General features: G+C 55.7%; 50 protein-coding genes and 1 rRNA gene. 25 read left to right on the forward strand and 26 right to left on the reverse strand.

Annotation, left to right across the window (positions count from 1 at the left end; all coding sequences use genetic code 11):
- Window positions 1-1211: PxKF domain-containing protein (locus ACREAY_RS00005; protein ID WP_431753700.1), on the forward strand; the 1211-nt coding region annotated here is incomplete at its 5' end.
- A gap of 718 nt (window positions 1212-1929) precedes the next feature.
- On the opposite strand, the gene ACREAY_RS00010 is transcribed toward ACREAY_RS00005, so the two are convergent.
- Window positions 1930-2430, reverse strand: coding sequence for a hypothetical protein (locus ACREAY_RS00010; protein WP_431753701.1), 501 nt, complete (start codon window positions 2428-2430; stop codon window positions 1930-1932).
- Window positions 2431-2875: 445 nt separating this feature from the next.
- Here ACREAY_RS00010 and ACREAY_RS00015 point away from each other — a divergent pair, with 445 nt between their 5' ends.
- On the forward strand, window positions 2876-3703 hold the full coding sequence (locus ACREAY_RS00015) for an AAA family ATPase (protein WP_431753702.1): 828 nt from the start codon (window positions 2876-2878) through the stop codon (window positions 3701-3703).
- 1 nt (window position 3704) lies between these two features.
- Entirely contained in the window at window positions 3705-5276 is a 1572-nt protein-coding gene (locus ACREAY_RS00020) for a VWA domain-containing protein (RefSeq protein ID WP_431753703.1), read from the forward strand.
- Here ACREAY_RS00020 and fsa read toward each other — a convergent pair.
- From fsa to ACREAY_RS00045, 5 genes are all read right to left on the reverse strand, one after another.
- Window positions 5273-5938, reverse strand: a complete 666-nt coding sequence (gene fsa / locus ACREAY_RS00025; RefSeq protein WP_431753704.1) for a fructose-6-phosphate aldolase — start codon at window positions 5936-5938, stop codon at window positions 5273-5275. The genes ACREAY_RS00020 and fsa overlap by 4 nt on opposite strands.
- On the reverse strand, window positions 5939-6916 hold the full coding sequence (locus tag ACREAY_RS00030; protein WP_431753705.1) for a transketolase family protein: 978 nt from the start codon (window positions 6914-6916) through the stop codon (window positions 5939-5941). It abuts the gene before it with no gap.
- Window positions 6903-8543 (reverse strand): ribulose-phosphate 3-epimerase, encoded by a 1641-nt coding sequence (locus ACREAY_RS00035; RefSeq protein ID WP_431753706.1) that lies wholly within the window; start codon window positions 8541-8543, stop codon window positions 6903-6905. Before ACREAY_RS00035 ends, ACREAY_RS00030 begins: the two co-directional genes overlap by 14 nt.
- A 108-nt stretch (window positions 8544-8651) precedes the next feature.
- Window positions 8652-9152 (reverse strand): ester cyclase, encoded by a 501-nt coding sequence (locus tag ACREAY_RS00040; protein WP_431753707.1) that lies wholly within the window; start codon window positions 9150-9152, stop codon window positions 8652-8654.
- A gap of 42 nt (window positions 9153-9194) precedes the next feature.
- Window positions 9195-9374 carry a DUF1059 domain-containing protein gene (locus tag ACREAY_RS00045; protein WP_431753708.1) on the reverse strand — a complete coding sequence of 60 codons (180 nt, stop codon included), beginning with the start codon at window positions 9372-9374 and terminating at the stop codon, window positions 9195-9197.
- 77 nt (window positions 9375-9451) lie between these two features.
- On the opposite strand from ACREAY_RS00045, the gene ACREAY_RS00050 reads away from it, so the two are divergent.
- Window positions 9452-9868, forward strand: coding sequence for a hypothetical protein (locus tag ACREAY_RS00050; protein ID WP_431753709.1), 417 nt, complete (start codon window positions 9452-9454; stop codon window positions 9866-9868).
- Window positions 9869-9876: 8 nt separating this feature from the next.
- Here the strand turns inward: ACREAY_RS00050 and ACREAY_RS00055 are convergent, their stop codons facing one another.
- Together ACREAY_RS00055 and ACREAY_RS00060 are read right to left on the reverse strand one after the other, a co-directional pair.
- Window positions 9877-10239, reverse strand: a complete 363-nt coding sequence (locus tag ACREAY_RS00055; protein WP_431753710.1) for a type II toxin-antitoxin system VapC family toxin — start codon at window positions 10237-10239, stop codon at window positions 9877-9879.
- Between the two features lie 3 nt (window positions 10240-10242).
- On the reverse strand, window positions 10243-10461 hold the full coding sequence (locus tag ACREAY_RS00060) for a hypothetical protein (RefSeq protein ID WP_431753711.1): 219 nt from the start codon (window positions 10459-10461) through the stop codon (window positions 10243-10245).
- A gap of 111 nt (window positions 10462-10572) precedes the next feature.
- Between ACREAY_RS00060 and ACREAY_RS00065 the strand changes: the two genes are divergently transcribed.
- Together ACREAY_RS00065 and ACREAY_RS00070 are read left to right on the forward strand one after the other, a co-directional pair.
- Window positions 10573-12090, forward strand: coding sequence for a leucyl aminopeptidase (locus ACREAY_RS00065; protein ID WP_431753712.1), 1518 nt, complete (start codon window positions 10573-10575; stop codon window positions 12088-12090).
- Window positions 12091-12094: 4 nt separating this feature from the next.
- Complete coding sequence (locus ACREAY_RS00070; protein WP_431753713.1) at window positions 12095-12667, forward strand: hypothetical protein; 573 nt, start codon at window positions 12095-12097, stop codon at window positions 12665-12667.
- Between the two features lie 3 nt (window positions 12668-12670).
- Here the strand turns inward: ACREAY_RS00070 and rrf are convergent.
- A 5S ribosomal RNA gene (gene rrf, locus ACREAY_RS00075) occupies window positions 12671-12790 on the reverse strand.
- Between the two features lie 71 nt (window positions 12791-12861).
- Window positions 12862-17241 (reverse strand): adenylate/guanylate cyclase domain-containing protein, encoded by a 4380-nt coding sequence (locus tag ACREAY_RS00080; RefSeq protein ID WP_431753714.1) that lies wholly within the window; start codon window positions 17239-17241, stop codon window positions 12862-12864.
- On the opposite strand from ACREAY_RS00080, the gene ACREAY_RS00085 reads away from it, so the two are divergent.
- A complete protein-coding gene (locus ACREAY_RS00085; protein ID WP_431753715.1) occupies window positions 17230-17574 on the forward strand; it encodes a hypothetical protein in 345 nt (114 codons plus the stop codon). The genes ACREAY_RS00080 and ACREAY_RS00085 overlap by 12 nt on opposite strands.
- Before the next feature lie 224 nt (window positions 17575-17798).
- Here ACREAY_RS00085 and ACREAY_RS00090 read toward each other — a convergent pair whose 3' ends face one another.
- Entirely contained in the window at window positions 17799-18164 is a 366-nt protein-coding gene (locus tag ACREAY_RS00090) for a hypothetical protein (RefSeq protein WP_431753716.1), read from the reverse strand.
- A 54-nt stretch (window positions 18165-18218) separates the two neighbouring features.
- Window positions 18219-18458 (reverse strand): winged helix-turn-helix domain-containing protein, encoded by a 240-nt coding sequence (locus tag ACREAY_RS00095; protein ID WP_431753717.1) that lies wholly within the window; start codon window positions 18456-18458, stop codon window positions 18219-18221.
- A 221-nt stretch (window positions 18459-18679) separates the two neighbouring features.
- On the opposite strand from ACREAY_RS00095, the gene ACREAY_RS00100 reads away from it, so the two are divergent.
- The 3 genes from ACREAY_RS00100 to ACREAY_RS00110 all read left to right on the forward strand — a co-directional run bounded on the left by ACREAY_RS00100 (window position 18680) and on the right by ACREAY_RS00110 (window position 21872).
- Window positions 18680-19114 (forward strand): cupredoxin domain-containing protein, encoded by a 435-nt coding sequence (locus ACREAY_RS00100; protein WP_431753718.1) that lies wholly within the window; start codon window positions 18680-18682, stop codon window positions 19112-19114.
- Between the two features lie 107 nt (window positions 19115-19221).
- A complete protein-coding gene (locus tag ACREAY_RS00105) occupies window positions 19222-21030 on the forward strand; it encodes a ribosome biogenesis/translation initiation ATPase RLI (RefSeq protein WP_431753719.1) in 1809 nt (602 codons plus the stop codon).
- A gap of 8 nt (window positions 21031-21038) precedes the next feature.
- The gene (locus ACREAY_RS00110; RefSeq protein WP_431753720.1) at window positions 21039-21872 is read left to right on the forward strand and encodes a class I SAM-dependent methyltransferase; all 834 of its coding nucleotides are present in this window, start codon (window positions 21039-21041) and stop codon (window positions 21870-21872) included.
- Here the strand turns inward: ACREAY_RS00110 and ACREAY_RS00115 are convergent.
- Window positions 21862-22092, reverse strand: a complete 231-nt coding sequence (locus ACREAY_RS00115; protein WP_431753721.1) for a hypothetical protein — start codon at window positions 22090-22092, stop codon at window positions 21862-21864. The two genes, ACREAY_RS00110 and ACREAY_RS00115, sit on opposite strands and share 11 nt — an antisense overlap.
- Window positions 22093-22125: 33 nt before the next feature.
- Entirely contained in the window at window positions 22126-22332 is a 207-nt protein-coding gene (locus ACREAY_RS00120) for a dodecin family protein (protein WP_431753722.1), read from the reverse strand.
- 141 nt (window positions 22333-22473) lie between these two features.
- Between ACREAY_RS00120 and ACREAY_RS00125 the strand changes: the two genes are divergently transcribed.
- Together ACREAY_RS00125 and ACREAY_RS00130 are read left to right on the forward strand one after the other, a co-directional pair.
- The gene (locus ACREAY_RS00125) at window positions 22474-23931 is read left to right on the forward strand and encodes a hypothetical protein (protein ID WP_431753723.1); all 1458 of its coding nucleotides are present in this window, start codon (window positions 22474-22476) and stop codon (window positions 23929-23931) included.
- Window positions 23932-23973: 42 nt separating this feature from the next.
- The gene (locus tag ACREAY_RS00130) at window positions 23974-24156 is read left to right on the forward strand and encodes a hypothetical protein (protein WP_431753724.1); all 183 of its coding nucleotides are present in this window, start codon (window positions 23974-23976) and stop codon (window positions 24154-24156) included.
- Here the strand turns inward: ACREAY_RS00130 and rimI are convergent.
- Window positions 24134-24631 (reverse strand): ribosomal protein S18-alanine N-acetyltransferase, encoded by a 498-nt coding sequence (gene rimI / locus ACREAY_RS00135; RefSeq protein WP_431753725.1) that lies wholly within the window; start codon window positions 24629-24631, stop codon window positions 24134-24136. The genes ACREAY_RS00130 and rimI overlap by 23 nt on opposite strands.
- A 90-nt stretch (window positions 24632-24721) precedes the next feature.
- On the opposite strand from rimI, the gene ACREAY_RS00140 reads away from it, so the two are divergent.
- On the forward strand, window positions 24722-25879 hold the full coding sequence (locus tag ACREAY_RS00140; RefSeq protein WP_431753726.1) for a site-2 protease family protein: 1158 nt from the start codon (window positions 24722-24724) through the stop codon (window positions 25877-25879).
- Here ACREAY_RS00140 and ACREAY_RS00145 read toward each other — a convergent pair.
- Window positions 25863-26978: a hypothetical protein gene (locus tag ACREAY_RS00145; protein WP_431753727.1), complete on the reverse strand. Its 1116-nt coding sequence runs from the start codon at window positions 26976-26978 to the stop codon at window positions 25863-25865. The two genes, ACREAY_RS00140 and ACREAY_RS00145, sit on opposite strands and share 17 nt — an antisense overlap.
- A gap of 46 nt (window positions 26979-27024) precedes the next feature.
- On the opposite strand from ACREAY_RS00145, the gene pyrE reads away from it, so the two are divergent.
- On the forward strand, window positions 27025-27642 hold the full coding sequence (pyrE, locus tag ACREAY_RS00150) for an orotate phosphoribosyltransferase (RefSeq protein WP_431753728.1): 618 nt from the start codon (window positions 27025-27027) through the stop codon (window positions 27640-27642).
- Here pyrE and ACREAY_RS00155 read toward each other — a convergent pair.
- The 5 genes from ACREAY_RS00155 to ACREAY_RS00175 form a co-directional block, all read right to left on the reverse strand.
- On the reverse strand, window positions 27639-28523 hold the full coding sequence (locus ACREAY_RS00155; RefSeq protein ID WP_431753729.1) for a LemA family protein: 885 nt from the start codon (window positions 28521-28523) through the stop codon (window positions 27639-27641). The genes pyrE and ACREAY_RS00155 overlap by 4 nt on opposite strands.
- Before the next feature lie 163 nt (window positions 28524-28686).
- The gene (locus tag ACREAY_RS00160; protein ID WP_431753730.1) at window positions 28687-29250 is read right to left on the reverse strand and encodes a TATA-box-binding protein; all 564 of its coding nucleotides are present in this window, start codon (window positions 29248-29250) and stop codon (window positions 28687-28689) included.
- Window positions 29251-29321: 71 nt separating this feature from the next.
- Window positions 29322-29738, reverse strand: a complete 417-nt coding sequence (locus ACREAY_RS00165; RefSeq protein ID WP_431753731.1) for a secondary thiamine-phosphate synthase enzyme YjbQ — start codon at window positions 29736-29738, stop codon at window positions 29322-29324.
- A complete protein-coding gene (locus tag ACREAY_RS00170) occupies window positions 29735-30322 on the reverse strand; it encodes a signal peptidase I (RefSeq protein ID WP_431753732.1) in 588 nt (195 codons plus the stop codon). The genes ACREAY_RS00165 and ACREAY_RS00170 overlap by 4 nt, the downstream gene beginning before the upstream one ends.
- A gap of 35 nt (window positions 30323-30357) precedes the next feature.
- Entirely contained in the window at window positions 30358-30654 is a 297-nt protein-coding gene (locus tag ACREAY_RS00175; protein ID WP_431753733.1) for a hypothetical protein, read from the reverse strand.
- Between the two features lie 95 nt (window positions 30655-30749).
- Between ACREAY_RS00175 and ACREAY_RS00180 the strand changes: the two genes are divergently transcribed.
- Together ACREAY_RS00180 and ACREAY_RS00185 are read left to right on the forward strand one after the other, a co-directional pair.
- Entirely contained in the window at window positions 30750-32471 is a 1722-nt protein-coding gene (locus ACREAY_RS00180; RefSeq protein WP_431753734.1) for an NOP5/NOP56 family protein, read from the forward strand.
- Window positions 32452-33117: a fibrillarin-like rRNA/tRNA 2'-O-methyltransferase gene (locus tag ACREAY_RS00185; protein WP_431753735.1), complete on the forward strand. Its 666-nt coding sequence runs from the start codon at window positions 32452-32454 to the stop codon at window positions 33115-33117. Before ACREAY_RS00180 ends, ACREAY_RS00185 begins: the two co-directional genes overlap by 20 nt.
- Here the strand turns inward: ACREAY_RS00185 and rnhB are convergent.
- On the reverse strand, window positions 33110-33754 hold the full coding sequence (gene rnhB / locus ACREAY_RS00190; protein ID WP_431753736.1) for a ribonuclease HII: 645 nt from the start codon (window positions 33752-33754) through the stop codon (window positions 33110-33112). The genes ACREAY_RS00185 and rnhB overlap by 8 nt on opposite strands.
- Before the next feature lie 135 nt (window positions 33755-33889).
- Here rnhB and ACREAY_RS00195 point away from each other — a divergent pair, with 135 nt between their 5' ends.
- Together ACREAY_RS00195 and ACREAY_RS00200 are read left to right on the forward strand one after the other, a co-directional pair.
- On the forward strand, window positions 33890-34300 hold the full coding sequence (locus tag ACREAY_RS00195) for a hypothetical protein (protein ID WP_431753737.1): 411 nt from the start codon (window positions 33890-33892) through the stop codon (window positions 34298-34300).
- Between the two features lie 99 nt (window positions 34301-34399).
- Window positions 34400-35569, forward strand: a complete 1170-nt coding sequence (locus tag ACREAY_RS00200) for a tRNA (guanine-N1)-methyltransferase (protein WP_431753738.1) — start codon at window positions 34400-34402, stop codon at window positions 35567-35569.
- Here ACREAY_RS00200 and ACREAY_RS00205 read toward each other — a convergent pair.
- A complete protein-coding gene (locus ACREAY_RS00205) occupies window positions 35562-36107 on the reverse strand; it encodes a hypothetical protein (RefSeq protein ID WP_431753739.1) in 546 nt (181 codons plus the stop codon). The genes ACREAY_RS00200 and ACREAY_RS00205 overlap by 8 nt on opposite strands.
- Before the next feature lie 36 nt (window positions 36108-36143).
- On the opposite strand from ACREAY_RS00205, the gene ACREAY_RS00210 reads away from it, so the two are divergent.
- From ACREAY_RS00210 to ACREAY_RS00235, 6 genes are read left to right on the forward strand one after another with little or no spacing between them, the layout of a single operon-like run.
- Window positions 36144-36956 (forward strand): ferredoxin--NADP reductase, encoded by an 813-nt coding sequence (locus tag ACREAY_RS00210; protein ID WP_431753740.1) that lies wholly within the window; start codon window positions 36144-36146, stop codon window positions 36954-36956.
- A gap of 41 nt (window positions 36957-36997) precedes the next feature.
- Window positions 36998-37246, forward strand: coding sequence for a hypothetical protein (locus ACREAY_RS00215; protein ID WP_431753741.1), 249 nt, complete (start codon window positions 36998-37000; stop codon window positions 37244-37246).
- Window positions 37236-37505, forward strand: coding sequence for a hypothetical protein (locus tag ACREAY_RS00220; protein ID WP_431753742.1), 270 nt, complete (start codon window positions 37236-37238; stop codon window positions 37503-37505). The genes ACREAY_RS00215 and ACREAY_RS00220 overlap by 11 nt, the downstream gene beginning before the upstream one ends.
- Before the next feature lie 45 nt (window positions 37506-37550).
- Window positions 37551-37853: a DUF424 domain-containing protein gene (locus ACREAY_RS00225; RefSeq protein ID WP_431753743.1), complete on the forward strand. Its 303-nt coding sequence runs from the start codon at window positions 37551-37553 to the stop codon at window positions 37851-37853.
- A gap of 10 nt (window positions 37854-37863) precedes the next feature.
- On the forward strand, window positions 37864-38754 hold the full coding sequence (locus ACREAY_RS00230; RefSeq protein ID WP_431753744.1) for a serine protein kinase RIO: 891 nt from the start codon (window positions 37864-37866) through the stop codon (window positions 38752-38754).
- On the forward strand, window positions 38751-39341 hold the full coding sequence (locus ACREAY_RS00235; RefSeq protein ID WP_431753745.1) for a KH domain-containing protein: 591 nt from the start codon (window positions 38751-38753) through the stop codon (window positions 39339-39341). Before ACREAY_RS00230 ends, ACREAY_RS00235 begins: the two co-directional genes overlap by 4 nt.
- Here the strand turns inward: ACREAY_RS00235 and ACREAY_RS00240 are convergent.
- From ACREAY_RS00240 to ACREAY_RS00250, 3 genes are read right to left on the reverse strand one after another with little or no spacing between them, the layout of a single operon-like run.
- A complete protein-coding gene (locus tag ACREAY_RS00240) occupies window positions 39338-39796 on the reverse strand; it encodes an Hsp20/alpha crystallin family protein (protein WP_431753746.1) in 459 nt (152 codons plus the stop codon). The genes ACREAY_RS00235 and ACREAY_RS00240 overlap by 4 nt on opposite strands.
- 60 nt (window positions 39797-39856) lie before the next feature.
- Complete coding sequence (locus ACREAY_RS00245) at window positions 39857-40435, reverse strand: UbiX family flavin prenyltransferase (RefSeq protein ID WP_431753747.1); 579 nt, start codon at window positions 40433-40435, stop codon at window positions 39857-39859.
- A gap of 49 nt (window positions 40436-40484) precedes the next feature.
- Window positions 40485-40733: a hypothetical protein gene (locus ACREAY_RS00250; RefSeq protein ID WP_431753748.1), complete on the reverse strand. Its 249-nt coding sequence runs from the start codon at window positions 40731-40733 to the stop codon at window positions 40485-40487.
- Window positions 40734-41318: 585 nt separating this feature from the next.
- Between ACREAY_RS00250 and ACREAY_RS00255 the strand changes: the two genes are divergently transcribed.
- A complete protein-coding gene (locus tag ACREAY_RS00255) occupies window positions 41319-42221 on the forward strand; it encodes a PfkB family carbohydrate kinase (RefSeq protein WP_431753749.1) in 903 nt (300 codons plus the stop codon).
- Window positions 42222-42443: the final 222 nt, after the last annotated feature.

Consider the following 42443-nt stretch of genomic DNA (forward strand, 5'->3'; position numbering starts at 1 on the left):
GCTTTACATGCGCAGATGTACTGGCAGGTATCAGATCGTGCACCTTGCCTGTGACTCTGAGTACTGAGGGTGCGGATCAATCTGTAACAGGCACAGCAGAAGACAGGGCTGATAACACTGCTGGCGTCACGGTTGGAAATATTAGTATCGACAAGACGGCTCCAATAATCACGGCCAGTAGAAGCCCAGTAGCCAACAGCTATGGATGGAATAACGGTGCAGTGGAAGTGAGTTTCATATGCGATGATGCGCTGTCCGGGGTCGACTCATGCACAGGCTCTATGACCCTCGGCGATGAAGGCGCAGGACAGTCCGTAACAGGTCTAGCAACAGATAAGGCAAATAACTCTGCTTCTAACATGGTTGGCGGCATCAACATAGACCTCACTGCGCCAACAATCACTCACACAATCATTCCCGACGCCAATTCTAACGGGTGGCATAATGCTGATGTTATTGTCCGCTTTGAAGCATCTGAAACACTTTCGGGCATAGATGGTGCTTCCACGCAGGATATGGTGTTTACATTGGAGGGTTCTGGACAGACTACTGGAGATATTGCTTTTACAGATAAGGCGGGCAACAGTGCCAGCGACAGTGTATCTGGAATTTCAATAGACAAGACGGCACCGTCCGTGTCGATTTCTGGTATTGCTAGTGGCGCAGAGTTCATCTGGGGAGATTCAATCCCTGCAGCCGTTTGCAACGCTGCGGATGGCTTATCCGGGATGGACAGCTGCATCCTAACAATGGTGCCAAATAATGGAAATGTCGGTGAACATACCATATCAGCTAAAGCTACGGACAAAGCCGGGAATGTCGCAACAACTAGCATTTCCTACACCATCAAGGCATGGACGCTACGTGGCTTTTATCAGCCGGTAGATATGGGAACCGTCCTGAACACTGTAAAGGGTGGACAGACTGTTCCAATGAAATTTGAGGTGTTTGCAGGTACAGCAGAAAAGACGAGCATATCAGATATCTCATCCTTTACCCAGAAGAAGATAAGCTGCAGCAACATCAATACAGCAATGACGGACGATGTAGAGCTAACAACCACTGGCAACACCGCGTTGAGATATGACAGTACGTCAGGGCAGTTCATAGCAAACTGGAAGACACCAACAGGGCAGGCAGGCACATGCTGGGAAGCTAAAATGACGTCATTAGACGGCTCAATAATTGTAGGGTTCTTCAAGTTGAAGTAGCATATCCGATGCGGAAGTAGAACGCTGTAAAGTGAAGTAAAGAAAGTGTGAGGGAAGAAGAGAAGCTTCTCTTCTTCCTTCTTTGTTTCTTAATGGCGGTTCAATTTCACCGGTTCCCAGAACATCTGTGGGGTATAGATAACGTCCCGCATTTTTGGCGTTTTACGTGGATTGACTATAATCGCACATTAAAGAATGCGCGCCTTTTACGCACGAGAATCCCTAATTAACAAGGCCAGAATTAGACCAACTGATTACAAGGGCACAGCCGTCATTCAGTTCCGGATTGCCATTACGCATTTGTTATTAGAGACAGCGCATCTTTCGATGGCATTGAGAGACGCAACGTTGATCGCACTGGCAATGATAGCGGCGGTAGGCATGTTAGGGGTGATAGCAATAGGCATGGTAAGTGCACCATCTGCAGAAGCGGCAGGCTGCATAAACTCCAATGCTCCTGGCGGAGGAAGCATAGCATTCAATGCAAGCCAAGGGCGCTGTTTCCGTCCGTGAACATAAAGAATCATCAGTAACAGACGATGGTAAACGCTTAGGGCAGAATTAGGTAATCCCCTCTGAGCACAAGAAAAAATATGACGTTTCACATAAAGCAAATGATTGTCTTTTACACACATGTGCAAGCGTATAATGAAAAGGCACCTGAATGCCCGTATCAGGACTTGAAGAAAAGAAAAAAGGCGGGGGAGGATGATTCCCACTACTTGTTCGCTTTGTGGGCCTGATGGTTTCCGTTTTCAAGGAACGCGTTGGCGATCAAGACTGTTGTGTCTGGCGAACCCCCGTGTATTACGATGAACGCAGTATCTCCTGTACCCGGCTCTCCTGCATCCGTAAATTCAAAGTGAATCTGGTAGCCTGCCACGCCGTTGTACGATCCAAATCCATCTGCTTCGTACCTGTCAAAGGGTGCCTTTGGTGGCTGGGGCTGTATTGGGGGGTCGTCAATGCATTTGATGTTTGTCAGACTTTCGCCATCTAGGTGGAAGCGATTGCCGCCATCCCAGTTGATCTCTAGATTGTTGGGTCTGTCGTCAATGCCGCAATGCAGCTCAAAGCCATGTGTGACAATCATGTCGCCTGCAAGTCTGCCGCCGCCTGTCATCCTTCCATCTGCGCAACCTTCAGCCGGACAATCATGCGCATAGGCGTTTCTTGTCCCAAGAGCAAAGATTGACGTGGCCAGAACCGAGCCGAGCATGGCTGTGGCCAGAAAAACGGCCGCTGTTTTTTTCAAATTTCTAGCGTCCTTGCCAGAATGTTCCATTGCTCGTGGCCGCGGCTAGCATGGGATAATAGCTGATTGACCATCTGATGATCGCGGCTCGATATCAAATTAGCGAAAAAATTCAGTAATGGAGTATTCCGTTCAGAATTATGACAGTCGATGGCACAGCTCAAAGCCGGCGCTTTGTTACGCGCTAAAATTATGCGACATTTGCCTGTCCAAAAGCAATTCTTGTAAAGGTGCCGGCCAACTGGTTCTTTCGTCACCTCGATTAACGTAAAATCCGAAAAATCAAGGGGTTTACTATATCGCCACCTGAAATTGGCAACCCGCCTTTCGGGTGGAAATCTGCGAGTCACCAGTATCGCACAGAGTGGCTTAAACGCTCAAATACCTTTGAGGCAGCTATAGTGCACAGATGGCGACAACGGAACTGGACAGCCACGACGAGGTCGTTTACCTTGACTGGAACAACGCCCTTGACGTGCTGGAAAAGGCCTACAAATCCGGCCTGTTTGTGTTAATCATAGGCCCCAAGGGGACCGGCAAGACGACGCTAGTGCGCAAGTTTGCATCCAAGATGAAAAAAGAGCTGCATTCGGTCAACTTTTCGCTGCGCACCCGCGAGTCGCACCTTGTCGGCACCCGCACCATAGAAAAGGGGCAGATAAGCTTTGTCGAAGGCGTGCTGGTAAAATCGATGCGCACCGGCACCATGCTCTATCTCGACGAGTTGAACGCCGCAGAAGCTGACGTATTGCTGAGGCTCGACGAGGCGCTCGACGACAGGCGCCAGCTTGTGCTAAAGGAAGCAGAGGGCCAGGTCGTAAAGGCGTCGCCGGACTGGCTCGCCATCGCCACCATAAACCCGCTGTCGCACGTAGGCACTAAAGAGCTGCCGCCGCAGCTGCTGAGCAGGTTCCCGGTGCGCATGAGGCTCGACTACCCGCCGGAGGACCTGGAGCTTGAAATCGTAAAGCGCCACGCCGCACTCGACGACTCTAAAATCAGAGACGTCAAGCACGCCATACAGCTGGCAAAGAGCCTGCGCGACGCGGCGGCAGTTGAAGAGCTGTACTACAGCCCGTCGCTGCGCGAGACCATTGCCTTTGCCAAGATGCTTTTAGCCGGCATGCCGGCGAGGCAGGCTGCAGAGGTCGTTTACGCAAACGCCTACGACCAGTGGGGCCAGGTCGAGTACCAAAAAGTGATGGACATGATAACATCAATTTTTGGCGACAGGTAATATGTCTGCGGCAATCATGCGCAACGACGTACTGCTCGACATCGCCACGTTCCTTGCCCGCCGGTGGTCAGGCAACAACAAAGTTACCATCGCCATCGCGCCGGAAAAGTCGCCGGCGACAAAGCCGGACAAGAGCCAGATAACGCTCCCGTCGCTTGCCTATTACCTCGGCACGGACTTTCAAAAATACAGGCAGTGGCGCGTCGCCCTGTGGTACGAGTCGATGCGCATGCGCCACTCTGGCAAGGTGCTCTCTAACGAGCATGCATTTGGCTTTCTCCTCAACACCATTGAAACAAAGAGGGTCGAGATCCTCGGCCTGCAGAGCTGGGAGGGCATGGAGCGCGAGCTCTTGTTCAACGAAGGCATATCGTGGATGTCGCGCCAGCTGCTGAACTCCATCTACGGTCGGTACAAGATAGCTGAGGCGTTTTCGCAGTACTTTTTGACCGGCTACGTCAAGGGCGAGCTCTTTGGAGGCGAGATGGAAAAGGTGCAAAAGGCCACCGACTATGCAAACGAGCTGGTACAGGAGGCGGTAGCAAGCGATCATGGCACCGAGTGGATGGAGCAGCACGTCCCCAAGCTGATAAAGATTCTAGAGCTGGACCCGCTCGTGTCGATACCGGTGCTTGCGCCCCACACAAGGGCGGGCGCGTCGCTGACCCAGAGCGATCTCTTGAAGCACATAGAGAAGGTGGTCAAGTCACGAAAGAAGGAAAAGGATTCTGAAGAAAAGGCGCAAGAGATCTATGAGGGCAACGACGTGGCACACGAGTTTGAGACGCTCGTCAAGGAGAGCAAAAAGACCGAGAACAAGGGCTACGACAGCCTAGAGAACTTTGGGCTGAGCGTGCCGGAGCGCATGGACATCGACGAGGCGCGCCTTTACGACCTCGACCTCATACAAAAGGTAAAGGCCGCGTTCCGCGCCTGGAAGACGGGCTGGAAAGAGGTGCATGACGACTCTGGCGACGAGCTCGACGTCGAGGCGCTGGCAGAGTCGTTGCCCAAGCCGTTCCTGTCAGACGTAAAGCTGTCGATAAAGACAAAGGTCGTGCTGCTGCTGGATCATTCAAGCAGCATCGCCGATGTCGAGCTGGAATACAAGCAGGCGACCATCGCGCTCTGCGAGGCGCTGAGCTACCTCGGCGTGAAATTTGCCGTCTACGCATTTTCCACAGAGAGCCGGCAGGTCAAGGCCTGGGTCGTCAAGCCGCCGAATGTCAAGTGGTCGCTGGTGTGCGCGCGCCGGCTGGCGCAGATAAAGGCGGTGGGCGGAACGCCCCTTGCAGAGGTGTATGGCCTGCTGCAGCCAGCGCTAAAGTCGTTCCGACCAGACATCTTTGTGACGCTGACAGACGGCGAGCCTTCGGACTTTGACGCCGTGCGCGCGATGGTGCTTTCGTACCGCAAGGCGGGAGTAAAGATGGCGGCAATAGGCGTGGGCCGGAACCTGAACGACGCGGTGGACATTGGCCACAACCTGAAATACCTCAACTATGAAAAGACGCTTGCAGTCAGCAGGCTGCAGGACATGCCCAAAAAAGTGATAGGGCTCTTGCGTTCCTAGAACGACAGGTTCGGGTTGTCGCGCTTTACCTTTTCCCAGTCGCTCAGAAAAGCCGCGAGGCCCTTATCGGTGAGCGGGTGCGCCATCATCTTGCCCAGTATGTCCGGCGGCAGCGTAACAACATGCGCGCCTATCTTGCCGGCGTCCACCACGTGCATCGGGTGCCGGACGCTTGCCACGAGCACGTTCGTGTCAAAGCGATAGTTGTTGAAAATCTGCACGATTTCGCGTATCAGCGTCATGCCGTCCTGCCCCGCGTCGTCCAGCCTCCCGATGAACGGGCTGACGTAGGACGCGCCCGCCTTTGCAGCCAGCACGGCCTGGTTTGCGGAAAAGACGAGCGTCACGTTGGTGCTGATGCCCTCGCCCTTTAGCTTTTTCACGGCTTTCAGCCCTTCGGGGATCATGGGCACCTTTACTATCACGTTCTGGCCGTATTTTTTCAGCCTGTGCGCCTCTTCGATCATCAAGTCATAGGCCGTCCCGACGACTTCGAGGCTAACCGGGCCCTTGACGATGCGCACTATCTCGTGCATGATCTCGGCAGGGTTGCCCTTTTCCTTTGAGAGGAGGGTTGGGTTGGTGGTGACGCCGTCGACGAGGCCCATGTCATTGTACTTTTTTATCGCCTCAACGTTGGCGGTATCGAGGAATATCTTCATTTATCTTCTTGCCCTACTCCTTGCTTCAATCACTGACCTTGCTATTTCTGTTGCGGTCAGGCCGTGCTGCTCCAGCAACGTGTCGACTTCCTCGTCGCGGCACGACTCGCCAAACACGTCGCGCACGCCCACGCGCTTTATCGGGACCGGGTACGTCTCGCCCGCGGCTTCAGACACTGCCGCGCCGAGGCCGCCAATGATGTTGTGCTCCTCGGCGGTGACTAGGGCGCCCGTCTCTTTTGCGCACCTTGCCACCAGCTCTGTGTCGATGGGCTTTATCGTAAACATGTCGACGACCCCGACCGACAGCCCGTCGCGCTTTAATGCGGCTGACGCCTCAAGCGCCTTGGCCACCATGAGGCCGCACGCGATTATCGTCGCATCCGAGCCTTCGACAAGCGTGTTGCCGCGGCCCACCCTGAACTGGTCTGCCGGCGTGCTGTCCGCGTAGATGAGCTCTGTCGTCGGCCTTGCAAGGCGCATGTAGAACGGGCCGGGCGTGTCGACCATCTCCTTTACCAGGTGGCGCACCGCGACGCCGTCGGCCGGCAGGATGACGCGCATGTTCGGCATCGACCTCGTGGTGCCAATGTCCTCTATCTGCTGGTGCGACGCGCCGTCCGGCCCCACGGTGAGGCCGCCGTGCGACACCACCAGTTTCACGCTCAGTCTGGGGTAGCATATCGTGTTTCGGATCTGGTCTACGGCCCTGCCGGGCACAAAAGCCGCGTACGTGCTTGCAAACGAGACCTTGCCCGCTATCGCAAGGCCGGCAGCAATCGAGACGAGGTTTGCCTCTGCGATGCCGACGTTGAACATGCGCTCGGGGTACTTGTCGCCAAACTTTTTCGTCTTGAGCGAGTCGGTCGTATCGCCGCCGACGCACACTATGCGGGCGTCGGTCTTGCCCAGCTCCACAAGGGCGTCGCCGTACGCCCCTCTCATGTCGACGGTCTTTTTCTCGCTACTTAATAGCATTGAGCTCTTCCTCTATTTGCAGTTCCGATGCGTACGGGATCAATATGTTTTTGCGCGCCTTCATCCAGTCCGTCCTTATCGAAAGGCGGGTTGCATGATCCAGCAGTTTGCGCTCCAGCGCGACTTCTGCCTTGTGGCGCAGGTGTATCACGGCGCCGTGTATGTCGGTGTTGCCATAGACGGCGTTGCCTGCTACAAATATCCTGGCGCCGGCGTCGTATACCTGCTGCAAAGTCGTCGCGTCTATCCCGCCGTCCGCTTCAATATAGCCGCGAAAGCCGTGGTCGCGCAACTTTTTGTTCACGGCAACCATCTTGGGCAGCACCTCCGGCATGAACTTTTGCCCTGCAAAGCCGGGGTTCACCGACATGATGATGATGACATCAAGGTCCGGCAGGTGCGGCAGGAGCCAGTCGGGGATGTCGGTCCTGGGGTTTATCGCAATGCCGGGGCTGATGCCCGACTCTAGGCAGCGCCCCTGTATCTGCACAAACTCGTCTTCGGTGCACGCCTCGGCGTGGACCGTGATGACGTCGCACCGGGCGTCGATGTATTCCTGAATGTGGTCTACCGGCCGCTCTATCATCAGGTGGGCGTCAAACGGCAGCGGCGTCAAAGGCCTCAGCTTTTTTATCGTGTCGGCGAAAAACGTGGTGTTCGGGACGAACCTGCCGTCCATCACGTCGAGGTGGATCATCTCCACGCCCTCGCGCTCGGCTTTTTTGATCTTTTGCTCATAGTTCTCCTTCTCGCCGGCGATGATGGAAGGCGCGATTATCGCCTCGCTTTCCAGCTCTTCGAGCAATACCGGCGTGTGCTTTTTGGGCGGCGCCTTGCCGTGCCACTGCGGGTTGTTGGCCATGTGCCGGACGCCGTTGCCCTTGATGGTGTTTGCGATAATCATCACCGGCTTGTCCTTTACCTGCGCGGCCTTGTTGAGCGCGTCCATCAGCTGCTCGACGCGGTGGCCGTCAACTTCAATCACGTGCCAGTTGAACGCCTCCCACTTGTTCTTGGCCGGGTCTAGTGGCATGATGTCCTCTGTAAAGCCGTCCTGCTGGATGCGGTTTCTGTCAAGCACCGCAACCAGGTTGTCGAGCTTGAATTTCGCGGCCGCCATCGACGCCTCCCACACCTGGCCCTCGTTTGACTCGCCGTCCCCTATCAGGACGTAGACGCGGTTTTTCTTGCCGTCGAGCCTGCTTGCCAGCGCGATGCCGACGCCGACTGAAAGGCCAATGCCCTCCGAGCCGCCCGAGTACTCGATGCCCGGCACGCTGTGGTGCTTTTGGTGGTCTGAATACCGCACTGGGTGGCCCTGCAGGCGCGATCCGAGCTTGCGCAGCGTCTTTAGTTCTTCTGCCGGGAAATAGCCTGCCACTGCAAGCGTAGAGTAATAGCCGGGCGCCGAGTGCGCCTTGGAATTGATGAAGTAGTCGCGCTCCTGCCAGCCGGGGTCCTTGGGGTCGTGCCTCATCCTCCGAAAGTAAAGCGAGCCCATTATCTCGGCCGCCGAGAAAGAGGCGCCAGGGTGGCCCGAGCCGGCCTCTGCGATGCCCTGAATGGCCCACATGCGGACGTCCCGTATCTTTCTCCTCAGCTCTAGGTAGCGCATGTTAAAGCCCATTATTGTCACCTGAAGAGTCCACGGCAGCTTAAAAGCGACGCTGAGGAAAATAAAAAGATAGCTCCGCTAGGTCTGCCGATGGCAGGCGACAGCTATGCAGGACTGGAACTAGGCGTTCGCGCCTATCATTCCCATCCAGGCGTTGAGGATGGGCTCGTACTGCGGCGACGCAGCGCCAATTACGCCTAGCTGCATCATGAATCTCAGGTCATCGCGGACTGCCTTGTGCTCGACAATCTTGCCGTCAGCGATTCTCGAAATATGCACAGCCTTGTATGAGAAGCTGCGGCCCGCAGGAGCGATGCCAAAAAAGTCCCCCGTATGTTTGCCTGTGACTGTCATTATCGACACGACCTTGTCATTTGAGGCGATGCTCTCCTGCTCTTCGTAATGCAGGTCGCTAAAAGCGGCCCTCAGCTTTTTTACGGTATCGATAAATTCATCAGGGCCGCGAAGTTTTGCTCGTTCCGGGCTGGCCTGGGACTCGTGGTTAAAGTAGTCCGGATGGATAAATTCAGGCACTCGGCTCGTATCTCCAGTATTCAGGGCTTCCATCGAACGCCGGACAATCTTGATGTTTCTTTCTTCTGACTGTTGTTGCGTCGACATGTCCTTGATCGCATTTTATATTATTCAAGAGTTTTGACGAAATTAGGATTCCTTTATCCTAGATTTCAGCTTGGCCCTATACTCTGGCGTCAGGTCGCCCTGCTTTATCCCATGCTCCTTCATCCCGTGCTCGCTTATCCTGTCCAAAACCTCTTTTTCCGAGTCTGCCCTGGCGACGAAGCTGCAGTTGTAGCCGGCGTCCTTGCATGCCAGACCTAGCATGCTGTACCGGCGCCTGCATTTGATTAAAGAGTTTCCCGCAGCTAGGCTTTTAGGCTGGCGAGCCGCAATTGATGTTGATGTCTCCTTCGCAACTCTTTGCGAGGCCCCTTCTCATCTATGACGACAAGTGCTATTCGTGCACCCAGTTTGCCAGGGCTGCAAGCGCGCTTTCGAGGGGCTGGATAAGGACGGCAGGCCACTATTACTCGCAGGAGGCAAAGGCCGCCGCTTTGGCGGCCTTTCCGCAGGGCTATGACCCGACAAACATGTTCTGGCTCATCAACAGCCGCGGAGCGTTTGGCGCACGGACAGGCCTGCCAAGGGTTGCCAGGGAGATCGTGGCAGGCTGGTTCAAAGGCGGCAAGAACGCCGACCAGTTTGCCCCCGTGTGCGAATATACGCAAGAGATGTCGTGCTATACGCCTACCAACGTGTTCCGGCGCCTTGCCACGATGCTGAGCCACGGCGCGTCATTTACTTTTGCGCGCGGCTGACGTGCATCTTACCGCAAGAGCCTGCGCTGGTCTTCGTCAAACGTCTCCAGGCTGACGCCCAGCTCCCGCGCAAGCGCCGCAAAAATGGCGTCATAAAACGTGCACCTTTTCTCGCAGGCAAGTTCGTAGGCTTTTCTGGTTACCTGGGCGTCGGGCTTTACAAACCGGATTGCGTTTGTAGATGCAAGCTCGAACAACAATCCGAGGTGTGGCCTGCCGTCCTTCAGGTCCTTCAGAATTGCCTCGTGCTTCCATACTGCATTTATGACCTCGTAGAGGGCGATGTCTGGAGCGACGATTGCCTCGTGTTCAAGCAAGGATGCGTCCTTTAGCAGCCCTTCAACAAGGTAGCTGCTGTCCGCGACGAACATCTTTTATCTGCTCCTGTCTTCCTTGATGAGCGAAACATCTTCAGTTGCCGTCGTCCTGATGCCACTTGCTCTTTGAAGCTCCTTTAGCCTCTTGAATGTTCTCTTTGACTGCTCCGAGTCGAGGTACAGCGCTATGGCTTCTTTTATTACAGACGAGATCTTGCCGTGCTTGCGGAGCGCAAGCTTCTCTTTCTCTGAAATCCTGATGCTTATTATTGTCATACATATCGTATTACATTATGTACTATTTAATGGTGTCCGGCTTGCCCCGATGGCAACGGATGCCGGCCTTGCAGAGATGTATTAAAATAACAATGTGGCAGCCTCTAGGGCATGGCCCAGATCAAGGTGGAGAAGGCAAAAATCGACCAAAAGCAGACTTCGCTTCTTGTTATCGGCGTTTTTGAAAACGAGCAGGATTTTTCCCAGTCCAAAGAGCTTGACCCGTCGGTTCTCACGTACATAAAGGAGGCAATCGACAACAAGGACTTTCGCGGCACCTTTGGCACCAGCATCCTCGTCTACACGCTGGGCAAGGGCCCCATGAAAAAGATCCTGGCGCTCGGCCTCGGCAAGCGCGAGAAATTCACCGACGAGATGGCGCGCATATGCGCTGGCAAGGCCGCGCAAAAGGCACGCGAGCTGGGGACAAAAGAGTTCTCGATACTGCAGTTTTCAAACCTCGACGAGGGGCTCATCGAGGCAATGACGGAAGGGCTCGCCCTCGCGCTCTACTCGTTTGACAAGTACAAGGTCGTGGACAAGGACGCGCAAAAGATAGAGTCGGTGACAGTCCTCATCAACTCCGACTCGCCCCGGTTCCAGATGATAGCCGAGAGGGGAAGCCACGTGGCAGAGGCGGTCAACTTTGCCCGCGACCTTGGCAACCTGCCCCCAAACGACTGCCCGCCGGCGCACCTTGCAAGCGTCGCGCTCTTGCTTGCATCAGAATACGGCATGAAGGCCCGCGTCATCGACCGCTATGAACTGGAAAACATGGGCATGGGCGGCATCGTGGCGGTGGGCAAGGGGAGCAACAACCCGTCCAAGCTCATCATCCTCGAATACAATGGGGCGTCAAGCGACGCCAGGCCGTACCTCTTGGTGGGCAAGGCGGTAACGTTTGACACGGGCGGCATATCGATAAAGCCGGGCGAAAAGATGGACGAAATGAAGTTTGACAAGTGCGGCGGGTGCGACGTGCTTGCCATATTGCGGGCAGTCGCGTCGATGAAGCTTGCGGTAAACGTCGTCGGCATCGTGCCGTCGGCAGAGAACATGCCGTCAAGCACCTCATACCGGCCCGGCGACATTGTCAGGATGTACAACGGCAAGACCGTAGAAGTCTTGAACACGGATGCCGAGGGCAGGATGATACTTGCCGACGCGCTTGCCTATGGGATTGCAACATACAACCCCAAGGCAGTCATTGACCTTGCCACCTTGACGGGAGCGGCGATAATCGCCCTCGGCTCCAACGTCGCGGCGCTGATAGGAAACAACAAGCAGCTGACCGACAGGGTCCGGAGGATGGCAGAAAAGTCGGGCGAGCGCATGTGGGACCTCCCGCTGTACGACGAGTTCCACGAGCAGATCAAGAGCTCGTACGCCGACATCAAGAACATCGGCGGCAGGCCCGGCGGCGCCATCACGGCGGCGGCGTTCCTGTCCAACTTTGTCAACGGTGTCCCTTGGGTCCACATGGACATCGCCGGCACGGCCTGGACGCAGGACGGCACGTACGAAAGGAGTTACAACCCCAAGGGCGCGACCGGCTTTGGCATAAGGACGCTGGTCAAGCTCTTGATGGAAGAGGAAAAGCCGCAACAGCAGGCGTCGCAACAACAGTAACAGTATGCCCGTATTCCCGCTGAACAAACTGGTAGGCGAACTGTCAGAGCTTGGCTACTCTTGCAGGCCCGGCGCGTGGTCAGACATCAACGCCGGCCTGCAGCCATACTTTGAGCGGTGGCTGAAAAACCGCGACGGCTTTGTCACGATGGAGCGAGGCAGCATCGACTACATCGGGATTGAGGAAGTCGTCAGGATGGGGCCGTTTTACAACGTCTATTTCCTGGTGGCAAGCGGCTCGCTTGCCGACGGCGACAGCAACGCGCACAACCTTGTGGACGCGATACCGTACTACCGGCTGCGCGGAGGCAAGCCGGCAAACCTCGGTTGGAGCGGCGGGGTGCTCTCTACCCTGCTGGCAAAGGACGCCGAGCTGTCAGCCGAGCTTGCAAAAAACATCATGAAAGATGAGGTCAAGCGCATCAACGTCCGGGCGCGGGACTATTGCTGCGTCATCGAGACGGGCGCGTGGGACCCGGCAGGCATCGCCTCGGTGTTTGGCATAGCCGAGAGGATCGGGGTGCACGCACGCAAGCTGATGAAGCAGGTGCACTTTGGGGAAAATGCTGATGTATAGAAAAGATGCCAGCACTGCTGCTTCCCGACGGCTCACGCACATCAGTAACACAGCAGCGACGACAGGTTTGACTTCCGGGTTCGGAATGGGACCGGGTCGCACCCTGCCGCTATGACCGGCTTACAGTTCCTTTTCATAAAGGCTAATTTAAACTTGCCCATGCCGGTCCTGTAGGCATATGGCAACGCCTGGGCTCACTCTGTGGCCCTCCTTTCAAATGGATTGATGACGCTTGTCTTTTCCTTTTCATCAACGTGATATACTTCATATTCGCCTTTTAACCCGACAAGTTTTTCAGCACTGGGAGTGAATGCGTATTCGTCCATCTCTTTGACTTGCTCAAAAAGCATCTGCCCTATGACCAGCCCATTGGGCTTGGCTTTTGAATTGATCTTTGCACAAATGTTCATTGCCGAGCCAAACAGATCCTCGCTTTGGGAGGAGCTGGATTTTGCAACCGAGACCTCGCCATAGTCCGCGCTTATCCGGTACTGGACTGGCGGCAATTTTTCACTGAGCATTTTCGCGTTGAGCGCGCCGCTTACCATGCCCATCGTAAGGCAGCAGTCCAAAACGTTCTTGAAATTCCTGGCGCTCTTGCCTGGATCGTCCTGCCGCTCGGTATTGTCAAAATAAAAAATAAGGGCGTCGCCTGCATTCTTTACTATCCTGGCGCCAAAGTTGCCCGCAATACGGGCAATCGTGTTCAGGAAAATCTCATAGTACCTGCTTAATTGGGCTGCCGTGAGGTCGGACGAAATCTTGGTGGAGCCCACCATGTCAATAAAGCAGATGCAGCATTCCTGAACTTTTCCTGAAAAGGCAATCTCTTCGTTTCCAACATTCCAGTTCATTCGTCCCCTTGCCGACATCCCAACTGCCGGGAAATGCTCAAACCTCGTCTCTTTGCCCAGTTTTTCCACCTTCTCTTCTTCAAGGGCGTTCTGCAGGTGGGGCAACTTTGCCTTCATGCTCTTTATCCTTTCACGCGTCTGCAGGGACACGTACGGCATGTTCTTTTCTATCTCCGTTGAAAATTGTCTGGAAAACTCGCTGTCTTTCTGGATGGCATCCAGAATCAGAGACTGCCTGTCTTCATCAAACGAGGCAAACGTTTCTGCAAGATCTTTTCCCAGGACCTTGCCGTATTCCGGGCTAGAGCCTGCATACTCTAGCACTCCGAGCACTTCTGGCAAGTCTAGATGCCTGAAACTTGCCGCAATCCCTCCGGCTAGCCCTCTTTCAAGACCTGCAGAGCGCGTGGCGCGCATGACCTCTTCGACAGTCCTGCTCCCGGTTGAGGGAAGATAGTGCCCCGCCCCTTCGCCCATGCCAGCGAGAAAGCCTTCGTTTCCGCCCATCGTCTCTAAAATCCTGCTCCTCTTGTCGCCTTCCAGCATTGAAAAGATGTGGCCCAGGCCAAAGCCAAAACTCCTCGCAAAATCTGCATCCGTTTGCGCCCTGGACAAAAACCTGGACAACAGCCCCTCGTCGGACAGGTTTGCAAGATTGCCTGCAAACCCTATCGCAAGGCCCTCTGAAAATTCATTTCCCATTTTTTTGCCGACGGCTGCCGCCGCTTCCTTCTCGACGCTTTCCACTATCTGCCTGCGAATCTTGCCGATGCCCAGGCCCATGCCAAAACCAAATTCATCCATGCCCGCATGCAATGACAGCCAGTCCCTGGTAGCCGGGGATAAGCGTGGAAATTCAAGTCCGCACCCTTCGCCAAGGCCTGCGGCAAGGCGCGGATTGTTTTTCGCCAGGCCAAAGATCTTTGTCCGAATTGCCTCCGGCAGGTAAGAGATGCGCAATCCAAGGCCGACGCCAAGGCCTGTAGACAGCTGCCCGTTGTGCGCAGCGCGCGCAAGTATGTCATTTTTCACAGCGTCTTCGAGGTAAGAAAACACTGAGCCAAGGCCGGTTCCAAGGCCCCTTGAAAAGCCGGTATCGCCCTCTTCTGCGTGCGACATCGCGAGCCTTCTTTGCGACTCTTCGAGATAGCTGTAGGCTGCCCCGATGCCTTCGCCCAGGCCGGCTGCAAAGTCCACGTCCTTGTCTGCCATCTGGAATCCCTCCGCGCGGCCCTCTTCTGTCAGGTATGTGAACGTCCTTCCCATGCCGATCCCAACGCCTCTTCTAAAGTCCGGATCCTTTTCAAAGAATCGCCCAAGGGGCTCGCCTTCCAGCTCGCCTCCAAAGTAAGAGTACATTGATCCAAAGCCGACTCCCAGGCCTTTAGAGACCTCTGGGTGGCCTGCGGCAAATTCGATGAACCGCTGCTTGTCGGTTTTGTCGTAGACGCTCCAGAGATAGTACCCCGTCCCTTCGCCAAACCCTTCTGAAAACAAGGGGTCGGAAAGCCTGTCGCGCATCAGTTGCTCTCTTTCGACAGGTGAAAAGTGGCTGGCAATCCTTGCCAACCCGCACCCCATTCCTCTTGCAAATTCGCCCCTTGCCGCCATCCTTTCTCTGGTGGTCCGCCTGGCGTCATCGCTGTAGTAAGGCCACGCAAGCGCAGCGCCGGAGCCGAATCCCCGGTCAAACTCGCTGTTTGTATCGGCCAACAAAATGACCTGGTCAAAAAATACGGGCTTTAGATAGTCGATATGCGACCCTATGCCAATCCCAAGGCCCTTCGCAAAGTCATTATTCGAGCCTGCAAAGGCCAGTGCCCTTTTCCTCAACGCGTCACCAATATAATGCCAGGTAAAGCCGAGGCCGTATCCCAGGCCTGTCGCAAAAGCATTGCTGGCCGCGGCTTTGTTGATGAACATCCCATGGGCTTCGGGCGGCAGGTGCTTTAAGACAAGGCCAATGCCGGTTCCTATGCCGTCGTCCAGCTTGACGTCATTTTTTAGCAAAACCTGGAGCCGCGATTGAAATTCAGTGGGCAGGTAAAAAAAGCTCGTTCCAAAACCAAGCCCGAGCCCGTAGGCGACTTCGCCATTGCTGCCAAGCAGCGAGAACAGATCGCCGGGGACAGATTCCCTGTAAATAAATGCGGCATATATCCCGGCGCCAAACGCAAACAGGCAATCTTTTTCCACCCTGTCAATTACAAACCTGCGCAGATCTTTGGAGAGATTTGCGTACCCTGCCGCCAGGCCCATCCCAAAGCCGGTGTCCAGTTCAGAGCTTTTGTCTGCCAATTCTGCCATCTTTTTGGCGTCTTGCTCTTGCAACAGCCCAAATGTGAGGCCAAAACCAAACCCGAGGCCCCTCGATATCTCGAAACTCTTTTGCGCTTTTCTAGTTATTTCTTGCTGCAGCTCCGGCTCTAGCGTTGCATATGTGTAGCCGAGGCCCATCCCAAGCCCGTCTGCAAACTGGGGGTTCTTTTCGGCATGGGACATGACAGCAGTACGCAGGTCGCTTGAAAGCCGGCCGTACAGCCTGCCGGCGCTCTGCCCAAAATACCGGGCAAACAGCATGCCGTGATAGATCTTGTCCAGGACCCTTTCGCGGTTGCTGTCGTCGAGCTCCACGAATCGCTCCCCGAGGCTGTCTGCCAGGCCCACCCCAAATTCTATTTCGGTGTCGACAAATTCAAGAATCGATTCCTGCAGCGACTCGTCCAGCAGTTCAAAGTTCTCGCCAACGCCGCGCCCGATTGCCCTTTCAAAAACGGCCTTTTTTTTCATGAACCCGTATACTTGCTCGGGAACTATCCTCTTGGCAGCAACGCCGTCAGGCGGTGAAATGAACTGGATGTTCCTTCCCAGAAACAGGCCCAGGGAGTAAAGTTCTCCGTCGCCTCGCGGGAGGATTTCCCGGAAATGATTCATCAGGTGCGAAACGATCTTCATCCTGGAATAATCCGGGAGCCTGACGGCATTCCTTGCCGAATCGTGCATCGCATAATTCTGGCCTGAAAGGTAGACCCACGTTCCCAACTTTCGGGTAGGCTCGGCAGGCGGGGAACTGCCAAAAATCCCATTTTGCAGGGCGGCGATAGAATCATGCGTCCTGTCAAACCCGACTTCGTAGCAGAACCGCAGAATGTAGAGAAAATCCACGTCATTCTGCCGGCCCGGAATGTTTTTCATCACCTCAAATTGCCTTTCAAAGTAGTCGTAAACAGGCAACCATGCCTGCGCCATCAGGAGGGCCGCTGACGAGTCGGCAGCCGTTGTCCCGATCTTCAGGCCGTCGCCTGCAGATTGTTTGCCGGCAGAGGTCCTGGCGAGTAGCGCCTTGTAAAAGTCAACTATGGTTAAAAAAAGTGGCTGCTTTTGCCAGAGGATTCTTGCAATCCTGTCGGTGTTTGTGGACACGTACTTTTCAAATATCTCCCTGTATTCTTTGACATCCTTTCCGTATGCCTTCAGCAAGGCCTTCATCGTTTCGAGGTCGCATGTGACTTCATGGGTGTATATGTCTGGAATGTCCAGCGTCAGGCCCCTGTACATTTCCAGATAAGTGGGCTTGAGGGCGATGTATAGGTTCTTGATGGGCCGAGAATTAATGATCTCTAACGCGCCGAAGGCGTTCTGCAGATCTCGCTTGACAAGGCCCTCTGGGAAATTATCCCAGATTACCAGATCGTTTGGGCCAAACTGGTGAGAAAGCAAGGAGATATTTTCTCTGCGGGCCTCAAGCCCTGCGGGATTAGAGGGATTGATGATAAAGATCCTGTCATAATTATTACTGCCAGTTGCCTCCTTGTTTCGAACCAGCTCGATTATTGTCCTGGATTTTCCGCATCCGCTGGGGCCAAAAAGGAAGACTTTATCCTCCCTGAGCAGGCTTTGAAAGTCCTTAAAGGGGACAAAGGGAAGATCTTGATGTGCAGATTCGGTAAACTGGACATTAATGGCGGTTGCAATTTTTTGGACCGTCTGCTTCCAATCCTTATCGGATTGTACCTCGGCAAAGGATACGTCATAAGGTTCGATGGACTTTAGTTCTGTTTTTTGCGTTCTAGCCATGAAGGGGGCGCCTCGCTGGATATCTCCTCTCATAGACAATTAACGATGAAAGGTAAAAAGCATTTGCTTGCTGACATACCAATTCATCTGGAGCGCGCGTTGAGAAAAGTCGATCCGGCTAAATCTTGACAGTACCCAGATTTGGCTTCCGGGTTCGGAATGAGACCAGGTCGCGCCCTGCCGCTATGACCGGCTTGCAGTCATTCCTTCCGGCTCTCCTCTTCCTTGCTGTCAAAATCCAGCCTCTCGTCGAGCTTTTTTTGCAATTCCTTGTATATGTGGTACTTTTGCGTCCACTTTGAAAACACTATCCACTGCCTGATGCCCACTCCCAGCCACACGAAAAAAACCAGGACCGCGATGATGGGTATTGCACTTCCCACATCATCTCCGTCAGTCAGCGCATTGATGACGATGGCAGACACCGGCACAATCGTGATAAACGAAATAACCATTATGATCACCATCTTTTTTGTGAAATCCAGCAGGTGAATGACATTATCCAGTATTTCTAGCAGGTTCTCGTGCGCCGTCCCTTTCTTGCTGCTGTCGGTCATGTCACTCATCAGGCACTCCTCCCCGGTGCATTATAAAGAAGGCAGTAACTCTGTTACCCGCGCTCATTTCCTGCCTTCGCTCCTTGGAAACAGCGATTCATAGGGTTCAAGCACCGCGCTGACAATTTCCTTGCCTTTCTCCGAGACCCTGTATTTGATTATCCTGCTTTGCCCCCAGGGTTCCTCGAACCTGATTATCAGGCCTTTTTCCACAAGCTCGTCAATAATCGGCTTGTGCTTGACGTTGTTGAGCCCGCAGTAGCTCATCAACTGGCTCTGGTTGAGCTCCCCATAATCGCCCAACTTCAATATTATGTCCTTTCTGATGTAAATCCTCTCCCGGTGTGCATGTACCAATTTGACTCAATTGCCATAGACGCGTTGCTGTCTGACTGAAGCAATAGCTATTCTGCCATTATTTCCAGCCGCTGTTTTTCCTATTGGCGGGCAAATAAGCATTCAGGTAACTCAGTTACGTAGGACAGGTAAACAAGGGTTAAAGCGAGAAATTCCATGTCATGTCTATGGTCTGGAAAACAGTGATAATTGCAGTGGCCATAGTGTTTGCATCAGTCATCGTGGGCGGCGCCATCATCGTGGCACAGGCTCTGGCAAACAGCAGCTTTGACGAAAGAGGCCGGGAATCCGGCGACCCTGGGCAGAGTTCGCAGCAGGTGCCTCCCCGAATAGAAGGGGTGAAGGTGAGCATCGCGGACAATGACCGGAGCAATTCGTACAGCCCAAACCCTGTAGAGATCAAAGCCGGAGAGACGATAACCTGGATAAACGACGACTCTGCCGTGCACACGGTAACGTCTAGCGACGGCGCTTTTGACTCTGGCGTGTTGAGGAGGGGCGAGACATTCAGCTTTACGTTTGACAAAGAAGGAGAATACCCCTACTTTTGCGCCCTCCATCCCAATATGGCGGGAACAGTGGCGGCTGCGCCAGATGAATGAGCGATTGCCATCGCGCGAAAAATACGGGAAGTGGATCATCTCCTGCAACCCGCCGCCCCTGGGTCTTTGCAAATCTATATAACGCATTCACGCCAAAAAGCATCTGCATGGGCAACGACGACCCGTCATCGACCCACAGGGTCGCAGTCATGGACTATGAGCTGTGCCAGCCGCGGAAGTGCGGGCTAGAGTGCATCATCTACTGCCCAGTGAACAAGACCGGCGGCCAGTGCATCGTGCAGCGCCCGGAGGACAACAAGGCACTCATCTCAGAAGACCTCTGCACGGGCTGCGGAATATGCATAAAGAAATGCCCCTTTGACGCCATAGTCATAGTCAACCTTGCAAAAGAGCTGACGGAAGAAAAAATCCACCAGTACGGCGTCAACTCATTCCGCTTTTACCGCCTGCCGACTCCCAAGAGAGGTTCAGTAGTGGGCCTCGTGGGCAGAAACGGCATGGGCAAGTCCACCATCGTCAACATCCTTTCCGGCACGGTCAAGCCCAACCTGGGCAAGTACGAAGGCGACCAGCCGTGGGACAAGGTTCTGAAATATTTCCAGGGCACCGAGCTAAAGGCGCACTTTGACAAGATTGCAAACGGCCAGATGCGCGCGTCCATCAAGCCGCAGCTGGTCTACATGATACCAAAGGCGTTCAAGGGCACGCCAAAGGAGCTGCTGGCAAAATACGACGAGCGCAAGGTCGCAGACAAACTGATCGACGAGCTCGGCCTGCAGACCATACTCTCGCGCGACATTGCCACCCTCAGTGGCGGCGAGCTTCAACGTTTGGCAGTCGCCGTGGCGGCGGCAAAGGATGCCGAGTACTACTTTTTCGACGAGCCGTCGTCGTACAACGACGTCTACCAACGCCTTGCAGTCGCCAAGGTGATGAAGGGCCTGGCCGAAGAGGGCAAGAGCGTGATGGTCGTAGAGCACGACATGACCCTGCTCGACTACCTGTCAGACTATGTCCACATCATCTATGGCGAGCCGGGGGCGTACGGCATCGTGTCTGCGCTGCAGAGCACCAAGGTCGGCATCAACAATTTCCTCGAAGGCTACTTGCCGGCAGAAAACGTGCGGTTCAGGGAGAAGGCGTTCCGCTTTGACGCCACCACGTCGGAAGACAGCTTTGTGCAGGACGCCACGGTCGCAAGCTATACCGACGTTAGCAAGGCGTTCCCGTCGTTCAAGCTCACCGTGGCGGCAGGCAGGATACGCAGGGGCGAAATAGTGGGCATGGTGGGCGCAAACGCGCTGGGCAAGACCACGTTCATGCGCATGCTCGCAGGCGTCGACAAGCCCGACTCGGGCACTATAGACGTGGGCGCCAAGATATCGTACAAGCCCCAGTACCTCAACCAGGAATACGAAGGCGACGTGCGCTCGCTCTTTTACGCCGCCTACCAGATGCCGGTGGAAAACTCGCCGGCAGAAGAGCGGATCATAATCCCGATAGGCGCCAAAAAGCTCTATGAAAAGAGCGTCAAGAACCTCAGCGGGGGCGAGCTGCAAAAAGTCGCCGTGACGGCTTCATTGCTGCGCCCTGCCGACATCTATGCACTTGACGAGCCGTCTGCCTTCCTTGACGCGGAGGACAGAATAGCCGTCGCAAAATTCCTGCAGCGCTTCGTCCGGGGCCAGGACAGGTCGGCCATAATCATCGACCACGACCTGCAGCTCATCGACCTGGTATCGGATACCATCGTGATGTTTGACGGCGAGCCGGGCGTTCAAGGTCATGCCACCGCGCCGATGCGCAGGGAAGACGGCATGAACATGTTCCTCAAAGAGCTTGCCATCACCTACAGGCGCGACGACACCACCGGCAGGCCCCGTGTCAACAAGGATGGCGGCAGGCTGGACCGGGACCAAAAGAGCTCTGGCAACTATTACTATGTGAAGCAGTAATGCCACACATGCTGAAAACCGTCCTTGCAGGCGTCCTCGACCCCGAAGAGGCGTCGCAGGTCTATTCCGCGTTTGACCAGATAGGCGACATCGTGATTGTAAAGATACCGGACGAGCTTGCGGGCAAGAAAAAGGTCATCGCCGAAGCGATACTGGCAAACGTCAAGACGGCAAAGGCGGTGTTTGCGCAGGCGTCGGCGGTCAAGGGCGACTTTCGAGTCCGTGACCTTGAGCACCTGGCCGGTGAGAACCGGACTGTGACTGAATACAAAGAGCACGCGTGCAAGTTCAAAGTCGACGTCGCCCGGGCGTATTTTTCCCCCCGCCTGTCGACAGAGAGGCAGAGGATAGCCGAGCTCACCGGCGACAACGACGTCGTGGTGAACATGTTCGCCGGCGTCGGCACCTATTCTGTCGTCATTGCGAAAAAGGTCCGGACTGCCCGGGTGTACAGCATCGACTCAAACTCTGTCGCAAACGACCTGTGCATTGAAAACGCGCGCCTGAACAAGGTGTCCGAGCGCGTAATCCCGATATGCGGCGACGCTGCAAAGGTCATCGAGGAGCAGCTTGCCGGGGTTGCCGACAGGGTGCTGATGCCGCTTCCTGAAAGGGCAAAGGAGTTCATCGAGCCGGCCGTGCTCGCACTAAAAGCGCGCGGCGTCGCCCACTATTTTGTGCACGTCAAGGCCGACGGCAAAAAGGGCTCAAAAGAGGCAGGCGAAAAGGACGCCTCTGACGCCTTTGCAAAATACGACCACGAGGTCCTGAAAGTGACTACGGTGCGAGAGGTCGGCCCGCGCATCTACCAAATAGTCGCCGACGTGCAGATCAGGAAGTAGCAGTAGCAGCGGCGCCCGGCTCTTCCTTTGGCGCCGTGAGCATCGTGTACCCTATCCAGCCAAGCACCATGAGCAGCACGCCGATGGCGCCGACCATCGTGAACTTCATCACGATCGCGTCGTACTGGGTGCCAAACATCAGGTAGGCATAGATTATGAACACCGCTATGGCGACGGCCAGCAGGCCCGCTCCCGCGCCCCTGTTGCCCCTCCTCTTCATAGGCATTCAGGCAACGCCTGCATCTTATCAATCTTATTCCTTTCTTCTCACCTTGAACGCGACGCGCATCAACGCCTGGTACTCGACTATCTTGTCGCTGTTGACAATGACGTTCAGCTTGACCACCTCTGCAGTGCGTATGTCCTTGACAGTCAATGCCGTTTCTGCAACCGCGTTCTTGACCGCGTCGTCAAAGCTCTTGGTCGACTCGCCCAGGATGTCTATGTACTTGAAAACCATGCGACTATCATCCGGGCTGCGCTTTTAAACTCACCTTTCGCCCCTGCAAGCCGTGGCTGTGGGAGGCAATCCATGGAAACAATTACCAGAAGACGCCATTCTAACAATATTTACATAGAACCCGACTCTACCATTACCTGCTTGGACTTTAAGAACAGGCTGATCCTGTTTTTCATACTCATCGCAGTCATACCCATAGCTGCGCTTTCTGTGGTCTTTACCATCACGGTAATAGAGTTCAAGGAGCAGATCTCAAACGTCTATTCGGGCTTTGTCTCCAACATGGCCATACTGCAAAAGAACAAGGGCGACCTTCTTGCGATGAGGGCCGACCTCGTACAGTACACGAGCTCGCAGGACGCGGGGCAAAAGGCGTCGGCCATAACGCACATGCAGGGGCTGAAAAGCAGCATCGCCGGGATTGCCGGCGATTACAAGATGATAAAAGACCTGCCAGGCGGGTTTGAGCCCCCAGGCGTCATAATCCAGCCGGTCAGCAGCTTTAACGTCGCCAAGCTGGCGTCTGACGAGACCGTCGTTGCCAACAGGATAACCCAGCAGTGGAAGGACTATTCAACAAAGGCAGACGACCTTGCCATCCTGGCGTCAGACCCGAACTTTGCCTCCCAGGCGTCGGCCACCGCGGGCCAGCTAATAGTGCTCAACGACAGGCTGGTCGAGTCATACGACGCGCTCGTTGAGCTGAACACCCAGATAGGCGAGGCGTCGCGCGAGCAGTCGCAGCAGGTGATGCAGGTCGCCTTCTTTTACGGCGGGCTCGCATCGGCGATATCCGCGGCGTGCGCGACTGCGGCAGCCATACTGGTGTCAAAGAGGGTGGTGCTCGGCGACCTCGTCAGGATGAGCAAGCTCGACCTCATCGAGACGACGCTTCGCGACCTGATAGGCGGGGGCGCGGACGCGCTGGTGGGCATGATAAAGAGCCAGATGTCCGAAGAAGCCGGCACGCCGATGCCTGCGCAAAGAGAAGTGCAGACCGCGTTTGTCCAGTCTGCAAGCGAGGACGTCATCATCGGCAAGTCCAGGGCCAAGCCTTACGACGAGGCCAAGCCCGGCAGGCCCTCTGGCGCATTTGTAGATGAGCAAGTGCCTCAAAACGAGTCGCCGGCAGGCCCCGACTATGCCGGCAAGCTGGTCATGCTCAACGCCGGCAGCAAGCCCGGCGCGGGAGCTACAGCGGTGCTGGACCGGCTGTTTTCGGGCAAGAACCTAGTGGTGCTGACCCGCAAGGGGAGCAACATCTACCACAGGGCGCAGGGCAAGGCGGTGATCGTCTGCGTGCTGGGGCAGGGCGCTTTGGGCAAAGAGCGCGTAATCCCATCTGCAAATGAGGGCGAGCTGGCGCAGGCCATAGAGGCCATAATGAAGGAAAACCCGTCGGCGACCGTGCTTGTCGACAGCGCGACAGAACTCGTCTACACGCTCGGCTTTGAGCGCGTCTTTGCGCTCTTGCGCAGCCTGTCAGAGGCCGTGTCGTCGCACGGGGAGGCGAGCGTCGTCGTGCTAGTGAACAAAAAAGCCCACGAATCCCGGATAATCGAGGCAATAATCAGCATGGCTAACGAGTTTGTCGATTAGCTCTGCCTAACAGCGCCGTTTAAATCCATTTAGCGGGCAATAATGCCCATGCCGGAGACCATGTGCAGAAGGTGCGGGGCCGAGATGGCAGAACATGCCGACTGCGACCTGTGCGGGCGCGCCCTCAGCGTCATATGTCCCGAGTGCGGCTATCTGCCGGACGACAGGGTCCACGTCGACTGCGTGACTGCGGCCTCTCTTCTCAGTTCAACTCGAGCGCCATGAGGTAGGCGTCCTCGCCGTCCCTGTAGTACGAGCGCAGGCGCGACTTTGTGTCAAATTTCAGCTTTTCGTACATTTTTATCGCGCCGGTGTTGCTGGCCCTGACCTCGAGGTAGATCTCGTCGGCCTTTCTTTGCAGCACGCCGTTTATGCCCTCGAGCATCAGCGCCTTGCCGAGGCCCTTGCCGCGGTGGTCGTCAAGCACGGCTACCGATACGACATGGCCTTTTTTCACAAAGCCCAGCTTGCGAAAGTTCGAAAAGCCAAATTCCAGCTTGCACATGATATAGCCCACTATCCTGTCGTCTATCTCGGCGACGATGAACGCCTCCGGCAGCTCGTGCAGTATCGACTCGAAAAAGTAGTCAGAGTAGTGCTCTGGCAGCGCGGCCATGTTGATGTCGACTACGGCCGGCAGGTCCCTGTCCTCGCACCGGCGTATGATATAGTCGCCAACCTTGCGCAGCGCTGTCTGCAAACTGGCAGTAATTCAGAAACGGCATTAAAAAACCTTAAGGACGAGGAACTCGGAACAAGCTTTTAATTCGATTGTTGCCAATGAATTGCGGTGGCGGTATTCGTCAACGGCGGCTATTCCCGGGCAGTGCCGGCGGTGTCTTCGTTTTACACCATACTCGACACGCAGAGGCACCCGACGGGGGACGCCGTGCGCTTTCTCATAGCCGAGAATGAAATCTACTCTACTTTTCCCAAGTTGTTGAGAGAGCTTGCCAAGGAGGGCATGATAGCCACTGCCAAGCGCGCCCGGTACAGTTCCAGGCTGATGCCGACGCTTTCGTCAGCCAACCTGACCGTGGAAAACAGGGTCGTGATCACGGTATCCAAGATCCAGAGCGCCAGGCCGCGCAGCAAGTACCTCACGTCGATTCCTGTAATCCTCTTCCTGGCTACCCTGACTGTGGTGTTTATCGACGGCCTCTACAAATCCGGCTCGGACTTTACGCGCCTGTTCGTGCAGGACCCAATCCTGCTTGCAGTCGTCTACACGATGTCGCTCCTCGGGATACTGGGCGTTCACGAGATGGGGCACATGATAGCAAACAAGTGGCACGGGATAAGGACTTCGTGGCCATACTTTATCCCCGGCATCCCGGGATTTTTCATCCCGACGTTTGGAGCGATGATAGTGACGCGCAGCGCCATGACCAACCGCAACGTGCTCTTTGACGTTGGCATCTCCGGCCCCATAGCCGGCCTGATAGTCACTATGGTAGTGTCAGTGTATGGCGCTTCTATATCTGTCATCATACCTGACGACCAGGCGCAGGACATCGGGGGCCTGATGCCCCTGCGCAGCAGCATACTGATGACGGCGACTTTGCAGCTGGCGGGCCAGGACGCCGCCAGCAGCGACTCGGTCCTGATAATGTCGCCCGTGCTCTTTGCGGCATGGGTGGGCTTTTTCATAACGTTCCTCAACCTCATGCCTGCCGCGCAGCTGGACGGCGGGCACATCGTCAGGTCCGCGCTCGGCGTGAGGTGGCACCGCATACTCACCTACAGCAGCATAGGGGTCCTGTTCGGCCTCGGCTTTTACCCGATGGCGTTTCTGGTGCTCATCATAGCCATGAGGGCGCCCGAGAGCACGCCGCTTGACGACGTGTCGCCACTCTCAAAAAAACGCAAGGCGCTCTTCTGGGTCGCGATTGCGCTGGCGGTGCTGTGCGCCCCGCTCCCCGACGAGGCTCTCAGCCCGCTGTTTTGACAAGCGCAATGTCGGCGTCTGACACCACGAGCGACTTGTGCCCCTTGCCGTGCTTGGCCAGCATCTTTTCAAACGCGTCCTTGACCCCCGCATAGGTGGAAAAGCCCAGCTTGGCCGCATAATAGTTGGGCAGGCTCGACACTATGCCAAGCTCGCGCTTTGTCTTTAATTCCTGGATGTACAGCAGGTGCTCAAGCCCCTCGACGTACGGCGACAGCGCGACCTGCTCCTGCTTTAGCCTGCCTTCCATCAGCGCCTGCAGCGCGCCACCGCCTATGCCTTCGCGGCATTCTGCCAGCAGCACGGCCGTCCCGCCCTCCTTGACCGCGTGCGCGCAGTTCCAGAGCGAATTGAGCGCGCCTGCAAGCGTCGCGTGCGGCCCGGACTCGCTGCTTGCGCTGATTACCGCCGAGCGCACCTGCTCGGCCTCTGCCGCCGGCATGGACCTTAACTGCTGGAGCGCGCCTGCAAAGGCGCCGCTCACCGTCCCCGTGTGGACGCCGGCGATGCCGGTGCTGTTTGCTACCAGCTCTACCGACGTCGCCTGCAAGCCCTCCACCGCGGCAGTTGCTACCTTTAGCGGCGCGCCCTCGACGCCGGGCTCCGGCACGTTGCCGCGCCGGGCGCCAAACGCCTCTGCCATTTTTTCTGGATAGAGCGCCCGCACCAGCGCCGTGGGCGCCCCGGCAAACCCAAACAGAGGGTCGTACCCGACCTGCGAAACTATCACCGTGCTCTGGAATTTTTTGCACCGCTCCTCAAGCGACTGGTAGTCGATGCGGTTGATCGAAACAGGCGCCGCCTGCGGGTCTGTAAACGCGGCAAGGCCAGACCGCAGGGAGCCGGCAAGCCGCCCCGGCACGTCCACCGTGACTGAAGGGGCCCTGGCGGCTATCTGGCTGACTGCCTTGGCAGCCGCCCTTGAAGACGACAGCGCGACCAGCAGCATGTTGTCGGTGACCGGCACGCCGCCAAGCGCCTCTCTGGCCTGGTCGTCGGGCATGGCCGGAAAGTTTGACGAGACCTGGCTTGCGAGGTTTTCAAACCTGATGTCAAGCACTACGTCCGTGGTGCCGTAGCGAAGCCATATCTCTGGCATGTATGCAATAAAAGATAAAATAATTGAGTATTATACTTTATACTGTTTGGCATCGGACTTTCCGCTCGAGTTTGCATCGTTCCTGCTCAAGAGCAACGCGCTGAGGTTCGGAGCTTTTACGCTTGCCTCCGGCAAGCCGAGCCCCTACTACATAGACCTGCGCATGCTGCCCAGCTTTCCGCAGCATTTCAAGCTTACGATAAACGCACTCAAGGGCGCCATTGCAAAGCTAAAGTTTGACACGCTAGCCTCCGTCCCGACCTCCGGCCTCGTGTTCGGCTCGGCACTGGCTTACGAGGCGTCCAAGCCTTTTGTCTACGTCAGAAAAGAGTCCAAGGGTTATGGCACGAGCAAGCTCGTGGAGGGCCACCTGCCTTCCGGCTCCAAGGTCCTAGTGATTGACGACGTGGCTACGACCGGCACGTCAGTCAGCAAGGCAATAGACGTCATACGCGCAAACGGGGGCGTGGTCGACGACGTGGTCGCCGTCCTGAGCCGGATGGAAGGCGCCGAGGAAAAGCTGAAAGAGATGGGCGTCCGGCTCACCGCCGTCATAACGATACAGGACATCGTGAGCACGCTCCACAAGTCCGGCCTGGTAGACGACGCCACCCTCGGCGCCGTGATGAGGCAAGTCTCTACCCGGGAATACGAAACCGACTAGGGCTGGATGTTTACCTGCGGGACTGTGGCCTGCGCAGCTGCCGTCGCCTCAAATGGCGTGTACGGCTGCAGCCCCCACGGGCCGAGCCCCAGGAACCCGCTCTGGTTGAAGGTGTTGTTTGGGAACGTGCGCAGGTGGACGTTAAAGTCCCTGACGCCTTCGTTGTAGTAGGTCCTTGATACCGCGATGCGGTTTTCAGTGCCTGCAAGCTCGTCCATCACCCTTCTCAGCGTAATGTCTGCTTTCAGGTTGGGGTACTGCTCGTATGTTACCAAAATCTTGCTGAGCGCCTCTTCTATCTGGTTGCTCGTCTCTACGCGGTCGTTCACCGTCGGCGCGCGCTGCCAGTCGGTCCTGAGCCGCGTCACGTTCTCAAGGACGCTCCTTTCGAATTCAAGGTGGGTCTGCGCCACGCTGACTATGTTGGGTATCAGGTCGTACCGGCGCTGCAGCTGCACGTTGACGTCGCCTTCAAGCCCCCTGCCGACTTCGATGCGGAGCGACCCGCCGCCAGAGTCGCGTTCCAGCGACATCAGCACGAGCACGCCGTTGTCCTTGCCCTCCTTGCCGATGCCCTTTATCCCGTCCAGTGTCACCTCGTTGTAGATATAGTTGGCAAGCATGTCGCGGTCCTGGATCTCGACGCCGTCTCTCTTGATGCCGTGCCCCTCGAAACTTGGTATGGTGTAAATGACGATCTCGTTTGTGGTCGCCCTGTCTAGCCCTCTGAGGTACGAGTGGATTACCTCTTCCTGCCCTGCCGAAATCACGCCCGCATTGTCAAAGATGTAGGTCCGGCGGACCTCGGAATTCTGGGCAAAAGCCGGCGCAGCCGATACTAGCGCCAGGGCTGCAAGAAAATAGAAAATGGGCCGGGTCACGCAGGTGTTTCTGGATTTAGAAATGCTAATAATCCTTCCGGAATATTGCGAGTTCATCAAAAGTGTGACGGGGCCAGATACCTCCGCCATGGCCCCGATTATGACCCACAGCACTGCGTGAAAGCCCATCTGTCAATGCTGCGCGCATCAGCGTATGTGTCTTTTAGCCTTCGTAGATCATCAGGTTCTTTTCTTCAAGAAGCGTGTGCAGGTTGTGGACTGCGCGGTACACCTCGCTCTCCTTCTTGGCGCCCGTGCACACCAGCTTGCCGGACGCAAAGAGCAGTATGACAGTCTTTGGGTCAAGCATCCTGTGGATGAGGCCCGGGAACTGCTCCGGCTCGTACATGCTCCTTGGCAGCACCCTTGCCGCCAGTTCGAGGTGGATCTTGCCGCCGAGGCTTGCAGACGCGACGATGTTCTGTATCTCTATTTGTGGATCGTGCTCTAGCGGGATGCCGCCTTTTTTCAGCTTTAAAACAACATTTTTCACGGCCTGGATTGCCATCTTTTCCGATTTTGCGCCGGTGCAGACCATCTTGCCGGAGCTAAAGATAAGTGTGGCAGTCTTGGGCGACCTCAGCCTAAAGACCAGGCCGGGGAACTGGTCAGGATGATATTCCACATCCGGGAAAATCTGCGTAATCAGATTCAGGTTGACCGTCTGGTTCACGGTGGCGGACGCAACCACGTTTTCGATGCTGACGATGGGCTTGGTCTGCGGCATACCTGCCTTTATAAAGGGCTAGTATATATACGTGCTTTAGATATTTCAACTTATTCGGGTGTTTTTTGCAGTTACTCGCCTATTACCTTGACCAGCACCCTCTTTGGCCGCCGGCCGTCAAACTCGCCGTAGAATATCTGCTCCCACGGGCCGAAATCCAGCTTGCCGTTTGTTATCGCGACCGTCACTTCCCTGCCCATCACCTGCCTTTTCAGGTGGGCGTCCGCGTTGTCCTCGCCAGTCCTGTTGTGCAGGTATGATTCCGGCGAATACGGCGCCAGTCCCTCCAGCCACCGCTGAAAGTCCTGGTGGAGCCCGCCTTCGTCGTCGTTGATGAACACGCTGGCCGAGATGTGCATCGCGTTGACGAGCACGATGCCCTCCTTTACCCCGCTCTCTTGCACGACCTCTCTTACCTGCGGGGTGATGTTGACGTATGCGTGGCGCTCTTGCGTGTCAAAAGTAAGGTAGGCAGTCCTGGACTTCATACTGACGGCGGCGGAGGCGGCGGTGGCGATTGCTGGCCTGTCGGCGGCTGATCAGACTGAGATGCCGGCGGCCCGCCCTTTTTCTTGCCCATCTTTGTGAAAAAGAGTATCACGAGGATTACCGCGATGATGATATAGTTGACCGGCGGGCTGATTACCTTGGCTATGATGCCGGCGCCCTGCATGACGTAAACGACGCGGCCGATATAGTTGTCTTCCCTGATGGGATAGTCTGTGCCCGGTATCGACGCCGGGTTTGCGTCGCCCTTGGTCCTGACGATGCGCTCGCCGTCGCCCCGCTCGTCTATCTCTATCACGCGGTGCACGATGACCCTGTCCTCGCCATCAGGCCTGTTGAATACAATGATGTCTCCAACCTTCAGGTCGTCCCACGATCCGCCGTTCCTCACCATGAGTATGTCGTTTACCTCAAGCGTCGGGATCATGCTGCCGCTTGAAACAATATAGAACGGGTTATTGGTGTCAAAAGCTAGCCTGAGCCCAAGCCACACTATTGCGACGCCTGCGACCACGATGACGATGTCGCGCACGGCTACAGGCATCTTGGACCTGGGCTTTTCCAACGTGGCTTTCTTCGGCCCGTTCGTTAGATAAACCTTTAGCGCATGTCGAGCTGCTTCATTATCGACTTGCGCAGGAGGGGCATCCTGTTCATCATTATCGACAGTATTTCGGCAGTCTCGTCCCTGTCGGGGAGCCTGCCGTTCTTGTTTTCAAACGACGCCATAAAGTTGCCGACTACCATGCCGGAGATGAGGCCGTAGGCAAACTCTTCAATGTCGCCCTGACGGGGCATCATCTTGCGCGCAAGCCCGATGGGCACCTTTGGGTCCTTGCCTGCCGCCTTTATCAAGGCCTCAAGCTCTTTTCTGTCCACTGCTTCGAGGCCCATCATGGCAGGCAACATGGCACGGGTATTTGATGTTTTTTCTGCAACCCGGGCCTGGCAGAACCCTAACTTTTTTAATGGCTTGATATAGCAATTCTCTGATGTCAGGCAGCAACAGTTGTTCCGTGGTCCTGCTCGAGCTTGGCGTGGCCGCGTTTGACAGCGCAGGCAGCGTCGCCGCTTCAAAGAAATTTGAGAGCGCGCTCCGCTCGTACCGCCTGCTGAAAAGCGGCTCTACCTCTGACGAGATCAGGCAGTTTGTGGAAAAATTACGCTCATACGATACCATATCTGTAAATGACGCCAGCCTTGCAATAGTCCTGCGCCAGGCAGGCCTTGACACGCAGCTGATGGCCGAAGAAAAGCAGCAAGAGATCCAGGGGGCCAAGCCCGACTATATAGTAAAGGCCGGCTTTGCCGCAAGCGCGACTGACGCCATGCAGGCGCTGCGCGACTTTGCGATAGAGCTTTCGTCTTCGCGCGTAAAAGAGGCGTCGGAGAAGCTGGATCTGCACATCGTCCAGTCGATAAACGGGCTTGACGAGCTGGACAAGATAATCAACACCATAAGCACGAGAATGCGCGAATGGTACGGCCTGCACTTTCCAGAGCTTGACAACATGCTCCAGAGCCAGGTGGCGCAGGCAGAGATAATCGCCCGCGCCGGCTCTAGGGACAAGATAACCCGCGAAATCCTGGAGAGCTCTGGCATGCAGGACAAAAAAGTCGAGATAATCTTGGACGCGGCAAAGCGCAGCAGGGGAGGCGACATGACGCCGGAAAACCTTGCAATTGTAAAGAAACTGGCAGACCAGGTCATACTGCAATCCGACCTGCGCCGCGTCCTTTCCGATCACATTGAAGCGGCGATGGAAACGGTCGCCCCAAACGTCAAGGAACTGCTAACTGCAACCGTTGGCGCAAGGATTCTTGCCAAGGCAGGCAGCCTGGCAAGGCTGGCAATGCTGCCGGCAAGCACCATCCAGGTCCTTGGCGCAGAAAAGGCGCTGTTTCGGGCGCTAAAGACGGGCGCCCGGCCGCCAAAGCACGGCATACTATTCCAGCATCCAGTCATCCATGCGGCGCCAAAGTGGCAGCGGGGCAAGATAGCGAGGGCCATCGCGTCAAAGGTGGCAATTGCCGCAAGGATCGACTACTACCGCCACGAGGGCAAGGACACGGCGATTTCAGAGAAACTAAAGACCCGGCTTGATGAAATCCGCGAAAAGTACAAGGAGCCGGTGTCAGAAAAAGAGCGCGACCAGAAATACAGGGAGCACGAGCGCCGCGAAGGCAGAAGGGGCGGAGGAGGATATGGCCGCGACAGGCGCGGCGGAGGCGGAGGAAGATTCGGTGGCGGCGGTGGAAGGCGCTACGGCGGTGGCCGCGACAGGCGCGGCGGAGGCGAAAGGTTTGGCGGCGGCAGCCGCGACAGGCGAGACGCCAGCTTTGGTGATAGAGGCAGCAGCTCCGGTGGCGGCGGTGGAGGCTATGGCCGCGACAGGCGCGACGACAACGCCCGGGACGGTAGCAGTTCCGGCAGCGGCGGATACAGGCGCGACGACAGTGCAAGGGATAGTGGCAGCTCTGGCGGCGGATATGGCAGAGACAGGCGTGAAAGCAACGCTGGCGATAGCAGTAATTCCGGTGGCGGTGGATACGGCGGCAGCCGCGACAGGCGCGGCGGAGGAGGATATGGCCGCGAAAGGCGCGAGGGCGGCGGTGGCGACACTGGCAGCTCTAGCAGCGGCGGTAGCAGCTCTGGCGGCCCAAAGAGCGAGCCGGGAAGGGACAGAAAGCGCTTTGGAAAACGACGGTATTAGGTGGATATCAGTCGCCGGAGAAAAGCACGCCGCGACTCTGAACCTCGTCCCCGGCAACAACGTCTACGGGGAAAAGCTGGTCAAGTACGACGGCGAGGAATACCGGCTGTGGGACCCGTTTCGGAGCAAGCTTGCCGGCTCGCTGAAAAAAGGGCTGAAAAAAATGCCTATACAGAACGGCACCAAGGTACTGTACCTCGGCGCGTCAACCGGAACCACCGTGAGCCACGTCTCTGACATTGTCGGCAACAGCGGCATCGTCTTTGCAGTCGAGCCTGCGACCCGGGTCGCAAGGGACCTGATAGAAAACGTCGCCTCAAAGCGCAAAAACGTCGTGCCGGTACTTGAAGACGCGAGGCGCCCGCAGTCGTATTTCTCGGTGTTTGGCAAGGTCGACGTGGTCTATTGCGACATTGCGCAGCCCGACCAGACCGACATTGCAATCGCAAACTGCAACGCGTACTTGAAGCCCGGGGGAATCATGCTCCTTCTGGTAAAGACGCAGAGCATCGACGTGACTAGAGACCCAAACGCGGTGATAGCGCAGGAGGCCAAAAAGCTGGAAAAGGCCGGCTTTACGATAGAGCAGATATTGAAACTGGAGCCCTTTGACAAGGACCACGGAATGATCTACTGTTTCAAATGAGCGTGCGCTGCTCCAGCTCTTCGAGCATCAGCCGCAGCGGCTTCCACGACTTTCTTGCAAACGCCGGCGGGCACTTTTTCCTGCCGACCCAGTCTTTGATAAAGAGCATCGTGCGCTCGTCAGACGGGTAGCCTGAGCCGATGTCGCGGTGGCGCTTTCTGATCTTTTTTATTTCCGCGTCGCGCGTTATCTTTGCCAGTATCGAAGCCGCAGACACGACGACGTTTATCCTGTCGGCGTGGTGCAGCGAGTGGATCGTCGGGACGGTTTCAAGGTGGCTTGCGATATAGTCGCGGTACCTGCCGGTGTTTGTGTCGCAGCAGTCGACGAACACCTCCTTTGCGTTAATGTGGCTGATGACGTGGGCCATCGCCTTTGCCTCAAGCCTGTTCAGGCCTTTTAGCAGGACGTTTGCATCGACCTCTGTCGACTTTATTACGTGGATGTGGTGGTGCTCTGACAGGCTGATTATCTCGCCGTACAGCCTTTCGCGGGCCTGCGCCGTCAGCAATTTAGAGTCCTTGACGCCCATCTCTTTCAGTTTCGCGATTTTGGATTCGCGGACGCTGACGCCGGCGACGACCAGCGGGCCGATGATGGAACCGCGCCCCGCCTCGTCAACCCCGCCAACAAGCATAAGCTGTCTATGTGAAAATGCCGGTAGCTTTTAGAGATTGCGCTTTGCGGTAATGATCAGGTTTATCCGCCCTTTCTTTCTGGCTGTCAAAATCCGGTTGATAGGGTTAAATTCCGCTTGCCCTAAATTGCGCAGGTGGCAAAGCTTGATTGGGCCATTGCGCCGGAATTGCGAGGCACGCTATCCCTATCTGCGGATGCAAGTGTTTCAGCAAGATACGAGGCTTTATTCATAAAAGCAACGAATCTTTTAGCCCCAACGGTCAAGCCCAAGCCGATAGCTGTTTTCTTTGTCAGAGACGTGCTGAAAATCAACCTCACCGCCCAAGAAAAGATAGCAGAATATTGGCGTGACATGATCGTGTACAATCTTGCCAGGATGGATCTTCATCATGATGAAAGAGAAGTAATGGTGATTTTGCTTGAAGAGCTAGTCCACGCATACTATGACAGTTTGGACAAAGAATATGTGGGAAAAATAGTGGCGCAGGTGTATCCGCAGGTCAAGTTCGACGCAGTAAAGATGCAGTATGTGCCAAACACCTGACATGGGCACGCTGCATCAGCGTTATCCGCCTGTTACCTTTATCATCCAGTCATCCAGCGGCGCCCTGCCCTCAATCCCTGATGTGGCCCTGCCGCATTTGTGCACAATAAATACGGCATCCCACCTGCCTCCGGCATGGAAGGGTTTACGCAGACGGTGGAGGGGCAGACCAAGCTTCTCGTGCCCGAGCTGTCGCTCACCGAAAGGGTGCCGCCCAAGGTCCCCGCCTTTTTCAACCCCGCGGCAAAACTGAACCGCGACCTGTCTGTGCTTGCGTACCGCGCCTATGCGCCGCGGCTAGATGAAAAGACGTTTGCCGACGGCTTTGGAGGGGTAGGCGCCCGCGCGCTCCGGGTGGCGGCAGAGGTGCCAGAGATAGATCAGGTGTACTGCAACGACGTGAACCCCACTGCGATAGAGGCGGCAAAGCAGTCGGCAGAGCTGAATTCCGTCTCTGGCAGGTGCAATTTCTCGATAAACGAGGTATGCAAGTTCCTGATGCAGGGCGACAGGGAAGGCGAGCGTTTCGGGATAATCGACCTCGACCCGTTCGGCACGCCGGCAAAACACATCGACTGCGTGCTGCGCGCCGTCCTTGACGACGGCCTGATATCGATAACGGCCACCGACACCGCGGTGCTGCACGGCGTCTACCCGGAGGTGTGCCGCCGGCGCTATTACGGCATGCCTCTCAACAACAGCTATGGCAACGAAGTGGCGATACGACTGCTGGCGTCGCTGATAGCGCTTACGGCGTCAAGGCTGGAACTTGCGATAAAGCCGATTTTTTCCCACGCCACGATGACCTACCTGCGGGTCTACGCGACGGTGGCGGTGAACTCGGGGCAGGCAAACGACGTCTATAGCAACATCGGCTACGTGATGCACTGCTTTAACTGCGGCCACCGGATGTCTGCAGGCGAATACGACGGCAGCGCAAAATGCGCCCTCTGCCAGCACAGGATGAGGATCGGCGGCCAGCTGTGGACCGGCCTGCTTCATGACCGTGACTTTGTCGCCAAAATGTCAGAAGGGGCAACCGACCCCAAATGCAAAAAGGTGCTTGACGCGGCCGTCGACGAAATAGAAATCCCCTACTACTTCAAGGGCGACGAGATATCGTCCATGCTAAAGACAAACCCGCACTCTATAACGGCTGTAATCGAAAAGTTGCGAGCCGCAGGCTATCGCACGTCAAAGGCGTCGCTGAATCCCGGCGCCTTCAAGACCGACGCTAGAATAGACCAGGTGCTCGCAGCGCTCAGGTAGGGAACGAGTCAATCGACTGCTCTATCAGGCTGTCCATTTCCGCCTTGATGTCTTCCAGCTCGGGGCTTGGCTCCCTTTCTTCGGAATCCACCAGGGTTTCCATCTCTTGCAGGTATTCGTCAAACTTGTCAAGCGCCTGTTCGTACAGAGAATAACTTGCCTGCCATTCCTGCGGCGGCTGGACGAGCCTGCTGCGCAGTTCTTGCGCCCTGGCACTTGCATCAATTATCCCGTCTTGCATCTGTTCAGAGTCGATGACATCGTCCAGCCAGTTTTCAAAATTTGACTCTAGCTCGGTGACGATAAAATTGTGTTCGGTATAGACAAATGAAAGGTTGTCGGCAGGATGGTTGGCAATCTCTTCTGAGGAAAAGTCGTCGTCGGTGATGTTTGCCGCCGTGGTGTTGCCCTGCGGGATGGCCCATATCATGGCGCTTGCGGCAATTATGCCGGCCACTATGGCGGCGGTTATCACGATGCCTTTCTTGCTTGCCAACTTGTGTGTGTGGTTGTTTGAGAGATGTCCAATAAAAAGCATATCAAAATATACCGCGTTTGCCTCATGATTTTATCAATGAGCGCGCAGCCCGCCACAGGCAAGATAATCTACAGGCACGACATCACGCCGGACCTTTCCATAATCCGCATCCAGCCCTCCGACGGGAGCCTGGTCCCTGACTTCAAGCCGGGCCAGTTCATCACGCTTGGGCTGCAGCTGGAAGGCGAAGAAAAAATCACAAACCGCGCCTACTCGCTTGCCTCGCCTCCGGAGCAAAAGCAGTATTTCGAGCTGTACATTAAATGGGCGACAGAGCCGGTGCCCGGCAAGTTCACGACGGCACTGTTCAACATGAAGCAAGGCGACCAGCTGTACTGGCGCAAGCCTGCCGGCGCGTTCACCTTAGAAGAAAAAAGGCCGGACGGCATGCCTGACGAAAGGGCGCTGGTGCTCGTCGCGTCGGGGACGGGCCTCGCGCCTTTTGTCGCCTATGCCCTGCACCTGCAAGCCACCGGCTCAAAGAGAAGGATAGCCTTGCTGCACGGCGCGCGCAACGTAAAGGAGCTGGGCTACCGCGACCTCTTCCAAAAGATGGACAACATCATTTACCTGCCGACCGTCAGCAGGCCAAACGAGCCCGAGTCGCAGGGCTGGGCGGGCCATACCGGGAGGGTCGAGTCGCTGCTGGTGCCAAACGGCGGCGCGTCCGAGCTTGAAAGGGCGCTTGGCTACAAGGTGTCGCCTGACAACTCTTTCTTTTACATATGTGGCTACCAGGGCACCATCGACAGCGTAATATCGATACTGCAGCCGCTCGGGTTTGTCAGCAACCGCAACAAGCGCAAGGACGGCTCGTTTGACGTAAAGATAGAGACGTACGGGCAGTGATGCCGAGAAGCTGTTTAATATCATGCCCCGGATAATTGTGCATGGCAGACGAAGCCGGCATAATGGACATAACAGACACGCCTGACGTCGCGGTCTGGGCCAAGGGAATAAAAAAGAACGCAGGCGCGCCCTCCGACAGGGTAAAGGAGCCGTCAAAAATTGCCTCGATGACTCTTCACAGGACGACAAAAGACGGCGAAATAATGGTCGACCCTGCCAACAAAAAAGAAGTGGCAAAGGCGATAGCAGAGCACTCTTCCATGACAGACGAGTCTGGATATGGCAAATAAAAAGACGATAAAATTCCACGGCCAGCAGGTGCACGACGTGGTCGTGCGCTATACGCAGATAGGCGGCGCGTCGGCAACCCTTGAAGAATTTGACGCGGCCAAGGATCCCGAAGTCTGCGAGACCATCAACGTCCAGGTCGTGTCCGAGTTTGTGACTATAACGTTCTACAGAGACGAAAAGGCCAATTCTATAGTGCGCCGGGTCCTGATCCCGGTCCACAGGGTGGAGCGCATGGAGGTCAAGGACCTGCAAGCCTGACACCATACAGCAATCCTCATTACACTCTTCTGACAATACAGCGCAGTGTACGCTGCAAGGACCACCCCGTACCAGGGATCCCTCATGATCGACATTTGCGACCTTGACCTCGTAGGCCGCAAGCTGGAGCAGAACGGGCTTGTCATCAACCTTACAAAAGAGTATTACCAGCAGCAGGTCATCGAGACGTCGCAGGCCGGCGAGCTCTTGGCCCGGTGCGCGATAGCCAACCTCGTGGGCAAGATAATCGTGGGCCAGGCCATAGAGATGAAGCTGGCCAAGGAAGCGAGCGTCAAAAAGATATCAGGCGTGCCTTTTCTCATGATATTCAAGTTCCAGAACAATTGAGGTGATGATGGTGCCGATAGAAGAGGAAGAAGTGGCCGGCGAGCACGATGATGACAATAATAATGATGACAACAATAATGACAATGATGATAATAATGATGACAATGATGACAACAATAATGACAACCGGCAGATGGACAAGGCCGACAGGCGCTACAAGCGCCACGAGCGGGAGAACCGCTTTCTGAAAAAGAGCTCTGAAGACTACCAGGTCATCGAAGAGGTTTTTGACAAGCCCACAATGATGGTGATACAAAAGATGATAAACCATGGAACAATAAAGTCGCTCCAGAGCCACTTTGCCGCCGGCAAGGAATCCAAGGTCTTTATCGCTGAGGGGCCTGACGGCTCGCCGCTGGCAGTCAAGATCTACCTGACCGTGAGCGCCGAGTTCAAGAAAAGGATGCAGTACATCGCCGGCGACCCGCGCTTTACCGAGATAAAAAAAGACACGAGGAGTTTCATCGCGGCGTGGGCGCGTAAAGAGTTCAAGAACCTGAAAGCGGCGCACAATGCCGGCATCAGGGTGCCTGCGCCCTTTGCGGTGGAAAAGAACGTGCTCGTGATGGAGTTTATAGGCGACGACCAGGGCCGGCTTGCAGAGCAGCTGGAAAACCTGGAAGTGACGGCAGATGACTACCGCGAAACCGTCAACCAGCTGACTATGCTGTACCAAAAGGCAAACCTGGTGCATGCCGACCTGTCGGAATACAACGTCTTCAAGAACCCCAGGGGCGAGATAATGCTGCTTGACTTTGGATCCGCAGTCGACATCCGGCACCCGCATTCAAAACAGTTTTTAGTCCGCGACGTTGAAAATATCAACAGGTTCTTTACAAAGCGTGGAATCGATGTCATCGACACGGACCTGCTAATAAAAAAAATAACGGGATCAAAATGAGTTTCGCACACAACGTCAAGATTCCAAGGGAAAGGATAGGCGCACTGATAGGCAAGTCCGGAAAGGTAAAGCAGGACATCGAGAAGCGCTGCGGGGTCGCCATAGAGATAGACAGCGAAAATGGCGACGCCCTGATAACCGGCGACAAGCCGGTAGAGCAGATGGAGATATTCAAGGCAATCGAGATAATATCGGCCATAGGCCGGGGGTTTTCGCCCCAGCGCGCGATGCGTCTGATGGAAGGCGAAGAGGCTTTCCAGCAGATCGACTTGCGCGATTACGCCGGCAAGTCGCCCAGCGCGCTAGAGAGGGTAAAGGGCAGGATAATAGGGGAGGCCGGCAAGTCGCGCCGGACGATAGAGGACCTGACCGGCGCGTCCATATCTGTGTACGGCCACACGGTGGGGATAATCGGCGCCTACCACGAGATCAAGCTTGCGACTGACGCCATCACCATGCTGTGCAAGGGCAGCATGCACAAGAGCGTCTACAACATGCTGCAGGAGGCGCGCAGGCGCGAAAAGATGGACAAGATGCGCCTGTGGGAAGACAGCAACACGGCCAACATGGAAAGGGAAGAGGACTAGACCTTCTGTATCTTTATCGTCAGCACGCCGTTTCTGTACTTGTAGTCGGATATGCCCATCTCTGACGCCGCGTCCAGCTGCACGTCACGGGCAAAGTTCTGGCCGCCCTTTATCTTTAGCATGCCTGCCAGCAGCCGGACGTTTATCTGGTCTTCGGGGCCGGGCACCTCTGCGACAAACACCATGCTGTCGTTGTTCTTTATCAGGTCGTAGACCCAGTCCTTTTGCTCCTGTTCCCTTGGCATCTTTTTCTGCCCTTCCGGCCTGGTCATCTTGTAGAGCTCGCGCACCCAGTATATCGCAAGGCCGGCTGCGACAGTCACCAGGATAAAGCTCGCTCCGTTCTGCGACGTCCTTGAGGCAAGGACGTACAGGCCGCCGACAAACATCATGGCCAAGAGCGGGACGACAAAGTTTACCGATCGGCTGGAATACGTCTTTTTGTACCTAGCCAATTCGCTCTTGCACCAATGTTACTACCGCGACGAGATTATTAAAACCTTATAGATGTTGTCTCAGAACGACTTGGTCCCGTTGTCGCCGCCCCATCTCTTGAAAAGGTCGTGCTCTATGCCAAACTGGTCGAGCACCTTGCCCACGACGTGGTTTATCAGGTCGTCCATAGTCTTTGGGCGATGGTAAAAGCCCGGCATGGCCGGCATGATGACGACGTTTGGCACGCCGGCGAGCTTGCTCATGTTTTCAAGGTGAATCTTTGATAATGGCGCCTCCCTCGGAACCACGACCACTTTTCTGTGCTCCTTGATGCAGACGCCCGCGGCCCTCGATACGAGCGCGTCGTCGAGACCGTTTGCGATGCTCGCCAGGGTCTTCATGCTGCAGGGTATGACTGCCATGCCGTCTATCTTGAACGAGCCGGAAGAAACCGGCGCGGCCATGTTGCCCTCGTCGTAGACGCGGGTGGCAAGCGACCGGACGTAATCGCCGGTCCTGTCAGTCTCGATTTTAATGGTCTTTTCGCCCCACTGGCTCATAATAAGGTGCGTCTCTATCCTTAGCTCTTTCAGGGCTTCAAGCGCCCTGATGCCGTAGATGACGCCGGAGGCCCCGGTGATGGCGATTATCAGCCTCAATAATGGCCGGTTGCAGGATTTGTTATTTAATTATAGTGCCGGTAATGGCTTACCACTCTACCAGCTGCTTGAATTTCAGTTCTTCAAGCGCTGTGCCAAGGGCGCTTTCGGACAGCTGGGTTACCAATAGCAGAAGGTCGAATGTCAGCACGCTATAATCGTCAAGGGCCTGCAGCACCCTTTTTTCCGCAATCGAATCGGCCTTGGCCATGTACGCCAGCTCGATTGTAATCCTGCGGCTCAGCTCATTGGCAGGCAGCAGGTGGGAATTTTTTAGCCTGAATCTAAACTGCGACAAGTCAACCAATGACTTTTGCCTCCCCGCCTAATCAGACGGGCTCAAACATTTGAGGGTTTATCAGACGGCTAACACCTGTGGATCGTATGGCCTTTTCCACCTGTAGCTTGCTAGAGCTGAAAGTATTTGGGGCAGTCGCGCCATAATTTGCCTTGTGAGCAAGCGTGCAGCCATAGATTTTTTCAAGCCCAGCTTGCTGAGTGCCGTATTGACAGGGCTGCTAATCCTTGTCTCTTATGGCGGCGATATTCGACGCTATGCTTTCACCTGCCAAGGCGGGGGATGCGAAGGAACAGGCATCCAAAAGCCCGCATTATATGATACTTTTCGCTTTTGTCCCTGCTGGCTGATATGGGTCTTTTCAGTCATGCCCTTGATTTATTCAGGCCTGCCATACCTCATGACCACTGTCGACGGTGCCCTTGTTAGCGTCATTTACTTTTACTTGCAAGCCTTCTTTCGTTCGTCTTGAGATGGGTGCGGGGCGGCAATCGTCGCATGCAAAGCGTCAAGCCCTGATCCAGTAAATCCTTCAATCTTTATGCAAGAAAGCGTTTATTTGCACGCGCCCGGCACCGGCACCCGTTGCTTACCGTCTTTGGCACGATGGCCCTTGACACCACCCGCACGCCGTTCCGCATTGAGGAGCGCATACTGGGAGGCGCCGCGACCTTTGCGTCGCTTGCCGCAGGCACCTTTACAAAAACGGCGATGGTCGCTGCCATCGGCGACGACATGCCGCCTGCCAACATTGCCGCGCTAAAGAAAAAAGGCATCGACACAAAGGGCATCGTCGCAGTCAGGGGGGGCAAGACCTTTCACTACGACTCGTCTTTTGATTACAACCTGTCAAACAGGACGACTTTAAAGACAGAGCTGAACGTCATCGCCGATTTCAACCCTGTAATACCGGATGATTATGCCAAGTCGGAATACGTCTACCTTGCAAACAACGACCCAAAACAGAACCTAAAGATACTGAAACTTTTTGATGCGCCGAAACTGACGGTGTGCGACACGATTGAATACTGGATCCAGACTGCACGCGACGACGTTGTCAGGATGATGAGCGAGACGGACGGCGTCGTGATAAATGATAGCGAGGCGAGGTTGCTGTGCGACGAGGTCAACATTGCAAAGTGCGCGAAAAAGATAATGTCGCTTGGGCCGAGATTTGCGATAATAAAGAAGGGGGAGCACGGCGCCGTCCTTTTCGACAGCGAGGAGCGGGTGTTCCCAGCTGTTGCGTTCTTTCTGGACGACATAGCCGACCCGACTGGCGCAGGCGACTCGTTTGCCGGCGGGTTCCTCGGCCACATTGCGCGCAAGGGAAAAGCCGACTTTGGCACGATGAAGGAGGCCGTCATATGCGGCAACGTCATGGGCTCGTTTGCAGTCGAGGACTTTGGGGTAAAGCGCCTGCTTGCGATAACCAAGGGCGACGTCAAGGCGCGCTATGAAAAGTACCGCAGCCTGGTGCAGTTTTGATTATTTTCCTCCTCTGACGCGGGTCAGCCCGTAGCGCTGCATCTCCTGTATGTCGTTAAAGAACGGCTTACTAGCTTGTAGAACCTGCGAAATTCCGGGCTTGCGCGGAACCCCTTAGGTGCGCCTGAATATATCCTCTGAACACCAAAAGCATCCCATTCCGAGAGTCGTTTTCATGTTACTTTGCAAAATGAGGGATCAAGACTTTTCCCAATTCCTTTC

Origin of the sequence: Nitrososphaera sp. (assembly GCF_050748925.1) — an archaeon.
In the GTDB taxonomy this organism is placed as follows: domain Archaea; phylum Thermoproteota; class Nitrososphaeria; order Nitrososphaerales; family Nitrososphaeraceae; genus Nitrososphaera.

Bases quoted from the DNA above. Each gene is read 5' to 3' on its own strand.
- ACREAY_RS00010 (WP_431753701.1), bottom strand. From the start codon at position 2,430: ATGCTCGGCTCGGTTCTGGCCACGTCAATCTTTGCTCTTGGGACAAGA.
- ACREAY_RS00015 (WP_431753702.1), top strand. From the start codon at position 2,876: ATGGCGACAACGGAACTGGACAGCCACGACGAGGTCGTTTACCTTGAC.
- ACREAY_RS00020 (WP_431753703.1), top strand. From the start codon at position 3,705: ATGTCTGCGGCAATCATGCGCAACGACGTACTGCTCGACATCGCCACG.
- fsa (WP_431753704.1), bottom strand. From the start codon at position 5,938: ATGAAGATATTCCTCGATACCGCCAACGTTGAGGCGATAAAAAAGTAC.
- ACREAY_RS00030 (WP_431753705.1), bottom strand. From the start codon at position 6,916: ATGCTATTAAGTAGCGAGAAAAAGACCGTCGACATGAGAGGGGCGTAC.
- ACREAY_RS00035 (WP_431753706.1), bottom strand. From the start codon at position 8,543: ATGGGCTTTAACATGCGCTACCTAGAGCTGAGGAGAAAGATACGGGAC.
- ACREAY_RS00040 (WP_431753707.1), bottom strand. From the start codon at position 9,152: ATGTCGACGCAACAACAGTCAGAAGAAAGAAACATCAAGATTGTCCGG.
- ACREAY_RS00045 (WP_431753708.1), bottom strand. From the start codon at position 9,374: ATGCTAGGTCTGGCATGCAAGGACGCCGGCTACAACTGCAGCTTCGTC.
- ACREAY_RS00050 (WP_431753709.1), top strand. From the start codon at position 9,452: ATGTCTCCTTCGCAACTCTTTGCGAGGCCCCTTCTCATCTATGACGAC.
- ACREAY_RS00055 (WP_431753710.1), bottom strand. From the start codon at position 10,239: ATGTTCGTCGCGGACAGCAGCTACCTTGTTGAAGGGCTGCTAAAGGAC.
- ACREAY_RS00060 (WP_431753711.1), bottom strand. From the start codon at position 10,461: ATGACAATAATAAGCATCAGGATTTCAGAGAAAGAGAAGCTTGCGCTC.
- ACREAY_RS00065 (WP_431753712.1), top strand. From the start codon at position 10,573: ATGGCCCAGATCAAGGTGGAGAAGGCAAAAATCGACCAAAAGCAGACT.
- ACREAY_RS00070 (WP_431753713.1), top strand. From the start codon at position 12,095: ATGCCCGTATTCCCGCTGAACAAACTGGTAGGCGAACTGTCAGAGCTT.
- ACREAY_RS00090 (WP_431753716.1), bottom strand. From the start codon at position 18,164: ATGAGTGACATGACCGACAGCAGCAAGAAAGGGACGGCGCACGAGAAC.
- ACREAY_RS00100 (WP_431753718.1), top strand. From the start codon at position 18,680: ATGGTCTGGAAAACAGTGATAATTGCAGTGGCCATAGTGTTTGCATCA.
- ACREAY_RS00105 (WP_431753719.1), top strand. From the start codon at position 19,222: ATGGGCAACGACGACCCGTCATCGACCCACAGGGTCGCAGTCATGGAC.
- ACREAY_RS00110 (WP_431753720.1), top strand. From the start codon at position 21,039: ATGCTGAAAACCGTCCTTGCAGGCGTCCTCGACCCCGAAGAGGCGTCG.
- ACREAY_RS00115 (WP_431753721.1), bottom strand. From the start codon at position 22,092: ATGAAGAGGAGGGGCAACAGGGGCGCGGGAGCGGGCCTGCTGGCCGTC.
- ACREAY_RS00120 (WP_431753722.1), bottom strand. From the start codon at position 22,332: ATGGTTTTCAAGTACATAGACATCCTGGGCGAGTCGACCAAGAGCTTT.
- ACREAY_RS00130 (WP_431753724.1), top strand. From the start codon at position 23,974: ATGCCCATGCCGGAGACCATGTGCAGAAGGTGCGGGGCCGAGATGGCA.
- ACREAY_RS00145 (WP_431753727.1), bottom strand. From the start codon at position 26,978: ATGCCAGAGATATGGCTTCGCTACGGCACCACGGACGTAGTGCTTGAC.
- ACREAY_RS00160 (WP_431753730.1), bottom strand. From the start codon at position 29,250: ATGCCGCAGACCAAGCCCATCGTCAGCATCGAAAACGTGGTTGCGTCC.
- ACREAY_RS00165 (WP_431753731.1), bottom strand. From the start codon at position 29,738: ATGAAGTCCAGGACTGCCTACCTTACTTTTGACACGCAAGAGCGCCAC.
- ACREAY_RS00175 (WP_431753733.1), bottom strand. From the start codon at position 30,654: ATGATGGGCCTCGAAGCAGTGGACAGAAAAGAGCTTGAGGCCTTGATA.
- ACREAY_RS00180 (WP_431753734.1), top strand. From the start codon at position 30,750: ATGTCAGGCAGCAACAGTTGTTCCGTGGTCCTGCTCGAGCTTGGCGTG.
- rnhB (WP_431753736.1), bottom strand. From the start codon at position 33,754: ATGCTTGTTGGCGGGGTTGACGAGGCGGGGCGCGGTTCCATCATCGGC.
- ACREAY_RS00205 (WP_431753739.1), bottom strand. From the start codon at position 36,107: ATGCTTTTTATTGGACATCTCTCAAACAACCACACACACAAGTTGGCA.
- ACREAY_RS00210 (WP_431753740.1), top strand. From the start codon at position 36,144: ATGAGCGCGCAGCCCGCCACAGGCAAGATAATCTACAGGCACGACATC.
- ACREAY_RS00215 (WP_431753741.1), top strand. From the start codon at position 36,998: ATGGCAGACGAAGCCGGCATAATGGACATAACAGACACGCCTGACGTC.
- ACREAY_RS00220 (WP_431753742.1), top strand. From the start codon at position 37,236: ATGGCAAATAAAAAGACGATAAAATTCCACGGCCAGCAGGTGCACGAC.
- ACREAY_RS00235 (WP_431753745.1), top strand. From the start codon at position 38,751: ATGAGTTTCGCACACAACGTCAAGATTCCAAGGGAAAGGATAGGCGCA.